This window comes from Nitrosomonas cryotolerans ATCC 49181, assembly GCF_900143275.1.
Taxonomy (GTDB): Bacteria; Pseudomonadota; Gammaproteobacteria; order Burkholderiales; family Nitrosomonadaceae; genus Nitrosomonas; species Nitrosomonas cryotolerans.
The window spans coordinates 2,364,526-2,422,196 of sequence record NZ_FSRO01000001.1 but is presented as its reverse complement, the minus strand read 5'-3'; the positions used below and the strand labels follow the sequence as shown (position 1 = coordinate 2,422,196).

Sequence of the window (57,671 nt, the reverse complement as noted above, 5' to 3'; positions counted from 1 at the left end):
AGCAGTCGGATTATTTGGATTTGCTTTGTTTAACATGTGCTTCCAATTCCATAAACGATGGTCGTTCGGTAGTAAAGAGCACTTTCCTGCCAAATTCTATCGCCATAACAGGTGCATAGCCATTAAGATTAGCGAGGAGTGTAATTTTGATGCATTCAAGTAATTTGCTCGACTCATGTAATTGTTGTTCGAGTTTTCCAGCTAAAGGGCTGACAAAGCCATAAGCGAGCAGAATACCCAGGAAAGTGCCTACTAATGCAGCGGCAATCAATATGCCTAGCTGGGCAGGTGGAAGATGAACGGATTCCATAGTGTGAACAACGCCCATAACGGCTGCAACAATACCGAAAGCGGGTAATCCCTCCGCTATTTTTGCGATAGTATGGATGGGAATTTCTTCTTCCTGATGATGCGTTTCTAACTCGCTATCCATTAGATTCTCGATTTCAAGTGGGTTGAGATTACCGCCCGCCATGAGCCGCAAATAGTCAGTAATAAATTCAGTAACATGGTGATCGGAAAGAATTGCAGGATATTTGGCAAATAATGGGCTGTTAGTGGGGTCATCAATGTCGCTTTCAATTGACATCAACCCCTCTCTACGTATTCTTCCCAGAATCTCGTATAGCAGGGTCATTAGTTCCATGTATAGGGCTTTGGTGTATTTGGACCCTTTAAACACACGAGGCAATGCTTTTAATGTGGCTTTAATTGCCTTTCCTGAGTTGCCAACGATAAATGCGCCGATTGCAGCACCACCAATCATGAGTAATTCAACCGGTTGCCATAACGAAGCTAGATGCCCCCCGGCAAGTGCAAAACCACCAAATACAGAAATAATTATGACTATATATCCGATAGAAACCAGCATCGCAAACAACTCCCAGAGATTAAAAATGTGAACACTGCTAGTCAGGCAGGATGCGTTAAAAAATAACACACGAAAACAATGTTGAAGCTGAGAGAAAAGGAGAATTTAACCCATATTTCCCGCCTGTACATGCATGGAGCGATATTATCTGGATGATTTGTTTAGAATTAGGTGAATAGAGGTAATATGTTGATGATTAAAAATTTTATTTGTCTGGGCTGTATAATGGCGCAGGAATATAAGCAAGAAATGAACGCTACTCGGGTCTATATATTATAGAAATTGGGGATGACTCATTCAGACGCCTTTACCTATGCTTTAAAAGGAGGTTGCCGGGATGGGGTGTCGCATTGCTTATCCTCGCTGCACTTGCTACGCAGGCTAGGCGAGACCCCTTGCAAAACCCCAATAGTTTAAAAATTAACCCTTTATAATCAATAGTAGAAAACTTCTGGCGAGGGCTTTTGAAAAAGTCTCTAGGTCTGTCTGCGTGTGTTATAGACTGATATTATCCAGCCTCACGAACAGAAGAGAAATTGAATGAAGCGGTGACCTGTAAACCATGAGAATAGATCCATCTGACAATGATAAGAAATAAATTACAGCCAAATAATGCGAATACTACCGGGCAGGTTCCTTCCTTGTTACAGGCAGGGGGATGTTTTCTGATCGTACTCATCATGATTTCCCTGGGTTTATTTGTTTTTGAAGTCAGCGTGCATGCAGTTATCTTTCTGGCTTTGTTGTGGGTCGGCACACAGGCCGCGCTGCTCGGTTATGCCTTTTCGGATATCCGGGGCATGATGAATAATGGTATCAGCAAAGCATTACCAGCGATTTACATATTCATGTTGATAGGGATGGTAATTGCGAGCTTTATGCAGAGTGGCACTATTGCAAGCCTTATTTATTACGGAATGGGTTTGCTTCAGCCAACAGTATTCCTGGCTGCTGGATTAATTCTGTGTGCTTTTATGTCTATTGCGACAGGGAGCTCCTGGGGGACTGCTGGTACGGCAGGGGTCGTATTAATGGGTATTGGTGAGACGATTGGTATCCCACTAGCGCTGGTTGCCGGCATGGTTATTTCAGGCGCGACTTTTGGTGATAAGCTTTCGCCGATATCGGATACGACCAATCTTGCCGCCATGAGTGCGGGAACGGACCTCTATCGTCATATTCACGCCATGTTATATACCACGGTACCTGCGTTTGTTATTGTTCTGATAATTTTTATATTATTGGGTCTGGAATATTCAGACAATTTACTACCTAAAGATAATATTGATGCCATTAAAATTGCATTGGCCGGTGCCTATGAGTTAAATCTGTTCATTACATTACTCCCACTATTGTTGATGTTCGGGTTAAGTATCAAAAGAGTTTCTCCTGAGGTAAGTATGTCTTCCAGTATTGTACTTGCGATGATTATTGCTATTTTTTATCAGGAAAAAGACAGCGTTAGTGTCGTTAATGCGTTATGGCTGAATACTGCAGGCACGACCGGGATAGAAAATATCGATATTTTATTGGGGCGTGGTGGTATTTATAGTATGGCGTGGACACTGCTGTTATCAATAATGGCATTGGCGCTGGGTGGTATTTTACATCATGCAGGGTTCTTAAGCGTATTGTTGGAACATATTATTAGTCGTATCAAACGTATCAGTACATTGATTGCGACGACAATCATTTCGGGGTTTGTGGGTAATCTGGCCATGGGCGAGGCCTATATATCAATTATTCTCAGCTGCCAATTATTCAAAGATTCGTATCAGAAACGGAAATTGGATAACGCGGTGTTATCCCGTTCGGTGGAAGAGGGGGCTACCTTAACCGCCGGGCTGATTCCCTGGACGACAACCGGTGCATTCTATACAGCGACACTGGGAATTTCCACCCTGGAGTATGCGCCGTATGCATTTCTGAATCTTCTTAATCCTGTCCTTTCAATTATAATGGCTGTTTTTGGTATAGGGTTGCTGCAGCATAAAATCGTTTGCTCTGCCTCAGCTAAGTAAAATTAGCCAGAAGTAATTAGATTGGCAGGTAGTTTATTGATTTATCAAATAGCGCGTAAAACTTCGTCCTTCAGGGCGGAGATATAAGCGCACAGGCGAAGCCTGTTTAATGCGGTCTTTGCTGTTGTTCAATATATTGCTTAATAATCGAGAGTGGTGCTCCACCACAACTACCCGCAAAATAGCTTGGACTCCAAAGCATATTACCCCAAAGCTTATTTTTAATTTCGGGATAATTCTTTTTGCGAATAAGTCGGCTTGAAACGCCTTTCAAACTATTTACCAAGTTAGAAATAGCAATTTTTGGTGGATAGTTAACTAAAAGGTGAATATGATCATGCTCACCGTTAAATTCCACCAATTCTGCTTCAAAATCCAAACACACGTTTTTAAATATTTCTTCCAAATCAATTAATACCCTTCCGGAGAAAACATCTCTACGGTGTTTTGTTACAAAGACCAAATGAACATGAAGATTAAAAACGCAATGTCTTCCTGTTATTACATCGTTATTAACTTGTATAGACCAATTCCTTTTTGTATAATTATAACCATGAAGTAGATTATACGCAAAGCCTTTAAATCTCGACTCAATCCAAATTCTGACCAAGTACAGAAGATGGTTGAGTTTGCAGGTGCTAATTGGTTTGTTTGGAATAAAGCCTTAGCAATGAATCTGTTCAGATTAGAGCAGAAACAGCCATTGCTTTGGTACAACGAGTTGTCATTTTGGCTAAAGCTATGGAAATCCTCAGAAGATTATGGATTTCTAAAAACCGTTCATTCTCAACCGTTGCAACAAGCCTTAAAAAACTTAGAAAAAGCGTTCAAAGACGGTTTTGATAAAAAACAGCCTTTAAAACGGATTCCAAAATTCAAGAAAAAAGGTTTGAGTGACAGCTTTCGTTATCCACAAGGATTTAAGCTGGAGCAAGAGTCTAGCAAAGTGTTCTTGCCTAAAATCGGTTGGGTGAAATATCGTAATTCACGCCAAGTCATTGGTGACGTTAAAAATATGACGATTTCCCGTAAAGGCGGTTATTGGTACGTGTCGATTCAGACTGAGTACGAGACCGAGCTAAAGCGCCATAGCTCAACCAGTATGATTGGTGTTGATATGGGCGTTACCCGCTTTGCAACCTTGTCAGACGGCTCATACGTAGAACCTTTAAACAGTTTCAGAAAGTTATCAAAGAAACTGGCTTTTGAACAGCGTAAGCTGTCTAAAAAAGTCCGTTTCTCTGCTAACTGGAAAAAGCAGAAACAAATCATTACCCGACTGCATGAGCGTATTGCCAATGCTCGTTTAGACTTCTTACACAAAACCTCAACCGAAATCAGCAAAAATCACGCAATGGTCGTAGTTGAGAATTTAAAGATAGGAAACATGTCTAAGAGTGCCAAGGGCAGTGTTGAAAAGCATGGTAAAAACGTCAAAGCGAAATCGGGTCTAAACAAATCCATTCTTGACCAAGGATGGGGAATGTTTGTTTCGTTTTTGGAGTATAAACAGGCTTGTTCAGGCGGGGATGTATTGAAGGTAAACCCTCAATACACCTCTCAAACCTGCCCTAGATGTCAACATGTTAGTCGTGACAATCGCAAAAGCCAAAGTGCTTTTGAATGTACAGAATGTGGATTTAAAGCCAATGCCGACTTGGTAGGTGCCTTGAATGTACTTGAGCGAGGACATCGCTTGTTAGCCTGTGGAGTTGAAACGTTAGTTTCGTCTAAGAAGCAGGAACCAGTAGGCAGTAGCAATACAAACCTACTCTTAACGGCTTAATAAGTCGCTAGGAATCCCCTTCGTTTAGGAAGGGGAGGATGTCAAAAAACTTGTATAAGATTATTTTGTATGCTGAGGATAGGGATTCAGTAGATTCTGTTTGATTATGATATGCGAACGTAAGATAGATACAGAAAGCAACATATGATTGTTGAAATGAAGCGAATGCAGTGCTTTTCAAGTGCGTTGACGCTCCATCAGTTGGGTGTTATATTTTTTTTCTAAAAGACACGAAATACAATGTTTCGTGTCTTTTATAATTTGATAATCAATTAAACCATCTGAAGGAGAGAAGAAATGGCTTCAACGAACCAGATTTTTATCAGTTCTGCATTAAAGGATGCCAGTCTGCGAGATAAGCTTGTTGAGCAGATAAGCAAAGAAAATGGCCAATTTACGTGTGTTGATATGCCTATGAAGAGATCATGGGAGAGTGCTTGGAGAGCAGAGACTCAGGAAAAAGTCAGAGGTTGTGATGGTGTGATTGGCTTGATTAGTGAAAGTATTATTCGGGCAGATGGTCAGCAGTGGGAATTACGCTGTGCTTATGAAGCCAGGCTACCAGTGTTACTTATTTGCGATCAGGATTCTTATGATATTCCAGGAAAGCATTTACCGGATATTGTGAAAGACAAAGAGATTGTTTTGTGGGAATGGCCGAGTATTGCGATGTTTTTGAATAGGCTTTAATAGCATGGATTGTCGTGGTTTGGTAGTTGTTTCAGACCTGTCCCGAGTCAGATGAGAATATAGTGATTGGTTTTTTTGCTGATTTTATTTTATGATTAAGGTACTGTAGTTTCAGGATAATTTTTGGTAAGATTCTATTCGATTTTTTTCATTCGTATACTAAATTATCGTTATACATTAAACTGGTAGGCCATAATTAATTTTAAATAAGGAAATAGAAACGATGAAATTATCAATTTTTGTTGCAGCTCTCATGGTGCTATTTTTAACTGCTTGTGGTGGTGCCAATATGGGTGAACCGGAAACACCCGATTGTGAATTTGGACTGGATGGAAATGGTAACTGTCTGAAAGAAGGGGCTGACCCACGTCCAGCTGGACATTAATATTTAATAGTTAGCTTGATGCAGATATAACCTTATCTCATCGGCTATTAAGAAACAAAAAAAACCGCCTTACAAGGCGGTTTTTTTTGTTTCTTAATAGAAATTTCTTAATCTAATTCTTTACTGGCTTGCTTAATATTTTCCAGTGCTGTCATGATGGTCTGGCGAGGTGCGCCAATATTTAAACGCATAAAACCGCTGCCTTCATTACCAAATAGTGTGCCGGGGCTCATGCCAATTTTTGCCTGATGGATAAAGAAATGTTGAAGTTGCCTGTCATTCATATTTAATGCGCGGCAATCTAACCATAGCAGATAAGTGCCCTCTGTCCCGATTAGCTTTATTTTCGGTAAATGATCGTTCAAAAATGCTGCAACATAATCGCGGGTGTCACGTAGATAAATAAGTAGTGCCTCTAACCATGCTTCTCCTTTTCGATAAGCCGCTTCAAAGGCAACAATGCTGAATGGATTAGACGCGCTTATATGTAAAGTGTCGAATATTTTTTTGATGGCTGCGCGGACTTTTTCGTCTGGAATAACTAAGGCGGACAAATTCAATCCGGGAATATTAAAGGTTTTGCTAGGTGCAATTGCGGTAATGATAGGGGTGTGGCTGGCATTGAAGGCTGCCAGGGTATGGTGCTTATTGCCGGGGTAGACCAGATCAGCATGGATTTCATCGGAAAATATAATTAAATCGTATTGTTCAGCAATTTGCAACAGGCGCTTCAGCTCAGACTCGTGCCATACTCGACCAACTGGATTATGCGGAGAACACAGGAGTAACAAGTGTGCTTGTTTGGCACATTGCTCCAGATGATCAAAATCTATCGTATAGCGCCCCTTTTCTAGATGTAGCGGATTCTGTATAAGCTTTCTACCTGTTTGTGTGACTGCTGTGAAGAAGGGAAAATATACAGGGGGTTGTATGATGACCGAATCACCTGATGCAGTAAAAGCCATCACAGCGGCATTTAATGAAGATACAACGCCCGGGCACATGACGATCCAGTCATGCTGTATTGACCAGTTATGACGTCGTTGTAGCCAGTCTACGGTAGCGTCATAGAGGCTATCCGGGTAGAGCGTGTAGCCATAAATGGGATGGCGGGCTCGCTCAACTAATGCCTGGGTTACAGCCGGTGGCGTAGCAAAATCCATGTCAGCAACCCACAGAGGAATAACATCATCCGTGCCAAATATGTTTTGTCGCCCATCATATTTGAGACTATCGGTACCTTTACGGCTGAGATCATGGCCAAAACTATCGCTCAAGAAATTTTCTCCCAGATAGTTGTTTCTGCCAGTGTGTGTTGGAATTTGCGCTTGGTTTCACGAATGACAAAGGGTACCGGTTGCGGTCCTTGAATCAATTTGAAATGTGGCCCCAGAATTTCCTTTAGTCCATCTAAGGTTGTCAAGTTTTCGCCATCACGTTTGAATCCACCGATCCATGCCTCTTTTTTGGTGTGTTCAGTCAACCAGGTATAAGGTGAAGTAATCATCAATAGACCGCCGGTATTCAGTCTGGTATGAATGGAGGTAAGCAGTTTTGCCGGATCATATAGACGATCAATCAAATTGGCTGCAAGTATCAGGTCATAAGCAGTAAAAATTGATTTTAGATTGCAGGCATCACCCTGATAGAACGCAACCTTATGTTTAACGCTGTCGAGGCCAAGACCCTTTAGCGTGCGTTCTTTGTAAGAAACGAGATCGCCTTCATCTGTTAGTGTATAACGCAAAACACCTTGTTCTGCCAGCTGTACTCCTTGTCCGATGAAACGAGCTGAAAAATCAATGCCAGTGACATGATCGAAGTGATGTGCCAGCTCAAACGTGGACCGACCGGAAGCACACCCCAGATCAAGAGCAGTCCGTGCCGGCTTATCAGCCATAGCCGCAATGGCTATTTCAGCCAGTGTCTTGGGAAAATTAGGTACGTCAAAATAAACATCACCATAATGAAACTCGCCATACTCAGAAAGCAGCTTATCCGTTTCATAGTTTGAGCTTTGTACTGTTGCTGGGGTATCCGTGACGACATAACGAAACCCGGCATGTTGAAAAAAGTGACGACGAAATGCATAACGTGCGCTTTTCAGAGATTCATTACCACATGCGATCCAAGAACCGCCTTTAATGAGATTATGCTGATTGTCAAAAGTAGGTGTGGTGAAGTCGTCATAATAAGGGTACACATCAAAGCCTTCAAATGGGTAAGTAGGGGTCTCGGTCCATTGCCAGACATTGCCTACAATGTCATAGAATTCACCCTGCGGAAACTCATTAACAGGACAACTTGAAGCATAATAATCGAGATGAAGATTACCCACTGCAGGTTCATTTTGTAATACTTCAGTCAGATTGGCGGTATCGTACAGTCGATACCATTCATCTTCTGTCGGCAGTCTTACCGGTTGTCCACTGGTAGTTGTTTTCCAGTTACAGAAGGCTTTGGCTTCATGATAGTTTACTTCTACGGGCCAATCCCAGGGCATGAGTATTTCTTCTGTCATTAACCGCAGCCGCCATTCGGAGTTTTGCTTAATCCAGAAAGTAGGGTGCCTTGCGCCAGCATATTTTTGCCAGGAACGGCCTTCCTCCTCCCAGTAGTTTTCAGTTGTATAACCATTGGCTTCTACAAAGGCTAAAAATTCCTGGTTACTGACTAAGTACTGACTGGCCTGGAAAGTTGATATTTCTGCTGAGTGACAACCGTATTCGTTATCCCATCCATAATACTCCTGTTCCGTTTTATTTTTACCGACTTGTACATGCCCGGCTGCTACAGTGATGAGTTTGTTTTGTGGCGCCGTTCCGGATTTGCGGCAGGGTTCCCAGGCCGTACTGGGCTGAACATACTCGATAGCATGTTGACGAATTAATACCGAAGAGGTTTCCAAATGAATGCGTTCGTGTTCAATGCCCATCAGGATAGCCCACCAGGGGCTTTCCCATGTGATAGGCAAAGTCAGTGGTAGATCACGGATCAGCTTATCCACCACGTTACGCATGTTGTTACGATAAGCGTATACAGCCTCGACGGCGGGCCATTCATAATGAGATATATCCAGATCATCCCAGCTCATTTCATCAACACCCACAGCAAACATGGATTCCATTTTTGGATTGATACGCTCGGCAATTAATCCTGCAAGAATCAGTTTATTGATAAAAAAAGTGGCTGTGTGACCCAGATAAAAAATTAATGGGTGACGTAATGTAATGGGTTTTTTATAATAGGCATTCTCATTACGCAGTGTATCGAATAGCCGTTCGTAGCGATCCAACGTGGTATGAAAATAAGCATGTATTTCCTTGCGTTTTGCGTCGACATCGTCGCCGTTGAGTTGGGGTGTTCTCTGAAAGCGTTGTTGTACCATAAGTATTGTTTTTTAGATTGTCCAAGATTCTTTTGCAAAGTATTATACCGCCTCATACTCTGGATATCACTTTCAATGTTTACGGTATGAGTCAACAAGGCATTTGTTTTATGACGCAGAAACAGGTGACACGGTATTAAATGACCCAGAAGACTTATTCATCATCTCAACTCCCTATCCATCCTCGGCCTTAAGACCGAGGATGGATAGGGAGTCAGCTTCGCTGATACTAAAGCCTATTTTTTCACCTATTTCTGTTAAAGTGCGTTAATGGAAATTAAGCGCACATACAAGTTCAGGTTTTACCCAACTTTTGAGCAAGAAACTATGCTGGCTCAAACATTCGGGTGCGCCAGATTTTTCTATAATCACATGTTGCGCGTTCGCTCTGATGCTGGGTATACCGAGAAAAAAAGAATCGGATATCATGCTACCTCCTCTTTGTTGACTGAGTTAAAGAAAGAGCCTGAATTTGAATGGCTGAACAAAGTTTCCAGTGTTCCTGTGCAGCAATCTCTCCGTCACCTGCAAGCGGCATTCGGTAATTTTTTTGCCAAAGGAACCCAATACCCGTCATTCAAGCGCAAGCATGACAAGTAATCGGCTGAACGCACGTCCAGCGCTTGCAAGTGGGACGGTAAATCTCTGAAGCTGGCAGAGATGAAAGATCCACTGAATATCAGATGGTCGCGCACCTTTCCTAAGGCAGGAAAATTGACCACTGCAACGGTCTCTAAAGATTCAGCGGGCCGATACCCCATTTCCATGCTCTGCGACGGCTCTGTTACGTTAAAGCCAAAGGTTAGCGGCAAAGTTGGCATTGACTTAGGATTAACGCACTTCGCCATTCTTTCTACGGGCGAGAGCTTGTGGGTATTGAACATGGTATCCAAGCAGCAAATGTTGTTCAGGATGTAGGCATACCGTAAACAAGATGCCTTTGAATGTGCGCGAATGGACTTGTCCGGAATGTGGATCCATCCATGATTGAGACATCAACGCAGCGCGTAATGTTTTGGCTGCTGGACTGGCGGTGCCAGCCTTGGAGAATCTGTAAGTCCTGTTTGCATTTAGGCGCATTTAGGTTGGATTCGTTGAATTGGGAATTCCCTTTGTTTGTGGAGGGGAGCAGTCAAGTCAAAGTGGGTGGTCATGCTTCCTGGCCATTATTTGAAGAAGTGCCTTTGGTACGGGGAATACGTCAATTGGGATACTTTCAGTCGTTACGTGAAGCTATGTTAGTTGACTCCCGTTGCTGGCGGCAGGATGGTTGGTGGTGTCGTACCTGACGCAACCGCAAATTAGCGCTGAATTTTGCATGTGGTGTTGCGCCGGATAAGTTAGCATCACGTTATCGTTCTAATTTCAGTTCGCAGGTGATGTAGGTATGCGAATAACTCCATTTACAAGGATTGCTATGCATAATAATATTCAGGAATATTATGGTAAGACATTGAGTAATAGTCAGGATCTACAGACGAATGCTTGTTGCACCGACGCGGGTCTGCCTCATTATGTGAAACCATTATTGGCACAAATACATGATGCCGTAATGGCGCGTTATTATGGCTGTGGCCTGATATTACCGGAATTGCTCGAAGGTTTGACCGTACTGGATTTAGGTTGTGGCGCGGGGCGTGATGTCTATGTGATTGCTCAGTTAGTAGGTGAACAAGGCCAGGTGATTGGAGTGGATATGACCGAGGAGCAGTTGGCCGTTGCGCGTCAGCATGAAACATATCATCAGAAGAAATTTGCTTACGCTCATAGTAATGTACGATTTTTACAGGGTTATATTGAGCGTCTGGATGAACTTGAATTAGCCGATTCCAGTATCGATATTATTGTTTCTAATTGTGTTATTAATCTTGCACCTGATAAAGGGGCGGTGCTACGTGAAGCCTGGCGTGTGCTTAAACCGGGAGGGGAGCTCTATTTTTCTGATGTCTATAGTGATCGGCGTATCCCGTCAGACCTGGTTCATGATCCAGTGTTGTATGGGGAGTGTTTAAGTGGCGCATTATACTGGAATGATTTTCTCCAGCTATCACGCAAGCACGGCTTTACGGATCCACGATTAGTTGATGATCGTTCTATCACCATTGATAATGCTAAATTAATGCATAAAACAGGAAATATTCGTTTTTATTCAGCAACTTATAGACTATTTAAGTTGGGCGATCTGGAGTTTTCCTGTGAAGATCACGGACAATCTGTAGTATATCGTGGCACCATACCATACCATCCGCACGCATTTAGATTGGATGCGCATCATTACATTGAAACGGGAAAACAGTTTCCAGTTTGTGGTAATACATGGCGCATGCTGCATGATACTCGGTTCATCAATCATTTTGATTTTTATGGTGATTTTAGTCAACACTTTGGTATTTTTCCTGGCTGTGGTACGGGCATTCCTTTTGATGCGGTAGCAAGTGAGAAAAAAGGGGGGTGCTGCTGACGATGAACACAAAAGGGACGCTTGTTCATAGTGAATGGCCCGCACGTTCAGAAAAATGGTATATCACGCCAGATGGTGAGCCTCGTGGTTTTATACGATCTTACGCATTGGATGAGCTGTGGTTTCATACCGGCACCGCTTGTAATCTAGCTTGCCCTTTCTGTTTGGAAGGGTCAAAACCCGGCGATAATCGCCTGCAATTAATGCGCTTTGAAGATATAAAACCATTTATTGATGAGGCGCTTACATTAGGTGTTAAGCAATTTTCTTTCACCGGCGGGGAGCCTTTTGTTAATAAGGATATGATACGTATTCTTGATTATGCGTTGAAATACCGCCCCTGCCTGGTGCTGACGAATGCGACTGAACCGCTTATCAAACGCTTGAAACAGCTTGAATCTCTACGTGAACAAGCGCATTCGTTGCATTTTCGTGTCAGCCTGGATCATTTCGAAGCAGATCGACATGATGCTGGACGTGGGGTGGGGATGTTTGCATTGGCACTGGATGGCTTGCGAAGATTGCATGAAATGGGATTTGTGTTATCTGTTGCAAATCAGATTTTGCCAGGCATATCATCGGATTTGGTTGCTAAACATTTTGCCGATGTTTTTCGGGCAGCTGGACTGCCTGAGAATTTGCAGCGGGTTGAGTTTCCAGAATTTTATTTGCCTGGGGCTGAAGTATCCGCGCCACAGATTACTGAAAGCTGTATGGTAAATTACCAGACTGAAAAATCCCGCGGTGATTTTATGTGTGCATTTAGCAGGATGATTGTGAAAATCAATGGACATATAAAAATTTATGCTTGTACCTTGGTAGATGATGATCCAGATTACGCCTTGGGTGATACGCTGGCCCAAAGTCTAAAGATACCGGTGAGCATGAAGCATCACCGTTGTTATAGCTGTTTTCATTTTGGCGCTTCATGTAGTGAAATAAAACATCATGATTGACCGAATTTACTTGCGTATTGGGAAGATGGCCTGAGAAGACATTGGTGGGTGTTGGCTTTATCCCAGATTTTCCATTAGCAATTTACTAATAACGAGAAATTAATCGAATAAGCAACTTCTAACGATATTGTTTGGAAGCAAGGCTTACAAAGCTTAGCCATTGTAATTTATATAAATCCTAATATATCCAATAGGTTTCTCTAGCAGCTTCCATTAGAGAATTCGCTTATTGTAAAGTCTGGGGTTAACATGCTTGCCATGCAATTTGCATATGGATTGCAACATCGGAGAGTATTGTCGTTGTAATCCACAATGGGTTATTCAAGTTGAGAATTTTTCGCTGCGCTACGGCAATAAAATTGCATTGGATAAAATACATTAGGGAAGACCTTTGCAAAACCCCAATAGTTTAAAAATTAACCCTTTATAATCAATAGCCAGAAAACTTCTGGCAAGGGTTTTTGCAAAAGTCTCATAGCGTGTGAATTTAATATATTAGAAAATAAGAATCATTGCATCTATTGCTTGTTGCAAATGAGAAATAGCTATTTAGGTTGATTATTTATTCAAAGCGAAGGAGAGCAATATGAAAGAAGAGATTAAGCAAAGATTACAAAGAAATGAGACTTGGCAGCGCGGCCTTTATATGCTGTTTTTTATTGTGATATATGGTTTTACAAAATTCCTGGTTTTTATAGTGATGTTGTTTCAGTTCGTGACTATCATACTGACGGGGAAAACAAATGAGCAATTGCTTAAATTTAGTCAGAACCTGAGCACATATATTTATCAGATAGTGATTTTTCTTACATTTAATAGTGAGCAGCATCCATTTCCATTTAGTGCTTGGCCAGATGGAACGCCTGATAATAGAGGCCAATATCTTAAGAAATAAACTGGAATGTTATATGACGACTTCGGGTATTTGCATGGTTATGTAACAAGATAGCAGAATGTTTGAAAATATGAAGCAGCATAATAAAATGATTGCCATAGATTACGCTATGGTTAATTGTATGCCCGTAATTCAGATGAATTCTTTGATCTGGGATTTTGTGTCATGATGCAGATGCTCCAGGCGTTCATTTTGATCTAGAGTTGAATCGAGAGCAATTTGAATAAATGAATCGACAAGCTGGTTTATTCAAATGAAAAGGTTAAGGCAGCACGCTGCGACGTGATTCACTACCGCTCCATAAACGCTTGTATCGATATTTTCGAATGATCACCAGGAAGGCGAAACCGAAGCAGATTCTCGATTATCGAATGACTAATCCTGATGCGCGCTACTGGCTAAAGAAGGTTCGCTGTTTTTGATACGGCTATAGAAAAATTTGTGATGATAAGAGAAGATCGGCTTTATTCAGAGTTGCGTGTTACGTCAGTCAATCAGTCCTGCTCGACATCAAAAAATAAATTAATCGGCTGATCAACCGCATACGTCACCAAATCGTGCAGTATTCTGGTGGACTTAAACGCAGGTTCGGCCCTTTGTGCGTACGACAAGTGGTTCGAGACCTTTGCAAAAGTCTCGGTTCTTAGAAAAGAGCCACTATGCAGGTTTTGGCCAGTTACGCAGTTATCTTATTATTTATCGAAGGATAATTGAAAAATACTACTAATATTTCTTGTGCTAATTATGAATACGAAAATCAGATTGCAGTGGTCGGTGCGATCAATGTGCTGAAATACCGTAGGAATCTTTATTCTTTAGTAGGCAGGGCGATGATGTTGGTGTTAGACTAACAGTAAAATATCTCAGGCCAAGATGTTTTGCTGTCTAACTTTCGTCATTGAGGAATATGTGTTACAATATTTTACCCATGGTTGGTTTATGGGAATTATGGTAATCATAATGACAGGCTATTATATTTAAAGTAGTAGACAGTTACTGGATTTGCATTAAAAAAGCAATATAGTAATTTCTCTATAGAAACTACGAGAAGGCACAATCAATTTTTAAAGAAGTGATTGCACAAATTTTTTTTAGTCATTGTTTGGCTTTCAAAGCGAGAGGTATGTATTCATCGGTTTTTTTATAAAACAGGTGATATATAAATTTTAAACCGAGATAGTAGCTTTATAATAAGGAGATAGTAGTTATGAGTGAAAATAGAAGAGATACAGATGCAAATGTACTGAAATTAATGGGCATTTCGGGAGTAGTTTTTATCGCCATAGGAATGATCGTTTGGTTTATGCTATAAATTGAGAAAATGTAGTTATTATTGTTTTTGTCTGTCGGTAGTTTGTTTTATTTGCGATTTTTAACTATCTATTCGGTCTAATCCTGAGCTTGTTCCATTATTATGAAAAATCTATATTGAATGAGTCCAAGAGGTCGTTTTGTCATAGGCAGAAGCACACTTATTCACTTCGTGGAAATATTCTTTCCATGAGGTGAATAATAATTTGGTGTTATTGTTATATATATGATAAGGCGATGGTAGGAGACCTTTGCAAAGCTCCAGTAGTTGAAAAATTAACCCTTTGTAATCAATAGTAAAAAACCTATAGCGAGGGCTTTTGCAAAAGTCTCGCAGATGTAATACGATGCATATAAACCGCTTGTTTTAATATTATTGCGATAAAAATAAGCGTTGCTCTTGAGAACTTATCCTTCCTATATGCATGTAATAGAATAGATTTCGATACAAATATTTTTTCTGAAACAACTAAAAAGTTGTCGGTACCCTGAAGGTAAGCCTTACATCCTGCGCATCGTCCGTTGTGCCCATACCTACGGATAAGTTAAAATTGGTTCGACTGGAGTACTTGAATGAATAACCCAGTAGAAATTGTCCAATATCCAGACTACTTCCTCCTATTCGGTTGCCATTAATTTTGGAACTAAAAAGATGCCTATGCGAATATCCCAGGTTAAATGATGATCGTTCGTTAACGCCAAATCCCATACCAAAGGTGATGCCGAGCGCGTCCCCAGGATCTATTTTTCCTACATTCTCATTAGTGCTGGCATTGTAACCATAATTGATATTGCCGAAAAAAACAGCTGGATCGGTTGGATAAAGTGCGGTTATGCTTGGTTGAATGCTAAAGTAACCGGTGCCTGTTGGAGATTCTGTTGGGAATCTGGCACCAGGTACACCTTGTGCTTCTACAAATTTAATATCAAATGGGCTCTTTCCTGTAGGTATGGTTGCAATGAGATTGCCAACGAGAATAGGCCAACCACCTGAACCATTCGTAAGTTGATATCGAGCAGCCAGCTCGATATCGCCTATATTATTTCCATCTGCTCTAAAAGTCTCATCGACACCAGCACCGATACTGACTGCTCGAGAGCGCTGTGTATCAAAACGATAGACATAAGGAACCCGGGCCTCTATTTCTAAGCGGTCTGTTACACCATAACGTGCTCCGATGCTTGCAAAAAAACTATGGCGTTTAACCTGACGAAGGTCGATAAGACCAATGGCAATAGCAGGTAAAAATGTAAACGCATCAAGGAATACGCGATTGTTGCTTGTAAAGGCATACTCCATGGAGGGTTCAAGAACAATACTTTTCTTTCTTGTTAGCACACCGCCTATGGTTTCGCTTAATCTAGGCATTTCTGGCGGTCTTGTTGGTTCTTTTGATTGAGGGGGAGCCTGTCCGACTGGCCCGGTGGGGGATTGGCTCGATGAGTTTGTTGATTTATTTACACTTTTATTGGTTTTTGCGACCTCCGAAGGAGGAGGGGATGTTATTTTATCTGAAAAATTTTTTGATTGGCTGGAAAGTGTATCTAAATGTTTTTTTAGACGTTCTAATTCCTTACCTTGCTCATCGAGAATCTGACGTTGCCTCTCAAATTTTTTTTCCTGCTCAGCAAGCAGCTGTCTGTATTGCTCCAATGAATCATTATTAGGCCTTGTTGTTTCTGCATAGCTTCCATTGATGAGAGAAAAACAAATCGGGATAAGAAAATATTTAATTATTTTGAACGGAAAAGATGGCATATTGCAAATTTTCTCTTTTATTTCACTGTATTTTTTCTTCATTTTTACTCGAAGTAATGGAATCTATATGAAATAGGTTAACTGTGTCATATACGATGGATGAAGTTGGCATCACCAGAATTGGAATATGAAATAAAAATAGAATGGCCTGGGTAAATAGATATATAAGATGTGTGATGATGATAATAAGGAGATGGGTAAATTAATTTAACAAGTAGACAGAGAAACAATGCTCTTTTAGATATTTTAAATAACATTATGCTGAACAATATCTTTTTGTTACAGCGATTATCAAATCCGGTTGGGTCTGGAATACAGTTTGTCCATTTTATTTTTAACGTTATTACTGTACATTCGGCATAATAAAATCAGTAAAAACCTTACTATGGTTTGAATCTATATTTTGTAGATTACTTATCTCTATATTAATTTCATTAATGGTTTTGATGACTTGGTTATCTAAATTATTTTGTATGATGCCATTTAGAGCTGAGCCTGTCAGGTCAGATGCTAGATTTTGATCGCCATTTTGTATCAATGAACCGTTTTCTGGTAATTGGAAAAAAGAAGAAGAAGCTTCTACGCCGTTTAGAAAGATAATTTTTTCTAAGCTGAAGTTAATATTTACGCCATTTGGCAGAAGAAATCCCCCTCTTTGCTGTGCTAGTTCACTATCTGTGGCCAAAATCCAGTGATTATACTGCTCGATGGAAAGCGATTCGTTTAATGCTCTGTCAGTCAATGACTGACAATAAGCTAAAGCGGAACCTTCTAGGATCATTAGAAAAAATATGCCCTCTATAATTTTTTGGTGAATGGCTCTCTTATTTATTTTCATTTAGAACGCCTCGTTAGAAATCAAATGGCCCTGGCTGTAAAATATTAAATGCACCTAGACTTGCTCGATCGATCGCAACACCTAATGGTGCTGTACGAGATACCCATTCTTTCTGATTCTGAGAATCAGTGGCTTTTTTTCCATTTTCTGCATGAATTAAAAACAAGATACGATTCCCCCATATTTCTTCAAATCTGTCCCGGGGCATTATATTTACGCCGATCGCCGGATCGCCTACTAGAACGCGTCGTTCATCAATTCCCTTAATAATAATAAAATGTAAATAGCCATTCGCATTGATAATAGTAATAGCAGGATTGTTGGCTGCAAGTAGCTGATCTAATTTTATTTTGAAGCCGTCTGATCGATATCCTCGTCGTTCCAGGTAATTTTTCATATCTAATAAGGAGAAGCCTTGCGCCTTAATCTTTTCTTGATCACCATTCTGATACATATCAATAAATACACTCTGTTCAGTGATTTCATCGTCATAATGAAAAGTAAGAAGGCTGGCTAATGCTGCGGAGCCACAACTAAAATCATATTGTTGCTTATAAACAGTGCTGAATCGTTTTTCAGCAAAGCTTTTTCCGGGAATATTGAAGTTTCCACCTCCTGCCATTCCATTGAGATTAAAAGCATTAGCATTACTCAAGAATGGCGACACCATGATCAGAAGTAAAGTGCATTGAACAAAGAAGTGTTTCATCGTTGCTGTCACACGAATAGAAAATCTGTTCATATTTAAGATGCTGCTTTTATGTTAGGGCAGGATTGTGACGTTCACAATAGTTGAGTCCTGAATAATAACGTTGTTCCCGCTGTTCTGAATAACTGAGAACATCCCGCCTGAACCTGCAAATGCCCCTGTGTCTATTCTATTGGACCCTGTAATAGTATTATTTGCGGTATTATCGGTTAACATAGCCTGAACATTCATGTTATTCAGTGCCGTTATATTCACCCCTTCGCGACCTCGTGCAGTCTCAAGCTCATCTACCGACACTGTTTCAGCTAAAGAAAATGGTAGCCTATTATCAGATTGGGCAGAAGAAGCCTTAGCCACAGGAATGGGTAATAATGTCCAAGCAAAGAGAAGAAACATGCACCCCTTTAGAACCAAAGCCATTTTATCCCCCTCATTTTATTTTGCCTCTGTTCTGCTAGAGACTGCCAGTGAGAAGTAAAACAGACACTCACTCACTGGCCAGCATGACTAATTAAAGCTGATCGATATCGTCAGTTTTAATTATTATTGCCCGACATTTACATTGCCTTGGAAAGATACTTGTTGTTGTGCCATGGCATTAGCCCCGTTATTCTGGATGCTTTGGTTAATACCTGCTGCGCCGTTGAAAGCATTATTAAGCGAATTGCTGGCGGTTAGAACAGCTTCGCCTGCACCGACTGTTGCTGTCGTAGCGACGCCTGCACCGGTTACTGTGCCACTGAGATCGGAATTATTAACCGAATAGGTACTGGTGGCATTGCCCGTTTGTGCTGCCGCAGCTCCATTACCAGTTGCCATTGTCTGGCTGTTATCGCTGTTGTTGGTATTATCAACGGTTGCGGTACTGTTATTGTTAGCTGCTGCTGAACCTTGAGCGCTCGCCATTGCGTTGCTGTTATCGCTGTTGTTGCTGTTATCAACATTTGCCGTGCTGCCATTATTAGCTGCAGCCGAGCCTTGTCCACTTGCACTTGCCAGACTGTTATCGCTGCTATCACTGTTATCAACGGTTGCCGTGCTGCCATTATTAGCTGCTGATGAACCTTCTCCGCCCGCATTAGCACTGCTGTGATCTGAACGATCTGAGTAGGCAGTACTGCCATTATTTGCGGCAGCATCCGTTGCGCTGGCTGAACTGTTATCACTATTATCATCCGTCATGGAGATCTGGCTGTTATCACTGTTATCGCTGTTGTTGCTGTTATCGCTGTTGTTGCTGTTATCGCTGTTATTGCTGTTGTCGCTGTTATTGCTGTTGTCATCCACCAGGGAGATCTGGCTGTTATCGCTGTTGTCGCTGTTGTTGCTGTTATCGCTGTTGTTGCTGTTGTCGCTGTTGTTGCTGTTATCGCTGTTGTTGCTGTTGTCATCCGTCATGGAGATCTGGCTGTTGTCGCTGCTATCGCTGTTGTTGCTGTTGTCGCTGCTGTTGCTGTTATCGCTGTTGTTGCTGTTGTCATCCGTCATGGAGACCTGGCTGTTATCGCTGTTATCGCTGTTATTGCTGTTGTCAGCGTTGTTGCTGTTGTCAGCGTTATTGCTGTTATCGCTGTTGTTGCCGTTGTCATCCGTCATAGAGACCTGGCTGTTATCGCTGTTATTGCTGTTATTGCTGTTGTCAGCGTTGTTGCTGTTGTCAGCGTTATTGCTGTTATCGCTGTTGTTGCCGTTGTCATCCGTCATAGAAACCTGGCTGTTATCGCTGTTATTGCTGTTATTGCTGCTGTCGCTACTGTTGCTGTTGTCAGCGTTGTTGCTGTTGTCATCCGTTGAATTAGCAACACTATTGTTTGTATTGTCAGTTGCAGATGAAAATTCATTAGCCGCTAGGCCCGATGAATTCTGATCATTGGTGGCCGTGGCAGTCTGATCATTTGCGGTATCTGCTGTATTAGTTGGGTTGGCCCAAGCACTGCCTGTGGTGCCAAAAGCGAGAATAATGCTTGCCACTAGGATTTTTTTGTTAAATTGATTCATTTTTATTTCTCCTTGGAATGATCGTTTTCTAGCTGGTATTGTTTATTCGTTTCTGCCTGCTGAGAGATTAGGGTGCAACGCCGCCGCCACTAGAATTAACGTTTACGTTACCCTGGAAAGAAACTTGTTGTTGAGCCAGAGCACTGGCACCATTGTTTTGAACGCTTTGGTTAATACCTGCTGAACCATTAAAGGAATCCGTAACGGTATTGCTAGCGGTTAATGTGGCGTTACCCATACCATCTGAGGTTATGCTTGCCTCGGTACCTGCGCCGGTTACTGAGCCACTCAGCGATGAATTGTTAACCGAATAACTGGCTGTTGCATCTCCATTTTTTGTTGCTGCAGATCCTATGCCGCTTGCCATTGTCTGGCTGTTATCGCTGTTGTTGGTATTATCAACGGTTGCGGTGCTGCCGTTGTTAGCTGCCGCTGAATTCTCCGCACTGGCACCTGCAAAGCTGTTGTCGCTGTTATCACTGTTGTCAACTGTTGCGGTGCTGCCGTTATTGGCCGCCGCTGCGCCCTGTGCATTTGCATTTGCGAGGCTGTTATCGCTGAGATCACTATTATTAACCGTTGACGTGCTGCCGTTGTTGGCTGCAGCTGAACCGTTTCCGTCTGCGTTGGCGATACTGTTATCTGAACGATCTGAATAAGCAGTACTGCCATTATTAGCGGCAGCATCCGTTGCGCTGGCTGAGCTGTTGTCGCTGTGGTTATCAGTCACCGAAGCAACACTATTGTCGCTGTTATTACTGTTGTCGCTGTTATTGCTGTTGTCGCTATTATTGCTGTTGTCGCTGTTATTGCTGTTGTCACTGTGGTTATCAGTCACAGAAGCGACACTATTATCGCTGTTATTGCTATTGTCGCTGTTGTTGCTTTGGTCGCTATTATTACTGTTATCGCTGTTATTACTGTTATCACTGTGGTTATCAGTGGCGGAAGCAACGCTGTTATTGCTGCTATTACTGTTGTCGCTGTTATTACTTTGATCGCTGTTATTGCTGTTGTCGCTGTTATTATCAACGGCGGAGGCAACACTGTTATTGCTGCTATTGCTGTTGTCGCTGTTGTTGCTTTGGTCGCTGTTGTTGCTGTTGTCGCTGTTATTGCTGTTATCGCTGTTATTATCAGCAACGGAGGCAACACTGTTATTGCTGTTGTCGCTGTTGTCGCTGTTGTTGCTTTGGTCACTGTTGTTGCTGTTGTCGCTGTTATTGCTGTTATCGCTGTTATTATCAGCAACGGAAGCGACGCTGTTATTACTGTTGTCGCTGTTGTCGCTGTTGTTGCTTTGGTCGCTGTTGTTGCTGTTGTCGCTATGATTATCGGTTGTCGTCATTTGACTATTATTGGTATTATCACTTGCCTCCGAGGTCTCATTGGCCGCTATGCCCGCACCACTTTGATTGCTTTCAGCGATTGCCTGCTGATCATTAGCTTCTGTAGTAGCTGTATTAGTCGGGTTTGCCCAAGCACTGCCTGTGGCACCGAAGGCAAGAATGATGCTTGCCACTAGGATTTTTTTGTCGAATTGATTCATTTTTTTCCTCTTAATCAAGAAGTTAAATAGACAAGCTACCGCCAAACCATTATCTAGGTTGGGCTATATAGATTCTGGTGCAGGGAGGATTGAAAGGAAATAAGCGAATAGCTTATTCCTGGCTAGGGAAATTCCTTAAAAGGAATAGGATTGATACAGCGCTGTGTGAATTTACAGAACGGGCAATTTCTTTAAGAAATATTAAGAATATAGCGGTTTAAAGAGTGTGGGATAGTTTTTCTATTAGATGGAGGTGATGCTATACCTGGATAATGTCACAATTAATGGCTAGACGAACAAGCTGAGATGAATTATTTAATTTTAGCTTTTTCATAATATTAGTATGATGAACTCCAACAGTCTTAGGACTGATAGTGAGCGTGCCTGCAATTTGCGCACATGAATTACCTTCTGCCATCAGTTTGAAGATTTGAAATTCACGTGCAGACAGGCTATTCAATGGATCTTCGGAGGAGTTTTCCATTGTCAAGCTGATAGCGATACTAGAAGCTAATTCCGGATCAATATATTTTTGTCCCTGTTTTACTTGACGTATGGCTTGAATCATTTGTTTTGCGCCACAATGTTTAGTGAGGTAGCCGGCAGCGCCTAATTTTAATGCGCGGAGAACCAGGGTTTCATTGATATGCATACTAAATATTAAGATGCGTGCTTCCGGACTTTTTGCTCTGATGCGGCGCATGGTCTCTAAGCCATCGATACCAACCATATTGAGATCAAGAATCACTACATCAGGCTCATGTGTCTGATAGAGAATATAGCCCGTTTCGCCATCGTTGGCTTCCGCAATCACACTGATATCCATCGTGCTTTCAAGCAGGCGGCGATATCCGGTAAGTACGACAGGATGGTCATCCACCAGCATTACGGTGATGGGTTGATGGGTCGTGTTAGAAATCATCAGTTCTTCTCCTCTTGTTTAAGCGACTAAGTGGTAATCTTACATGAAGGTGTGTGCCGTGGTCCGGGGTGCTGCGCACAGTAAATTTACCACCTGCAGCAATTGTTCGTTCACGTATGCCGAGTAATCCTAGTCCTTTGGATATCTGGTCTGGACGGTAACCTTTACCGTTGTCCTCCACATATAGTAATAGATTGTTATCTATGGAAGTTTTGTTCGATCGACGACTCAGTAGTACCTTGGCCTGACTGGCTTGGGCATGCTTGTAGATATTATTGAGTGCCTCCTGAATGATGCGGAATACAGTAATATTAATTTGTTCACCGAGTCTATTCAGGTCTCCTTGTAGTTTAAATTCGAGAGCGATATGGGGATGATGTGCATGCCAATGTTTTCTTAGATCAAGTAATGCATCGACCAGTCCAAGCGAGTCAAGTAATGCGGGACGTAACTGATGCAGCATACTGTGAATGATTTCATGCATTTTTCTAGCGCACTCGCTGATAGCTTGTGCGCTGGTATGGATGGGGCCTTTTTCGCGAGATTGATTAAGAATTGCCTCAGCTTCTGCATAAATGGCAGTCAGCCATTGACCTAGCTCATCATGTAATTCGCGCGCGAGGAGACGGCGTTCTTCTTCCTGAATCTTAAATAGATTCTGCATGAGCCGACGATTTTCCTGTAATAGTTCGTGATTGCGATTGGTTGTTTCTTTGAGTTGATTGATGTCGGTCATAATTGTGCGACAGGTCTTGGTGCCTGGCACCATTATACTTTCCAGACGGACATGTTTGATTGTATTGGGAAACTTTTGAGCGTTATTAGCTCTCAGTTCGATAATGGTATTGCTGGGGGAATTAAAAATCTGCTGAAGATAATGAAAGAATATGTGACTGTCGCTCTGAACAATATAGGCTGTTAATGGTTCTCCCACAATGGATGCACGCTTTTCACCAAGCATGGCAGATCCAGTCAGATTGATTTCCAAGACGCGCCCGGTTTTGTCTAATGTCAGATAGCCTACGGGAGAAAAATCATAAAGATCTGACAATCGGTCACGGGTTGTTTCTAATTGTTGTTGTGCTGCTTTAAGTTCGCGGTTTTGTATCTCTAGCTCTATCTGACGGATTTGTAACTCGGCGAGCAGTTCCACTTTGCTGCGAATTTCGCTGTCATCCGATCTTCTATTATTGTTATGTCTGTGAATCATGTCACCTCCCTTATGGTAATAGCGATGGTGGATGGATGATCTATTTTATTGAATAATATAGTCATGGTTTTTCCAGTGCTGGAGAGGAGGGTCGTTCTTGACATGGCACTGGATCTGCCGAAACAAAGTTTTTTTATGCTGTAATTACCTAAATGGCCTGTACTCCGATATTTGTTTGTTTCATCTAGAGTCATGGTTGAGTCTTTTTAAGATTGTCTATATTAATAGATATCATGACATCATTAGTATCGCCTGACCGTATCTTGTAGGGGCATAAGTGAAAATTGTACCATCGTCCGCTGTGATTTTGCGTCTGAAAGGATTGTGGCAGGCCGGTTTTAAAGACCTGCTTTATTCTGTTTTTTAGAATGGAAGTATTGATATGGATGTGAATACTGCAAATGGATCGCCCAATATCAGTATCAGCTAGATGCAACAGCTGTTTTGCGGCAGGGGTAAAATATTTAACACATAAATTCTCATGCAAGATTACGATTGCGGTGTCAATACTGGTTAGCAAGCTAATTAAGTTATTATGAATCCTGTTTGATTCGCAACTATAGCCTGCATATTCCTGAGTTATTATCATTAATTCTTCGTTGGCACATTGCAACTCTTGATTACATTTTTCCTGTTTCTTAATGATAAATTGCCTGTTCCGTTGTTTGATAAGCCATTTATGTTGGTTGTCCTGGAGGTGTCGATTCTTGGTGTCTATTCTGTTTTTTTCTACTTGGGATTGGATCGGTGAAATAGAAATTTCATAGTCGGACTCAAATAATACCAGATAAGCAGATGTGGTCATTATTTGACTAATGAGAGGAATGACTTGCAGATTTAAATAGTTATCATCATTATTATGACGTATGCGTATTCCTTCTCTGCGTACATTGCAGTGTTTCCTGATCGCCTGATGCACCGCCATGCGCAGATCCGGTATAATTTCCTGATGTGCTACTTCGAATAGATGGTGATGAATATTGTCTTTAGATGAATCGATATAAGGACTGCTTTGGCCATGAAAATAAAGTATCTGTAAGTTCTGATCAATAATGACACCTGATGGGCCGTACTGATCCAGAATTAGATTCTCGGCCGCTCGTTGAATGCTGGTAGCTGCAGGGGCCATCGAATGAGGAGTGGAAAGCGTCCGTGGTGTGTAAGCCATGGTTGGGAAATCAAAACCTGATTGACTTTCCAGAGATTTGCGAATATAGATCTTATTCTTTTTGTTGATCAGAAAGAAAAGTTTACTCTCACTGTCAATAGCTTCCGGCATCCCCAGCATAAGAAAACAATTTGGTTTCAAGGCATAATGAAACGCCTGCAGGATCTTTTTTTTAATTGTTATATCTAGATAAATTAGTAGGTTGCGACAACAAATCAGATCAAAATAGGAGCAGGGTGGATCTGTGGCAACATTTTGTACCGCAAAAGTACAGATGTCACGAATAGACTTGCAGATTTGATAGCCAGACGTTGTTTTGATAAAAAAGCGCTGTAACCGTTCTGATCCGATATGTTTGCATATGCTCTGCGGATAGATTCCCTGGCGGGCTTTGTCAATTGCCTGCTTATCAATATCAGACGCAAAAACCTGAATATGATTTGTATTAACCTGATCATCCAGAAATTCAAATAACGCAATTGCAACCGAATAAGCCTCCTCGCCAGTGGAGCAGGCTGGTATCCAGACGCACAATCTCCGCTTGCTGGAATTTTCTTGCATGAGGTGAGGAAAGACTTCATTTTTGAGTGTTTCAAAGTTCTCAGCGCCACGGAAAAAGCCGTTGAGATTAATCATTATATCCTGAGACAATGCATCCAATTCTTCTGGATGAGCCTGTAGAAACCTCGCATAACTCTTCGTTTTATCCAACTGTTGTAGCACCATGCGCCGTCTGATACGCTGCCAGATAGCCTTATGTTCATAATAAGTGAAATCAATGTTGGTATGTGTGTATAACAAAATCAGAATTTTGGTGATATCGTAGCTATCCATGCCCGATATTTTTTTATTAGCATCAGGTGGCTCTTGACATAAGTAAGGGTGGTGTGCGATTTGTGCCAATTTTTGAGCAATTTCTTCTGGCGATAAAACAAAGTCGACATGGCCAGCGGCGATCACGCTATGTGGAATATCGTCATATTCGGCAGAATCTTCGCTTTGAGCAAATGTAATCCCACCAACGGTTTTAATAGCCTGTATGCCGAATGTGCCGTCTGAAGAAGTACCTGAGAGGATGATCCCAATTGCAGTGTTTTGTTGATCTTGCGCCAAGCTGTGTAGAAAATCATCAATCGGTAGATACATGCTACGTATATTCGGACGGGATATAAGATGGAGTGCGCCCTGTACCAGTATCAGGCTATGATTGGGTGGCATGATATAAATGTGATTGGGTTTGACCCGTATCGTTTTATGTACTTCAATGATTGGTATGGGCGTTACGCATGTTATCAGCTCGGGGAGTAGGCTGATATAGTTGGAATCCAGGTGCTGTATTAGCACAAAGGCCATTCCCGTATCTGTGGGTAATATCTTGAATAATTTGATGAATGCGCGTAACCCGCCGGAAAAAGCTCCAATGCCTACAATCGGGAATATATCGCCTGCCTGTTTCTCTGGCATTTTGTTGACGCTATGTTGTGTGGCAGTAGAAGGGGAAGAGATTGACTTTTCAATCATGTGCAAAGTCCCTTTAAGTTTTCTGGGAAAAGAATGTGCACGAACCATATTGAGCTAACATAAATTATGGTGCTTCAAGTTTAAATCCAGTAACTAGATAACAAATTTATGTGCAGGGTAGTGTACACCTTATCGAACAGATAATAAAAACTGGATTTCGGATTTATTACGAATGAGAGTAATGTGGTATACGTTATTAAATGACTGTTCCGTATTGTTGTGTTGTACTCTGTATCTCAGAAAACGTGCAGGTTACTTTGCTTGAAGGTGTTACAGCAAGGGCCTGTGAGTCTGTGTTTGCTCAGTGGAGGAATGTGGGTAATTGTCCATTCAGGTGAGTATTTTCATCTTTGCTTTTGGCGCAGGCTGGTTGCAGCGACAGGCGGTATTGCCGGAAAACTTCTGGGCCTGGACGTTAATCTTAATGGCGATAGGTTTACGGATACCGTGGAGTTCCCAAGTAGTTCTCTCTGTTGCTGCTAAGAAGATTTTATGGGGTATATTTTTTTTCAGTGCAGGATTCTTCTGGGCAGCCATATTTGCGCAATGGCGTTTAACTGATTCGCTGCCATATGAGTGGGAAAGTCGTGATATCCAGCTAATAGGTATCGTGGCGAGCTTACCGCAGAGCAATAATCGTAATTTAAGATTCTTATTTGATGTTGAGGAGGTGTTAACGGCAGGGGCTCATGTTCCCGAACATATTTCACTTGCCTGGTACAAAACGCGTCATCAACATCATGAAGTAGGTGAAGTTACCTTACCTCAAGTCAAGGCAGGAGAGCGCTGGCAGATAACGGTACGTTTGAAACGCCCGTTTAGTCATGCTAATCCGCATGGCTTTGATTTTGAGGCATGGGCGTTGGAACGCAATATTCGGGCCACGGGCTATGTTCGATCATCCGATCATAATCTACGTCTGGATAAGATAGTGAATCATCCAGCCTATTGGATAGAGCGTATACGTCAGGAAATTCGTGATCGTTTTACTCGAATCTTATCTGGTGAGGCATATGCCGGTGTCTTGATCACGCTGGCAACAGGTGATCAACGTGCTATCACGCGGGAGCAGTGGCAAATATTTTCACGTACAGGCACCAATCATCTTGTAGCGATTTCTGGGCTCCATATTACGATGGTTTCAAGCATGGTATTTGCATTGGTTTATCGACTATGGTGTTGGAGCCCCTATCTACTATTGCGTGTACCGGCACGTAGGATTGCTGTTATTGCAGGATTGGTAGTAGCACTGGGTTATACATTTCTTTCTGGTTTTTCGATTCCTGCACAACGTGCGTTTTGTATGCTTGCGGTTGTGGCGGTTGCGTTATGGAGAGGGCGTATTACCTCGGCGACAACTGTGCTCACATGGGCTTTATTATGGGTAATCCTGCTAGATCCTTGGGCAGTATGTTCACCCGGTTTCTGGCTTTCATTTGGTGCAATAGCCATGATCATGCTGGTAACAGTTGGACGTATTGGTTCAATACATTGGCTACTTGAATGGGTGCGGGTACAGTGGGCGATTACACTGGGTCTGATGCCATTATTACTGGGAATGTTCCAGCAAGTATCGCTGGTGTCACCGATAGCTAATGCGATCGCGATTCCCTTGGTTAGTCTGGCGGTGGTACCGTTAACATTATTAGCAACGATACCCATGCTTGATTTCTTATTATTGCCCGCACACGGAATACTGAGTGGCGGCATGCAGATATTGCAAGGGCTGAGTAATGCGCCTTATGCTGTTTGGCAGCAACATGCTCCGCCAACGTGGACCATAATGGCGGGAGTAACTGGTGTCATTTGGATTTTGTTACCAGGTAGTTCAGGACTGGGTTTTTTCTCAGGTTTTCCAGCACGCTGGCTGGGAATAGTGGCCCTGCTGCCGATGTTTCTGATACCACCATCTAAACCGGCAAAGGGAGAACTGTGGCTGACTGTATTAGATGTCGGTCAGGGCTTGGCCGTTGTCGCACGTACTAAGAATTATACGCTTTTGTTCGATAGCGGGCCTGGCTTTGGTGAAACCGATAGCGGTCACCGTATTGTTGTGCCATTTTTACGAGGGGAGGGTATCAAACAGCTTGATACGATAATTGTGTCGCATGCTGATTCAGACCATAGCGGTGGAGCCTTGTCAATTCTGGATTCAATACCGACATTACGATTGATATCATCGCTGAATACGGATCATCCGATACAACAACGATTCTCTACCAATAGACATCCTTGTCATACAGATATTTCATGGGAATGGGATGGCGTACTGTTTGAATCGTTACATCCTCTGATACAGGATTATCGGAATCCTAAGCGTAATACCAATGAATCTAGTTGTGTATTAAAAATCAGTACGCGCCATGGCAGTATATTGCTGCCAGCTGATATTGGCAGGCAGTCCGAACAGGCGCTGCTGGATCGTGGAAGGAATGTGCTGCCATCAACAGTATTAATCGCGCCGCATCATGGCAGCAAAACTTCTTCAAGTGAAGCATTTATACGTCAGGTTAATCCTGAGCTCACTATTTTTACCGTTGGTTATCGAAATCGTTTTAGACATCCTGATAAAGCAGTGGCAGAACGTTATCGCCAATTAGGGAGTAAATTATTGCGTAGTGATATAGACGGAGCCGTGTCATTGCGTTTTTCAAATAATAGCATTGAGGTGGAAACCTGGCGAGCACGATATCGTCGTTATTGGCAATAATATAGTTTTGCAAAAGTCTTGGCTATAAGTTTTCAACTACTGGAGTTTTGTAAAGGTCTCCTGTTATTTGTCCTGATTAAGTAGGTTTTGCAAGGATTTCTTATATTGTATGGGGCAGTATATTTCTAAAAATAACAGTGAAAACGGTTCCTGCCCCGGGTTCGCTGGATACGCTGATCTGTAGCTTATTATTTTCTGCGGCTATTTTAACGATGGATAGCCCTACACCGCTGGATGCTTTGTTATGCATGACAGCTCTGGGTGCATAGAAATATTCATTAAAAATGTTTGGTAGGTCCTTGCTTTCAATGCCAATACCATGATCTGTTATGGTGACGGTAGCGGTATTGTTTTGTCTGTCAATGGCAGATGTGATTTCTACCGATGCGTTATCATACGAGTAGATAATCGCATTTGAAATAATATTTTCAAAAAGGATTTCCAGCTGGTCCGGAATGCCAGAAAAAATAAAATTTTTAATTGATATTAGAATACTTATCTGCTTGGCGTTAGCAACGGGTGTTAGTTTATCAAGACATTTATGAATCGTTGTTTCAATATTAATTTGCTTGAAGGTCGCCGTATTTAAGCAGGTTGTTTTTAATCGTTCAAGTTTGAGTAAATCTAGAATTAAATTCGACATGCCCTGGGCACGGATATTCATTTTTTGTAGTGCATCTTCTATTTCAGGTGAGAATTCGCCGCAATAGCCTCCATTGATTAAATTAATTTTGCTACGAATGGCATCGAGTGGTGATTTTAATTGATGTGTCATTAGAATGGCATACTGGTCTTTCTCAACCTGCGTTTGGTTGATTTTTTCATGGGCATCCAGAAGATGGCGTTCATGAGTGCGTACAACGATTGCGAGGCGTGAAACGACATACCAGACGACCAAGAATAGTATGTCGAGGATGAACATCCACAGAAAGACTTTGGTTTTTTGTTGGCTTTCGACTGACATATGGGCATCAATGAGGATTGATTGTGAAACTTGCAAGAACATATCGTTCTCAATCAGCAGGACGATTGTGTACATGCAGCAAACTAAAACCGTAACAAACAGGCTTTCTATGGTGGAGAAGAAAATGCAGGCCAGTACTATGTGTAGTACATAGAAAAAAGAGGCTGGTGTTGCGACGCTGCCAACATAATGTACTACGATCGATAAACATAGCAGATCAATAATAATCTGTATCCAGATATTTATCGATGGAGAGTTATATTTGGTATGCTCATAGTAATCGAGCGCGAAAATATAAGCAAAATTTGCAACGCTCAATATCAGCGTAATAGCAATTGGCCAATTTTGCTGCTGTGTGATACCAAATTGTGTCAGCGTGTTTGAAGCAAGTATGGTGAGTATTTGAAAGAAAATGAGCGCACCAATGACGACCCATCGGAAAATGATGAACCAGCGTATGTTGCTGATTAGAATTTCATCACTGAGTTTTAGCTCATTATTACCTGATCTTGGTATAGTATATTGATTTTTAAGTTTATTCCATGAAAATTCGGCGAATGCCATGATTGTGTTCTTTAGGAAGGACTGGCTATGGTTTCAGTATCATTGAGCCGACTACGAATAATTGACAGGAGACTGATTGGTTCAACAGGCTTCTCAATTACGCATACCCATTCCGAAGATTTGCCTTCAAAATAGGGTCTGATCATATCACCGAGGGAAGTGAGGAATATGGTATTAATACCTGGAAAACGTTTATGAAGGTGAACATAAGCGTTCAAACCTGCATCCATGGATTCGACCATGACGTCTAGAATTGCCAGATTTGGAAGGTTACTGATGTCTGAATTCTCAAGGGAGTCGATGAAATCGGCCATTGTCTGATAGCTGTCAATTTTATATCCATTCGCACTTAAAATATGTCCGACTGTGTCTCGAATATCTGGATCATCATCGACATGTGCGATTCTAACTTTTTGTGGCATGTGAATCTCCTTAATTGGTCAAATTCGAGAATCAAAAGTAAACTGATTGATTAACAGGTCACCCTTAATACTTTAAAGATTCCTCGCCTGCTAATTTTTATAAGACGAGTCAATGCATAATCTAATTGACTAGAATAATGAATAAATTTTTGGATCTATCTTTTTAGTTTCAAACTATCAGGAAGAAATACTACACCCTGGTATTTATTATGAGCAAGTAGTTTCTAATGTCATCGTAGGATTCCGAAACATTTTCTGAAGACCATGGACTCGGGATAACATGTATATAATCGCAACAGAATTCTATTAGATGATCGGTGTGATGTGAGCTTACTTCACGTACAATGGGCATAACATATTTCTTTGCTGGATCAGTGATAGAGTTATTGATTGGTTGTTCCTGTTTTAAACGACATAGTGGGTTTGATCGATCTTCAGCTGATTGAATTTTTAGTCATTGATTTTGATTCTAAGCGTCGTATTCTCAATATTGAAGTATTAAAAGAGATTGATAATGATAAATTATTTGACTATTCAAGTGAGTATAGACTAACTTGAATACGTGTAGGGAAGAAATTATTTGGAGCTTTTCTGTCGAACGATCAAACTCTAATGATTCTTTTGTTGAATTAAACGTGTTAGGAAGACGATTAATTATCAGGTTTCTAATGCTAGCCGGATTTATTGTTTCGTTATTGAGTAGTTCGCCTGTTCTGGCTGATGATATTTGGGTTGATGTGGATACAACAGAACATGTGTTATTGGTAATGAGGGGAAATACGGTGCAGGATACTTTTGATAATATCGCTATTGGGCGTTTTGGAACAACCTATTTTAAAATGAGAAATGACGACAAAACCCCGCTGGGTCGATTTAGAATCGGGTGGGTAAATAACGCAAGTCGCTATTATCGATTCTTTGGCCTGGATTATCCAAATCATGAAACGGCTAAGCGTGCTTTGGATGAGAATAGAATTACAGTGGAGACTTGGCAGTCTATTCTGCAAGCCATCAAAATGGAAAAGACACCGCCTCAGGATACCCCATTGGGAGGTTATATTGGTATTCATGGTATTGGCAGAGGCGAACGTGAGATCCATGATCAGTATAATTGGACCAATGGGTGTATTGCGTTGACTAATGAGCAAATTGATCGTTTGAGTCGATGGATTAAGCCAGGTACCATGGTCAAAATCCGGTAATTGGGCCATTCTGAAATGTTAATGGAAGCCATTTATTTTGCAGGAAAAATCAGCTAATATTCGATGCTGTTACTGATACAGGAAATATGAAATATCGGTAGCTAGTAGCGGTGATATTAGACATTTATGAATCATGAATAAATAAAAGCTGAGGAGATCGGAATGGAAGGAAAAATAAGAAATAAAGTACATTTACTAATGTTGGCAGCTGCAACAGGTTCGTTTATCGGTTTATCAGGCTGTGCATCAACAGGACAGTTTGAAGACCTGCAGGCACAGATTAATGCTGTTTCAGCGGATGCGAAAGCAGCGAGAACTGAGGCTGCCAATGCTAATGCTAAGGCAAATGAAGCCATGAATGCTGCCAATTCAGCTGTAAATACCGCCAATTCGGCAGCTAATACCGCGAATGAAGCAAATAGACGATCAATGGAAACAGAAACAAAAATTGATCGTATGTTTAAGAAAGCCATGCATAAATAACTTTGATTTAACAAGAAAGCCCTACGGGGCTTTTTTATTTATCAAATAGCGCGTAAAACTTCGTCCTTCAGGGCGGAGATATAAGCGCACAGGCGAAGCCTGTTTAATGCGGTCTTTGCTGTTGTTCAATATATTGCTTAATAATCGAGAGTGGTGCTCCACCACAACTACCCGCAAAATAGCTTCGACTCCAAAGCATATTACCCCAAAGCTTATTTTTAATTTCGGGATAATTCTTTTTGCGAATGAGTCGGCTTGAAACGCCTTTCAAACTATTTACCAAGTTAGAAATAGCAATTTTTGGTGGATAGTTAACTAAAAGGTGAATATGATCATGCTCACCGTTAAATTCCACCAATTCTGCTTCAAAATCCAAACACACGTTTTTAAATATTTCTTCCAAATCAATTAATACCCTTCCGGAGAAAACATCTCTACGGTATTTTGTTACAAAGACCAAATGAACATGAAGATTAAAAACACAATGTCTTCGTGTTCTTACATCGTTATTAACTTGCATAGACCAATTCCTTTTTGTATAATTATAACCATGAAGCAGATTATACGCAAAGCCTTTAAATCTCGACTCAATCCAAATTCTGACCAAGTACAGAAGATGGTTGAGTTTGCAGGTGCTAATCGGTTTGTTTGGAATAAAGCCTTAGCAATGAATCTGTTCAGATTAGAGCAGAAACAGCCATTGCTTTGGTACAACGAGTTGTCATTTTAGCTAAAGCTATGGAAATCCTCAGAAGATTATGGATTTCTAAAAACCGTTCATTCTCAACCGTTGCAACAAGCCTTAAAAAACTTAGAAAAAGCGTTCAAAGACGGTTTTGATAAAAAACAGCCTTTAAAACGGATTCCAAAATTCAAGAAAAAAGGTTTGAGTGACAGCTTTCGTTATCCACAAGGATTTAAGCTGGAGCAAGAGTCTAGCAAAGTGTTCTTGCCTAAAATCGGTTGGGTGAAATATCGTAATTCACGCCAAGTCATTGGTGACGTTAAAAATATGACGATTTCCCGTAAAGGCGGTTATTGGTACGTGTCGATTCAGACTGAGTACGAGACCGAGCTAAAGCGTCATAGCTCAACCAGTATGATTGGTGTTGATATGGGCGTTACCCGCTTTGCAACCTTGTCAGACGGCTCATACGTAGAACCTTTAAACAGTTTCAGAAAGTTATCAAAGAAACTGGCTTTTGAACAGCGTAAGCTGTCTAAAAAAGTCCGTTTCTCTGCTAACTGGAAAAAGCAGAAACAAATCATTACCCGACTGCATGAGCGTATTGCCAATGCTCGTTTAGACTTCTTACACAAAACCTCAACCGAAATCAGCAAAAATCACGCAATGGTCGTAGTTGAGAATTTAAAGATAGGAAACATGTCTAAGAGTGCCAAGGGCAGTGTTGAAAAGCATGGTAAAAACGTCAAAGCGAAATCGGGTCTAAACAAATCCATTCTTGACCAAGGATGGGGAATGTTCGTTTCGTTTTTGGAGTATAAACAGGCTTGTTCAGGCGGGGATGTATTGAAGGTAAACCCTCAATACACCTCTCAAACCTGCCCTAGATGTCAACATGTTAGTCGTGACAATCGCAAAAGCCAAAGTGCTTTTGAATGTACAGAATGTGGATTTAAAGCCAATGCCGACTTGGTAGGTGCCTTGAATGTACTTGAGCGAGGACATCGCTTGTTAGCCTGTGGAGTTGAAACGTTAGTTTCGTCTAAGAAGCAGGAACCAGTAGGCAGTAGCAATACAAACCTACTCTTAACGGCTTAATAAGTCGCTAGGAATCCCCTTCGTTTAGGAAGGGGAGGATGTCAAAAATTATTTTGAAATTAAAATGGGTAAACCACTTTTTTCGGCAATAGCCTGTTTTAGAATTTGACTATCGATTTCCACATGAATAGGGAGATGACTGCGATAATCTGTAGATTCCTGTATTAAAAAATCATTGATCGCATCCATGACTTTTTGTGTGTAATCCACAAATTGGTCTTGGTCTTCTTCTAATGGTGGATGTAGCTCAATAAAGAGTGAACTCGCTAACCAGCCTAGTTTGATAGGTTGATTCACAAGTTGTATTTGTGTGCCAACCGGAACCTGAGTAAAGAGCGTCTCTATATCTTCCGGATACATACGTACACAGCCATGTGTAACACGCATACCTACTCCAAATGGTTTATTTGTACCATGAATCAGATAACTGCCACTGGTAGTTCCAAGTCGCATAGCATATTGACCTAGTGGATTATCAGGACCTGCCGGCACAAAAGCGGGTAAGGGTGGATCTCCTCGAGCGATCGCCTCGTCTCTGAGTGATTGAGGTGGTGTCCAGGTTGGGTTTTTTTTCTTTTCGACTATCTTGGTTATTCCTAACGGCGTATTCCAGTCCATTCTACCTATGCTCACCGGATGCGTGACAATCAATGGTTTCTCGCCCTTTTTTAATTCAGGGAAATAATAGAGTCGCATTTCTGGTAGATTTAGGACTAAACCTTTACGTTTTGCTTGAGGAATGATATACCGATTTGGCAAAATAACTTCTGCACCATTAACCGGTAGCCAGCGATCTACCTTGGGATTAGCCAACAGAATTTCAATCTGACCGATACCGTGTCGGCGGGCGATATCTAATAATGTATCCTCGCTGCTTGCAGCGACAGTTCGGATCTGACCAAAAATATCGATATCAGCTGGTGGTAGCGTCCATGTTTCGGCTTGGGTGCTGTCAATAGTTGTAATGCTAAATAGAACAACAAAAAATATAATAATTCCGTGCATGAATGATGCCCTGTAAGAGAAACTGGTATTCTGAGTAATAATGGACGCTTCAATTATGAAATACTGGGAGTTTTGAATTAGAAACTAATTGATCTTTTATCATCCAGCCTGCTTCATTATTTTATAAAAATCGTTACGTTGAGAATTTTATAAAGGGTTAACGATCTATTCGTTGTGTTAAGACCACATAATTGCAGGCATAAAAGGAAAATAGTTGTAGGATATTCAGCTCTATTCTGCAGGATTAGATCTTGGTCTATACAGCTTTGGCTATCATAATATATTGTGTATTGATAGTGAATCAAATCATTGCTGCTGTCTTGTTTTTCTTGAAGCAAGGGGAATGAGGATAGATCGGATTTATTTTGGAGTATATAGTTGGCATCTGATAATTAGGAATTGAAGCAGGGTAAATGGCTATTCATCTTTGTAGCCGATCAATCTAAGATCGAGTACACCTAGATTAGAATTGTTATTTGTACACGAAGATAAGATCCAGCATATTTAAATCATGACCGATCATCAATTCAAGATTCGTATTCGAATAAGACAACCTCTTAAACCAACCAGGCCGCACTGCCTTGAGCGAGAAGCAATAACAAAAATACCTGTTGCCGGAAAAAAAATATTGTCCGGGCTATTATTGATGTGCGGTACGTTTAGCTTTATCAGCTATATGTTCTTTGATTGGGATAATGGTCAGTCCGCGTTGACTGAGACATTACCTGTAATTGGCCCTGTTATCATAACGAATGCGGATGTAACTTCTTCTGTATATTCTCAAACTAATAAGGCATCAGCCGGGGATGAAGCTAATTTCTATATAGATAGATCTATCTCTGCTCGTAATAGTGTGTTGGCACCTGAGTCTTTGGAAGAGGTAATATTCGATACTAAGATAAAGACTGAGTCTGATATTGTTATCGCAACGGATAATACAGCGATATCAGATGAAATAACAACCGCAGCAGTCGATTCTATTTCGGCAGATCGACCAGAGGTGATTAGAGCGCAGCTAACCAGTGCCATTCAAAAACGCGAACCAGTTGATATGATTAAACATATATCGTTAAACCAAAAGATAAACAAACGAATATATTTTTTTATACAATTATATGGCTTGAATGGCGAACAGGTTAATGTACGCTGGTATTATCAGGATCGGAAGGTGGCAGAAGTAGCACTTAAAGTTGGCGGTCAACAATGGCGGACCTACGCTAGTAAGCTCGTTAGTAAAACGAGGCGAGGTCAATGGCGAGTGATGCTACACAATCAATCAGGCGAGTTATTATCGCAGCGAAGCTTTATCGTTAGTAAATAACATGTTTCATAGTTGTATACGTTTTGATTGAATCTGGATAAGTGAATTTGTTGAATAACAATTTTGAGGTAATGCTATGAAATTTTGTAGTAACTGTAAGGCTACAGTTGAATTGCGTGTGCCTGAAGGCGATACATTACCCCGCTATGTATGCCTTGCGTGTAATATTATCCATTATCAAAATCCTAAAATGGTAGTGGGTTGCATCCCGGAATGGGAGGATAAGATATTACTGTGTCGTCGTGCTATTGAGCCACGTAGTGGTTGGTGGACTTTACCTGCCGGATTTATGGAAAATAACGAAACCTTAGCGGAAGCCGCAGCACGTGAAACACTGGAGGAAGCGTGCGCCAGGGTTGCTATAGGTAGTCTTTATACCATATATAGCTTGCCGCATATCAGTCAGGTATATTTATTGTTTCGTGCGCGTTTGCTGGATCTGGACTTTAAACCGGGTATTGAAAGCCTGGAGGTGGCACTTTTTGCTGAACATGAAATACCTTGGAATGAAATGGCTTTCCGGGTTATTCATGATCCTTTGAAGCGTTATTTTCAGGAGCGTAGTCGTGGAAGTATTGGTTTTCATATGGGAGTTATTGATCATCCGCATAAGGCATGTAACTAATTTTTTTCTTGAATTGGCATTCACTTTACTACGGAGGATAAGCGTAGCAAACTGCTAGCTTGTTTCGTTTTCCTTTTACTTGTAGATAAAAAATCTCTCCATATTTAATATCTGTATGATCTCTTGTGGTAATCACATCACGCATGGTTTGACTAATTAAAACCTCTCCGGGCTGGCATTTTTTTTCTATCCGTGAAGCAGTATTCACGACATCACCAATTGTTGTCCAGTCCAGTCTTTCAGAGGTGCCGACATTACCAATGATAACCTTTCCCCAGTGTATACCAATTCGCAGCTGCAGTACTTCTTGTCCTGCACGCTCGCGCAGACGGATAATATCGATTGAATGGCTTTGCATCTCAAGTGCAGCAATCACGGCATCATGTGGATTTCTAAAAAGTACCATGACACAGTCACCCATAAACTTATCAATCAAACCGCCATGATCTTTGACTGATTTGGAAATTCTGCGAAGAATGGAATTTAATGTATGTATGATGGATTCTTCTTTCTCGTTATTCTCTACATAGTTAGTAAAGCCGACGATATCGCAAAATAAAACAGCAATGAAACAAGCCTCGTTAATTAATTTATTGCCACCTAATCTTACAATTTCTCTGGCTTTTTCTTCCACCAATTGTGGCACATAATTACGGGTAATATTATGTACTCTGGCTTCATTCAGAATAGAGCCTTCCGAGAGCGTGCTATTTTCTTGCCCATCAAATGAAACTGTCTGCCATAATGTGTGAATAGTTGCATGATCGTCACAATAACCACTCACATTAAAAAGCATCGACGCATTAGGATTTCTCAACGACCGCATGCGAACTCTGTAATTATCAAATACGCCATTAACTGTCTCCAGGGCGAGGCCCCAAATCACATCGTTATAGAAATGTTCAGGAATGGATTTGGCAAGAATTTGAATCGCAGAGGCTGAAGCGTTCATATGTAAACTGATAAATATAGAAGGTGATACAGCTAGTATTGACCCTAAACTAGAAAAACAGACAATACCGTAACCCAGTTGCGAGAAAATACCCTGTAAGCTACTGCGTTCGCTCTGTTGAGTAAGCAGTACAGGTGAAATCGAAGATTGCTTAGCCTTATGCTTTGTAAGTGTGCCAATATAGTAGTTCGAGTTCATTGTAATATCTTCTTTGTGTAATCGATACTCCAACGCATCAGCTAATTTTTTATTTAGGAAAATTGCGTTTTCACACATATTGGGTACACTAATTGAGACAATCGCATCACCTTCATTCGGGAACGCCAGAATGATCTGAAATCCATTGATTTCACAAAATTTTGCGATGTTACGATCACCATGTTCAGTCAATTCTTCCTGGTAGAGTGCTTTTAATGCGGCATCGCTGTTCATTATGTTAATGTAAAAATCCGCATCGACTATTTTTTGGAATACAGTGTAATGCAGCGTATCTATTGCATTGGTAACAAGCTGATGAAGTAGAAGCACGGTTGGTTTAAATAGCTGCTCGATATGTAACCGGTTTAGTGATACCGCAACATTGCTCTCTAGTTCATGCCATACACTTTGTTCAAGCGATGTTATGCTAATCGACCGTGTAGTAATGCAAGGTGTTGCGCTAGATGTATCATTCAGTGTTTTAATGATTGCCATATTGTGTACAGTGTAGATAAAGTTCATGCTTCTTTAGTCCTTGCATGAATACATCTTCAAGTAGATAATCACTGAATTCGCTACTTAATCCCAATGCCATCAATTTATTTTTACGAGTGTTACAGTCCCATGGGCTTGCGCCAATGCCAGCCCCTTTTATCAGGCTATTAGCTACTACGAGACTCAGTTGTACTATATTTTTTATTTGTATACGAGATAGCAGATTCAGGTCAATTCCTGTGTAGTAGTTAAAGTGTTGAGGCAGCTTCCATTCTTGCACCGCTTGCTGACCAATTTGATAATGATCAACCCCCAAAAATTTCTGTTCAGCCTCGGCGCTGGAGCAATGATATTTCAGTGTATAACTTAGGGCATTTACATATTTTTCTGCATAGTGAGAAAGTAACAATACCTTCCCGATATCGTGTATTAGGCCGGCAACGAAAGCCTCTTCTCCTTCCTGAGTACTGCCTAGCTCAAGACAAATAGTCTGGCTGGCAATAGCTGTTAGTAATGAATGATGCCAAATATGCTTTTGAATTAGTTTGTTTTTACTTTGAGTAAAAATAGGCCGGGTGAGTGCGAGTGTCGCTAATGAACGTATCACATTGATACCCAGCAGGCTGATTGCCAGCGGCAGTGTTTCAATCTGATGACCACGATTATAAATAGGTGAATTTGCAACTCTGAGAATCAGCGCGGCAGCACTTTGATCGGATCGCAATAAATTGTCCATTTCCCTGAAGCAGCCTCTCGAGTCTGCATCAATTTGAATGATTCGGGAAATAATATCCGGTTGAGCTGCTAAGTTTTTATAATTAATGGGACGGTGTTTCATATAATCTTCAAAAAAACATAGCAAAAATAAGTTTGCACTAACATAAAATAACTAGCTCAGTCTATCGAAATTATTTTTGCTAGTTGCAGTAGAACTACGACATTTTCAAGTATAAGCTTAATGGATACGCGGTATAGAAATTCCCATGCTTGAGTAACATGTAGTTAATCAACTGATATATAATAAATATATTCTTATCTTGGTGTGTGGTGTTATTTTTTGTAATTTCTATTTTGACTAAAAGCAGTTACAAAATGCATTGGTTTATGAAATGAGTGGGGCAGGATATAATATTCATTTTTCTCCTATTCCTATGAAGCGTTTACTTCCATTATTGTTATACCTTGCTGTCTCTCCTTTATTTGCTCAGCAGCCGGCTATATCTATAGCAGCGACGGCTTATTTACTCTCCGATTTTCAAACGGGACAAATATTAGCGAGTCAAAATGCAGATGAACGAGCAGATCCTGCGTCACTGACCAAATTGATGACCGCTTATGTTGTTTTTACAGCACTGAAGGAAAGTCGTATTGCATTGGATCAACCCATACCAGTATCAGAACGTGCCTGGCGTATGATTGGTTCGCGTATGTTTATTGAGCCTAATAAACGGGTAACAGTAGACGAGCTGATACGGGGGATGATTGTACAGTCTGGAAATGATGCTTGCGTTGCATTGGCTGAGGCGATTTCTGGTTCGGAAATGTTTTTTGTACAGATGATGAACAAAGAAGCAGCACGCATGGGAATGAAAAATACTCACTTTGTTAACTCTACCGGGTTATCGGATCCTAAACACTATAGTACGGCGTATGATATGGCACTATTAGCCGCAGCGATCATTCGTGATTTTCCAGAATATTATTCACTTTATTCGTTAAAAGAATATACCTATAATGGTATTACACAGCCTAATCGTAACCGTCTTTTATGGCTTGATCCTCATGTAGATGGGCTTAAAACAGGGTGGACAAAAGCTGCGGGTTATTGTCTTATTACCTCAGCTAAGCGAGATAAAAGTCGCCTTATTTCTGTAGTAATGGGTGCTAATTCAGCAAATACCCGCAGTATCGAAAGCCAGCGTTTGTTAAATTATGGCTTCCAGTTTTACGATACCTTGCATTTATACACTAAGGAACAGGAGGTGACGACTATTCAACTATGGAAAGGCACGCAAAATATAGTGAAAGCGGGATTCAATCATGATGTTTATTTCACGCTGCCCAAAGGACAGGGCGATAAGTTAAAAGCAACAATGGAGTATAAACAGCCGCTTATTGCACCTGTTGGAGAAGGACAGGAAGTTGGTACAGTAAAATTCACACTCGATGGCAAGCCAATGGCAACTTATCCACTTGTTGCGTTGGAAAAGATTGAAGCAACTAATATCTTTGGCCGTGCCTGGGACAGTGTAAAATTACTTTTTAATTGATCTGTGCCAATACATCAAAAGGATAGGCATGATATATCTTAACGGAAAGTTGATGCCCATTGAGGAAGCGTGTATTCCTGTATTGGACAGGGGCTTTATTTTCGGTGATGGTGTCTACGAAGTGATCCCTGTTTATTCGCGTAGGCCTTTCCGGTTAACAAGTCACTTACTTCGTTTGCAACATAGTCTTGATGGTATTCATCTGAAGAATCCTCATTGTGATAAGGAGTGGCATGACTTGATAGCTCAGGTCATTGCAGGAAATGATGGTGATGATCAGTATTTATACCTGCATATTACCCGAGGAGCTGCTAAACGTGATCATGCTTTTCCGCACAATGTGACACCTACTGTACTGATTATGAGTACTCCATTGCTACCACCAGCACGAGAGTTGCTTGTAAAGGGTGCTTCTGCTATTACTGCCAGTGATAATCGATGGATACGTTGTGATATCAAAGCAATCTCATTATTACCGAATGTATTGCTACGTCAGATGGCTGTTGATGTCGGCGCAGTAGAAACGATATTACTAAGAGATGGGTTTTTGACTGAAGGTGCCGCAAGTAATATATTTCTTGTTAAGGATAGCGTACTTTTAGCGCCACCTAAAAGTCATCTGATGCTGCCTGGCATCACCTATGATGTTGTTCTGGAGCTTGCGGCTGCTAATAACGTTTTACATGAGGTGAGGGAAATATCTGAAGATGAGTTGCGTACCGCAGAGGAAATTATGCTGACATCCTCTACTAAAGAGATCATGGCTATTACCCGTCTTGATAATAAAATAGTGGGTGATGGAGAACCAGGTCCTTTATTTACACGGTTGTATCAATGCTACCAGCATTACAAGGCAACGGTGATGCGAGGAGAGTTGTCTTGCTAATAGAGCTTTTAATAATTTTATGATTGATAAAGGAAGGCGACTGACAAGGCTTCTATAATATGAATTGGTTAAATTAAGTTTAAGTATTAAAGACAGGACCTAAGGTCTTTTTATGGATGAACAATCTTCTTCATTAATAGAATACCCTTGTGATTTTCCTATCAAAGTTATGGGAAAAGCACAGGCTGATTTTGCGCCAGTGATATTGGCAATAGTGAAACATCATGCGCCTGATTTTGATGCTGAAACACTGACAGTTAAGACAAGTCGGAACGCGACTTATTTAAGTATTACCTGTACTATTCGAGCCACCTCGCGTATTCAATTAGATTCCTTGTACCAGGCACTAAGTAATCATCCGATGGTGGCGATAGTGCTTTAAGGCTTAATATATGGATATTTCTTCTTCCAGACTAATTGTCGAAACTGAGCAGCTTAGGATCAAAAAAATGGGTGTGGTTGATTATCGTGTTACCTGGCAGGCAATGCAAGATTTTACAAATACGCGTACTGATAGGTCATGTGATGAGATATGGCTGGTCCAGCATCCACCGGTTTATACCCAGGGTATTGCGGGCAAGTCTGAACATCTGCTTTGTGACAATGGGATTACAGTCATTAAAACTGACCGAGGAGGGCAAATCACTTATCATGGCCCCGGTCAGCTCATTGCCTATTTATTACTGGATATACGCCGTTTGAGGCTCGGGGTGAGAGAGTTAGTCAGAAGAATGGAATCTGCTGTGATAGACTTGTTGAAAGATTATCATATTGAGGCAACAGGCCGCCCGGATGCACCAGGTGTCTATGTAGCTAATGCTAAGATTGCATCACTGGGATTAAAAATAAAGAAGGGATTTTGTTATCATGGTATCGCGCTGAATGTTGATATGAATCTCATGCCATTTTCTGCAATTAATCCCTGCGGCTATGCGGGATTAGTCGTTACACAAACTAGAGACCTGGGTATTACGGCAGGATTAGAAACGTTAGGTAACGAACTTATCGAGAAATTACAAGAAAGACTTATCAAAGGAAATAATATTCATCGTCATGAGCACTGAAATTCGCCAGAAAGGCAGCGCTAAAACAGCGCGTAATCCTATCAAAATTACTCCACAATCTCCCAGTGATCTGCTGCGCAAGCCATCATGGATAAAGGTGCGTTCATCTAGCAGTCAGGCTTATTATGAGGTTAAGCGCATACTACGAGAAAAGAAACTGCATACGGTATGTGAAGAAGCTTCATGTCCTAACATTGGCGAATGTTTCGGAAAAGGAACTGCGACCTTTATGATTTTAGGAGATCTATGCACACGACGTTGCCCATTTTGTGATGTAGCGCATGGTAAGCCATTGGTTCCTGATGCTGAAGAGCCGTTACATCTGGCAGAATCAATTGCTGCCATGAAATTGAAATATGTGGTAATTACTAGTGTTGACCGTGATGATTTGCGTGATGGTGGCGCTCAACATTTCGCTGATTGTATTCGAGAAATTCGCGTTCACTCACCGCAGACAAAGATTGAAATTCTGGTCCCGGATTTTCGTGGCAGACTTGCCGTTGCATTAGAAAAGTTATCCGCCCATCCACCAGATGTATTGAACCACAATCTTGAAACTGTGCCGCGTTTGTACAAACAATGTCGCCCTGGCGCAGATTACGCTCACTCATTAAAGCTATTGAAAGATTTTAAGACGTCATTTCCAAGTATACCAACTAAATCTGGATTAATGCTGGGACTTGGTGAAACGGATGAAGAAATTCTTGAGGTTTTGAGTGACTTGCGTGAGCATGACGTTGAAATGTTGACAATCGGCCAATATTTACAGCCGAGTATTGGACATTTGCCTGTACTAAGGTATGTTTCACCGGCAGACTTTAATAAATTTGAACAAACTGCTATCAAAATGGGGTTCAGTAATGCTGCCTGTGGTCCGATGGTGCGCTCTAGCTATCATGCTGATCAGCAGGCACATGAAGCAGGTATAACCTGAAATAGCTTTACCTGCTAATCAGAAAAATAATAAAGATAATGGTGCTTTACCGGTTACGATTAAATTGATGGTTATAATTCCAGAATTTCGAAATCATGTGTAATCGTAACGGTATTTCTTAACATAATTGAAGCTGAACAGTATTTTTCTGCCGAGAGATTGATTGCGCGTGCCACTTGTTTCTGTTGGAGGTTTCTTCCGGTAAGAATGAAGTGCAAGTGAATATGCGTGAATACTTTGGGATCTTTCGCTGCGCGTACTGCTTCAATTTCAACCACACAATCACTGATATCCTGTCGACTTTTTCTGAGTATCAATATCACATCGAATGTCGTGCACCCACCCAGTCCCATCAGTAACATTTCCATGGGACGTGGTCCCAGATTTTTTCCGCCAGCTTCCGGTGCACCATCCATTAATATTGCATGGCCACTTTCTGATTTACCTAAGAAACTGACTCCGCTTTTCCACTCTATGCGTGTTTTCATCTTTTTTCGGTAGGATTTCTAAGAATGATTGAGGAATGGTTGCAATAGAATATTTCATGGGAATAATGTGCATCCATGCTTGATTCATGGAACGGTCTATCCGCAGTTATTTTTTGCACAAAAATAAAAAGCCGGTGTATTAACAGTACCGGCTTTTTATGAATCTAAATCAACTTACTTGAATGACAAAATCCAGTCTGCTAGGATTTTGGCGTTCTCATCATTGACTGCTCCGTTAGGTGGCATAGGGATTGGTCCCCATACACCATTGCTGCCTTTCTGAATTTTTCCTGCCAACATGGTTGCTGCGTCAGCATCATCTGCATACTTTGCTGCGATATCTTTCAGTGCTGGACCAACCAGTTTTTTATCAACAGTATGGCAATTCAAACACCCACTACTTTTTGCCAGGTCTTCACTTGCTTGCGCAGTACCGACTAAAAATAAAGCTGATGCTGCAATCATTCCGATCCAAATTGCTCTCATATTTATTCCTTATTAAAATTATAAACGAACTGTCATTTTACCCTGAACTTCACAGACGTGCAGCAACTCTTGTAAGTTAGAAATTTCAGGCAAGCAACTGAAGCCTTGACAAACCCAAACATGAACAGTGTCAACAGATCTGTCTATGGGAACAGTCCTATTAGGACACACCGGCAAATCAATAAGTTCCGATGGTAGTATGGTACAAGAATATGAGGAAATCGACCATGTAACACCGCTTGCCATGTTGAGAGCTCTGTCTTCTGGCCTCGTAAAATAAGAATGGGGTGGGGGATAATGTTTTCTTCAAGGGCTATTAGCAAGCTGCAATACGATTCCTGTGATGCCACTGTCCGAAGGTGTGGCGCCTATAAACCTGCTTGGGGCGATATGTCAGTTTTTCGTGATCATAATTGGTAGAGAAATCCGCTCGCTTTCTTGCCCCTAAATTGTTCCAAAAGCACATCAGCTAATAATAATGGCGGAATATAGGTCAACCTGCCGAAATTCAGCCTGCAATAATTCAAGTAAAGCATCTAGTAAGAAGGCATAGTCATCAAGATAGGCATTTAAGCATGCGCTGCTATTTTTATAAAGGGCGAATAATGGGCTTGCCTCGAAATAGCTAAAAATTGAGGAGCCCTTTGCAAAACCCCAATAGTTTAAAAATTAATTCCTTATAATCAATAGTAGAAAACTTCTGGCGAGGGCTTTTGTAAAAATCTCGTTGAGATGCTTATCATACTTTATTTGTTAATAATTAATAGGTTGTGTAGTGTAAAAACGGATAAATCGTATATTAGGAGACGGTCCCATTATGTGCAGTCTGATCTACCTGATCGATATCAGGATGTTCCTCATGATCGACTTTAATATTAACAAAATGTCCAGGACTACTTGAGTATCTTCAAAAAAACCCATGTGCCATTACGTGGCACCAGTGGTAGGCGGAGTAGCCAATTGAAAGTAGTATTGGTTTATATTTTGTGCACGTGCGAGGTTCGGTGTTTATTCTCCCCTAGGAAACCAGTCAACCGGCTTGTGGGTACGTTGAAGAAGGCATGGACTGGTTTCACCTGCAAGATGGTTGGACATGTTTGGGGAGAATAAGTAATGGGGCTATGAATCCGTTATTGCACCACGGCTGGCAGTTGAAACAAGTTTTGCATATTTTGCCAATACACCTCGCCGGTAGCGTGGTTCGGGTGGGCGCCATGCCGTGCGTCGTTGCGCGAGTATTGCCTCTGGGACATTTAACTGTAGCAGACGCTGTGCTGCGTCGATGGTGATCGAGTCTCCTTCATGTACTAATGCGATGGTGCCGCCGACAAATGCTTCCGGCGCAACATGGCCAACGACCATTCCATATGTGCCACCAGAGAAGCGTCCATCTGTGATGAGACCAACCGAATCTCCCAGGCCTTCACCGATCAATGCCGAAGTTGGTGAAAGCATTTCGCGCATACCGGGTCCCCCTCTGGGACCTTCATAACGTATGACCACTACGTCACCGGGTTGAATTTTGTGGGCAAGTATTGCCGCCATGCAGGTTTCTTCCGATTCAAATACGCGGGCGGGTCCTGTAATTTTTGGGTTCTTCACGCCAGTAATTTTGGCGACACAGCCTTCCGCTGATAAATTGCCTTTCAGTATGGCAAGATGACCCTGTGCATATACGGGATTATTCCATTGTCGGATAACATCTTGCTGAAGTGATGGTATTTCGGGTACATCCTGTAGTACTTCAGCAATCGTCTGGCCGCTGATAGTGATACAGTCGCCATGCAATAAACCGTGTGCCAACAGCATTTTCATTACCTGTGGAATGCCGCCTGCTTTATGTAGATCAGTTGTCACGTACCGCCCGGAAGGTTTTAAATCACACAATACGGGTATTTTTCCACGTATACGTTCGAAATCATCAATGGTCAGTTTTACTTCAGCTGCGTGAGTTATAGCAAGTAAGTGTAATACGGCATTGGTTGAGCCACCTACTGCCATAATCACAGCAATGGCATTTTCGATAGATTTCCGGGTAATAATGTCGCGTGGAAGAATCTGTTGTTTTATTGCATTGACTAAAACTTCTGCAGAACGGGCCGCGCTGGTGTATTTTTCTTCATCTTCCGCTGCCATGGTTGAGGAATAAGGCAGACTCATTCCCATTGCTTCAAATGCCGATGACATGGTGTTGGCAGTGAACATTCCACCGCAAGAACCTGCCCCAGGACACGCATGTCGCTCTACCTGCAATAATTCCTCATCGTCGATTTTGTGTGCACTATGCTGTCCAACCGCCTCAAATGCACTGACAATAGTGAGATCCTGTCCTTTATAATGACCTGGTTTAATGGTGCCGCCATAAACAAATATAGCAGGGACATTAATCCTGGCAATTGCGATCATTGCACCCGGCATGTTTTTGTCACAGCCACCAATTGCAATGACGCCATCCATGCTTTCCGCTTGCACAGCCGTTTCAATTGAATCTGCAATGACCTCTCGTGATACCAGCGAATATTTCATACCCTCAGTACCCATAGAAATGCCGTCAGATACGGTAATCGTTCCAAACATCTGGGGCATGGCGCCGGCTTTTCTGAGTGCTTGCTCTGCATTGATGGCTAGTTCGTTTAATCCCTTATTACATGGTGTAATTGTAGAATAACCGTTGGCCACACCAACAATAGGCTTGCTAAAATCTCCATCATCAAAACCTACTGCGCGTAACATGGCACGATTGGGCGCGCGTTGTGCGCCCTGGGTAATGGCTTGACTGCGTTTGTTATCCGGCATGAAAACTCCTGAAATTAGAAAAATACAATTACAAATGACAAGAACACGTTCTGTTGTCACAAACGTACTTGGTATAATGTATATTTTACCGTAAATAAGGTCGAGGCCTACCTATGTTCGTTCATCCTCAGATTGATCCTGTCGCGCTTTCGCTGGGTCCGTTATCTATCCATTGGTACGGGCTTATGTATTTGTTAGGATTTGCGCTGTTCATTGTATTAGGGCGATATCGCATTAAACGCGGCCCACAAACCGCTTTCACTTATGACATGCTGGATGATGCATTATTTTATGGTGTATTAGGTGTCATATTAGGCGGCCGTCTGGGGCATATCATATTTTATCAATTGGGTTATTATTTACAGCACCCATTACAAATTTTTGCTATCTGGGAAGGCGGGATGTCTTTTCATGGCGGTATGATTGGCGTTTTTGTTGCCATGGCTTTATTTGCTCGTAAATATCGATTGCAATGGCTTGTTGTGACAGATTTTATTGCACCATTAGTTCCTTTGGGATTAGGTGCTGGTCGTATTGGAAATTTTATTAATGCTGAGTTATGGGGACGTCCGACAGATGTCTCTTGGGGGATGGTTTTTCCTTATGTGGATGCATTACCACGCCATCCTTCCCAACTTTATCAATTTGCACTTGAGGGATTGGCTTTTTTTATACTACTGTGGCTTTACTCTGCTAAACCACGGCCTGTTGGTGCTGTATCCGGTATGTTTCTGATAGGTTATGGTCTATTTCGTACAATTGCAGAATTTTACCGTGAACCGGAGAATGGTTTTATGGGTGTGTTGACATGGGGAATGAGTATGGGGCAATGGTTATCTCTGCCTATGGTTCTGGTAGGCGCAGGGATGCTGGTTTGGGCTAATGGAAAAATAAGTAATCAGAGGATTAATAAAACAGCAGGGAAGAAACGAAAAACATAGGTACAGTATTCTTTATGAATGTTTAATTTTAGTCAGAAAATCTTGGTTAATTCTGGGTAAAAATTACTTGCGTTTTGTAGCAGGCTAACATGTAGCCTGCTACATTTAAAATTGTGAGAATAGAAAATTAGGCAGATTATTTTTTCCGGATTGAAAACTGATAAAAAGATAAAGACCGCTACATAATTGGCTATTTCGGGCTGAGCAAGATTTTTAAGTGCTTGATTTATCAATGCTGCAAGTAATCAGAAAAGCTCAAAGACACAGTTATGCAGCGGTCTTAGATATGAATTATTTCCGTTCTTTCACGCAATTATGGCACAGCTAACACCAGATATATGTGGATGATTAGCTGTCCTGTACGGATAATAAAATAAAGTTACGAATAAAATCCTCAACAGCATCATTAAAAATATCGCTATGATTCGGGATAATTCTTTCGTCGACCTTGATTATAAGATACGGGTTATGGCTGATTGAATTATGCTTATGATGTAAAATTGAACCGCTGAACTCGATACTGGTATCGGGCGCGTCATTATCCCAGCCTGCTTTTACGCGTTGATATGCAATCATATCATTTTCTTCTTTTTGTATTGGCTTGTATTCAAGAAAATGTGTTTTAATGGGCTTAAAGTGACCGATAGCAGTACGATTAGCTTCTTTCTCACTAACGGTAGTTTTTATTCCCGCTGCCTTATTAATATATGAAATGCCCTTATAAGTATCAAAAATTGTAGATACCGAACGTCCCGCCCAGAAAGCATATTTTGTCGCCCAGTCAGATTCGGAAGTCATGACAGCTAAAACAGGTAATTGGGTTGCAAAATAATGTCCGCGTTCATTTGCCATTAAGCTGAGATTAAGGAAACGCGTCGCTTCAAATGCCGGATTTATCAGAACGACCAGATCACCAAATCCTCTGACATCAGAGGAAATGCCAATTGGTCCTTTTGTTTGTACAAAGCGGTCCATAAATATTTGTGATAAGGCTGTATAGACTACAGCACCCCCGAAGCTATGGCCTATAATAACTAACCGTGTTTTGTTAATAGGTACGGCTTCATCAATGCTGATTTTGACGTTACGTAATTCTTCTAATCTAGAAAAAACTTCAGCAACGCCGCCGTGTCCTACTGTGTGCGCAGTATTTTTGCGTTCCCAGAATGTACTTGTATTAATATAAGGAATATCTAGAGAACGGCCACGCCAGCCGAGATATACGCCTGAGATCTGCCGTTTTGGTCGCTTATCTGCGCGAGCAGATTGAGACTCAAGTTTGCTGAGTTTACCTAGTGTTTTATGAAAATTAGTAAGATAACTGTCATCATGTTGCGCATTATGCTGCCATCCATGCACGAAGACGACAATCAATAAATTATCTTTCGCTGCTTTAGAATAAAGATCATCAATCAAGAATTCTAGTTGTTTTCGATCGTGTAATTGTCCCTGATCGTCGAATTCAATAAAGCCTAATGAATAATTCTCATCCAAATCATCTGGATTTTTTATTTCAACGATTGAATGAGTCTTACATTCAACTAGAGGAGTCGCTGTGTTACAAGAATCGTATAATACATGATAGGGTTTGTTTGCAGTGCATCCTAATAACAGAATTAAAATTAAGCTAATTAGGTATGATGCACGCCATAATTTATTATTGCTTAGCCGGTTAGTTCCCATGACAAATAGATAAAAATCCTATTTAATTTTGCAGCTTATATCCAATGATGCGCCAAATTACATTTTTCGATTATTTTTTTAAGAGCTTTCTTGTTCATTTATTAAAAATCAATACCGATTTTCAGAATGTAAGTATTTTATTGTATCATCAAAAAAATTAATAGTTCTTGGAAGCACAGTATACTCGAATGATTGAACAAATCTCGCCTGTAACTCTATCAGTACAAAATCTATATCGTCATTTCGGTGCCTTGGCTGTGGTACAGGGAATTAATCTGGAATTAAGACGGGGAACAGTATTGGGGTTGCTCGGGCCTAATGGTGCGGGTAAAACGACTACAATGCGTATGCTAACGGGGAATCTTGCGCCCAGTAGGGGGCATATTGAAATTTGTGGTATCGATTTATTGGATAAACCGCGTGATGCGAAAGCTCACATGGGTTATTTGCCTGAGAAGCCGCCGCTTTATCTTGAGATGACGGTGAATGAATATTTGCAGCTGATAGCCAGATTGCATCGAATAAATAATCAGAAAATTCATGCTGCAGTGGATAGCGTTAAGCAGCGTTGTGGATTGGCCGATCAAGGTAAACGTCTGATCAGTACACTTTCGAAAGGTTATCAGCAGCGTGTGGGTATCGCACAAGCCATTATTCATGATCCAGATGTCATTATTCTGGATGAGCCGACCGTCGGACTTGATCCCAACCAGATGCGTGAAATTCGCGTATTGATTCGTGAGTTAGGTGCAGCATATAGTGTGATTTTATCGACGCATATTCTGTCGGAAGTTGAGAGCGTTTGTGATCATGTGTATATCCTGCACCAAGGCCGCCTAGTTTTTGACAATACACTGGCTGAATTAAAACGGAAAGAGACTAACCTGGAAATGCTGTTTTCACAGCTTACCCTGGATAATGAATATATTGAAAGTACTTGATATAATGATTATTACCATTGCCCAGAAAGAGCTAAGCATGTTATTTTCCTCGCTATTAGCGTGGTTCTTGCTTGCTTTGATGCAGCTGGTATTAACATGGGTTTTTTTAAATCGGCTTGATGCCTTTCTGGGAGTACAGTCGCAATTAATGCAGATTGCCAATCCCCCAGGTGTGACAGAGATTATTATTACCCCTGTATTTGCGATGGCAGCACTCATGTTATTGATGATTACACCCTTATTAACTATGCGCCTGATCGCCGGAGAGTATCAGAATCATACCATGGCCCTGCTTGTTTCAGCGCCCATTTCTATGACTGATATCGTATTGGGTAAATTTACTGGTTTGATGATTTTCTTTTTGGCTGTGATTGTTTTGGTTGTGGGATTATCAATTTCATTGCTAGCGGGCGGTACGCTTGATTTTGGTTTGCTTTTGAGTAGCACCGTCGGCTTGCTTCTAATCGCAGCCTGTTTTACGGCATTAGGTTTGTATATTTCAAGTCTCACTACTTATCCGATAATTGCGGCTGTTGGTACGTTAGGTGTGTTATTGGGACTATGGATATTAGATATTGTTGCGCATGATGCAGATAGCCTGATACATCAATTTTCTCTGCTGAAACATTTTGAAAACTTTAATCGCGGAATGATTGATAGCTTTAGTGTCGCGTATTTAGTCCTGTTTATAATTACGTTTCTGATATTAACTATCCAGCGTCTGGATGGTGAACGATTGCATGGCTAGGTTAGCATTTTGATAGCTATTTAAATGAACATAATCGGTGGAAAATTACGTTCGCATTTATTACTGAAAAATAGTGTATTTGCCATATTGCTATTGTTATTTCTGGTTGCATTACTGGGTTATTTGGCATTGAAAACTCGTGTACAGTGGGATGTTAGTCAGAATGGCCGTAATAGCTTGAGTCAGGCAAGTATTGAAATACTAGAGAAGTTGAATGGCCCGGTTAAGGTGACTGCTTACGCCACAAAGCAGCATGTAGAATTTGGTGATATACGTCAGATTATCAGTAACTTCGTACTGCTTTATCAGCGCGCTAAGCCTGATGTGATGTTAACGTTTATTGATCCGGCCGAGCGGCCAGAATTGGCAAAAGCTGCAGGAGTGAGTGTTAACGGTGAGATGGTGATTACATTTAATGATAGACGCGAGTATCTTACTGTGATTAATGAGCAGGCATTTACTAATGTACTCATGCGACTTGCTCGTTCTGGAGAAAAACGAGTAATGGGGCTTACTGGCCATGGCGAGCGCAAACTGGATGGCGATGCCAATCATGATTTAGGAGAATTTGGCAGACAATTGCTGGTAAATGGTTTCAAGAGCCAGGCGCTAAATCTTGTTATGGAGCCGGATATTCCAAGCGATATCAGTACGCTCATCATCGCTTCACCACAAGCAGATCTCATGGAAGGAGAAGTAGCGAAGCTGCTTGCCTATATTGAACAGGGCGGTAATTTGCTATGGCTGGTCGATCAGGAACCGTTACGCGGTTTATTACCATTAGCAGAGAAGTTGCATTTGATGCTTATTCCCGGCGTAGTCGTTGATCCCCGTGCGAAACAGCTCAATGCACCGATTACGTTTGCGCTCGGTGCAAGCTACGGGCGGCATCCTATTACCGATCATTTTGATTATATTACCGTATTTCCTTTTGCTCGCCAGATAACGGTTAATGAAAGTGATGATTGGAAGAATATCTCACTGGTTGAAGTAGCGCAGCATGGCTGGGTAGAAAGTGACGAACTGGATCATGATATATCTTTTGATCCCATGCGCGATGTGGCTGGTCCCATTCGTATTGCGGTCGCATTGACTCGTATAGTAGAAGATCGTGAACAACGTATCGTGGTTGTTGGTAGTGGACATTTTCTGGCTAATACCTATTTGGGTAACGGCAATAATCTGGATTTTGGTATTAATCTGATTAACTGGCTCGCTGGTGATGAAAATCTTATTGCTATTCAACCTCGCGCAACGCATGATCGTAGCTTGGTTTTAAGCGAATCAATGCTTACGGTATTGGTGGTTGGTTTCCTTATTGTGCTGCCATTATTGTTCCTGGTGAGTGGAATCTATATCTGGTGGCGTCGAAGCAGGTAAAGAATCAATTGATGATATATTATGCTCAGATTAATCTAATGATGTTGGCCACAGCTGTTGACTTTTTAGCATCATCTTATCTTAAGCCTCAGTTTCAAAATAAATAGCAATATGAAATAACTCTCCTTTTGTTGCAAGTGACGCAGACTATTCATATTGTGGAATTAGAAGCAGATATAGTGCCAAAGAAAGGAGATGATCGTTGGTGCCTGACCGCGCCTTCTCAGGCTAAGCAAAATGAGACAGATTCTGGACTACTTTGAATTTGGTAGCTTTAATGCTAATTAACAAGATGGAAAATGGGATATAACTTAACAACATCCTGCAAGCGCTTACTCGCAGCGAAATTAACTGCGGGTTAAAATGTATCAATCGACTGCTGCAACTGAACTTGTATTAGCTTCGAATAAAAAATTTGGATGATGCAGATTAAATCAGAATAGGTACACAAGCAATTAGATTAAAAATCCGAAAGAATAAGCCTGAATCGATACCTGTTATGCATTGATGAAGAGATAAAGTATTATTTTTCCATTGATCTGGGCAAGCGATTAATCCTTGTGACACAAAACTGAATGACCATAAATTTTTAGATAATTGATGCCTGAATTACCTGAAGTAGAAGTAACGCGACGCGGTATTACACCTTATTTAGTTGGCCAGTGTATAGCAGGTGTAGTAATACGCAATCCAAATTTGCGTTGGCCAATACCGGCTGATTTGACAAAAATATTGGTCGGTTTGAAAATTCATGCTATTACACGCCGCGCAAAATATCTTTTATTTAATTGTGGTACCGGCACTTTAATTCTGCATTTGGGTATGTCTGGAAGCTTGCGATTACAATTTGCAACCACTCAGTCTTCGTATTTGCCGCAGAAGCATGATCATTTTGATCTGATTATGGGTAACGGTACTATTCTACGTTTGAGGGATCCGCGTCGTTTTGGCGCAGTTCTATGGGAAACGGGAGAAATAGCAAGTCATCGACTATTCGTGAATCTTGGGCCTGAACCGTTTACTACAGCCTTTAATGAAGATTTGTTGTATAAAAAAACACGTGGCTGTCGCACCAGCATCAAGGAAATGTTAATGAATAATCGAATAGTTGTGGGTGTCGGTAATATTTATGCAAATGAGGCTTTGTTTCGAGCGGGGATTAATCCCAAAATTGCTGTGGGCAGAGTGGGAATAAATCGTTATGGGAAATTAACGCAAGAAGTAAAAGAAGTATTGAGGCTGGCAATTGAAACAGGTGGTAGCAGCTTGCGTGATTTCGTCGATCATAATGGCAATGCAGGTTATTTCCAACAACAATATTATGTATATGGCCGGACTGGACAAGCATGCCGGAAATGTGAGACAACTATTAAACAGATAAAGCAAGGACAGCGTTCCAGTTTTTATTGCTCAAAGTGTCAGCGATGAGTGATACGGAATTGCTATGTAATATGCATGATCACAAGCTTTTTATTAATGGCGGTAACTAAATGAAGATAACTTTTATTGGTGGCGGAAATATGGCTTCTGCTTTAATCAGTGGATTATTGCAGCAAGGCTATTCTGCTTCACAACTTTGTGTCGTGGAAATAAATGATGAAAGCAGGGAGAAAATAGCAAGTGAATTTAATATATTGGCGACAGCAGAACTGGATGTGGGTATTGCCGATAGTGATGTTGTTCTGCTATCAATAAAGCCGCAACAGCTTTTTGAGTTAACAAGACAGTTAACACCGTTACTCAAGGATCATTTGATTATTTCTATTGCTGCCGGTATTCGTACTACTGATATTGTGCGTTGGCTAGGCGGATATGGACGCGTGATACGTGCTATGCCTAACACTCCTGCACTGGTGCGCTTGGGTGTAACAGGCCTTTTTGCCCCCTCTGGTATAGAGATACGGGATAAGGAAAATGCAGAAATGATATTGGCTGCTGTGGGTTCTGTTGTTTGGGTAGAGCAGGAAGAGATGTTGCATAGTGTCACAGCTATTTCTGGCAGTGGTCCTGCCTATATATTCTATTTTATTGAATCAATGCAACAGGCGGGAATGGAACTCGGTTTGACAGTCGAGCAGGCTAGAGAGTTAACTTTACAGACTTTTTTTGGTGCGACCAAATTGGCAGATCAAAGTAGAGAAGATGTGGCTGTTTTGCGTGCCCGGGTTACCTCAAAAAACGGCACTACTGAACGTGCGATACAAACTATGGAGAAGAATGGCGTTAAGTCCGGAATTATACGTGCTGTTCATGCTGCAAGTGAACGCTCACAGGAACTGAGTGACGAATTTAGTAAAAAATAAGCTTTAAACGTCAGATTATAGTTCATTTGGGAAACGATATGTCCAATCAGATTTTAATTTTTCTTCTGGATACAGTATTAGGTTTATTTTCTTTAGCATTGTTGTTACGTTTTTATTTGCAATTGTTACGTATACCTTATTATAGCTCGCTATCTAGTTTCCTTATTGCGGTTACCGATTTTATTGTGCGTCCCACCCGTCGATTGATTCCCGGTTTGGGTGGTATGGATCTGTCTACATTATTACTGGCTTGGTTGTCGCAATGTATTATTGTGACAAGTATCTATGTGCTGCAGGGTGGTAACTTGGGTGCTAATATCGGAAGCACATTCAGTATAATGGCGTTATTAGCTTTGGTGGAAATCATTAAAATGACGCTCTACATTGTGTTAGTGATGATAATACTGCAGGCAGTATTATCTTGGGTTAACCCACAGAGCCCATTAGCACCCATTTTGGATGGCTTTACTCGGCCATTCTTAGATGTTTTTCGGAAATATATTCCACCTATTGCCAATATTGATCTATCGCCATTGTTTGCGCTGATTGTTATTCAGTTGCTACTGATAATAGTGGGTAACACGCAATTGGAAATTTACACCACCTTGTTCTGATAAACTTAATGAGCTGGTATCGCAGTGATAATGCTAATAATCTTTTTTTAACATTGCATATACAGACGGGAGCAAGATGTACTGAAGTGGTAGGATTACACGGTAATGCCTTGAAAATAAAACTGGCCGCGCCACCAGTGGAAGGTAAAGCAAATGCGGCGTTACTGAGATTTCTTGCTAAGAATTTTAATGTACCGTTATGTCAGGTAACTCTTAAACAAGGTCATAAATCTCGTCATAAAGTGATTAAAATTCAGCAATCTGCTCATGAACCCAATGTTCTGTTCAAATAAGTAATAAATTTGACTATAGTGGGCGAGGATATTAAACCTGTCGTGTACTGTAAATGACTTTGTATGTTTCAATTTATAGGAAGAAATGTTATGGAATTGATTCTATGGCGCCATGCCGAGGCTGAGGATGGGGTGCCCGATACAGCGCGCAAACTTACTAATAAGGGATTGAACCAAGCTAAAAGTATGGCTGATTGGCTTAAATTAAGATTACCAGAAGATACACGTGTTATTGTCAGTCCTGCTCAGCGTACTCAGCAAACCGCAATGGCATTCAAAAATAATTTTGAGACGATGAGCGAGATTGGCCCGGGTGCTGATGCAAGTATGATTCTTACTATTGCTGATTGGCCTCATGCAGATAAGACTGTTTTAATCGTGGGTCATCAGCCCACGTTGGGAGAGACAGCCGCTTTATTAATGTCAAATAAAAGTATGAACGTGAGTTTCAAAAAGGGTGCGATATGGTGGTTTAGTTATAAATCCAGGCAAGGTGTTGCTCAAACTGTATTGCGCACAGTCATCTCTCCTGAAATGTTATGAGCTATCAATAACATTGATACAATGATGGTAAGGTATTTTGCCGTCTCCTTCTGGAAACATCAGCTAAGGTATGCCTCGCTTAATTCTGTTTAATAAACCTTATGGTGTGGTCTGTCAGTTTTCAACCCAGACGGGTCAT

Annotated in this window: 56 protein-coding genes and 1 pseudogene (1 of these 57 running past the window's edge); 32 read left to right on the top strand and 25 right to left on the bottom strand. The window is 41.3% G+C overall.

What is annotated here, in order from left to right; genetic code table 11:
* Positions 1–10 precede the first annotated feature (10 nt).
* Positions 11–871, bottom strand: a complete 861-nt coding sequence (motA, locus tag BUQ89_RS10805) for a flagellar motor stator protein MotA (RefSeq protein ID WP_028462494.1) — start codon at positions 869–871, stop codon at positions 11–13.
* 584 nt (positions 872–1,455) lie between these two features.
* Here motA and nhaC point away from each other — a divergent pair.
* Positions 1,456–2,892: a Na+/H+ antiporter NhaC gene (gene nhaC, locus BUQ89_RS10800; RefSeq protein WP_036574133.1), complete on the top strand. Its 1,437-nt coding sequence runs from the start codon at positions 1,456–1,458 to the stop codon at positions 2,890–2,892.
* Positions 2,893–2,998: 106 nt separating this feature from the next.
* Here the strand turns inward: nhaC and tnpA (BUQ89_RS10795) are convergent, their stop codons facing one another.
* Positions 2,999–3,415 carry an IS200/IS605 family transposase gene (tnpA, locus tag BUQ89_RS10795; RefSeq protein ID WP_074202668.1) on the bottom strand — a complete coding sequence of 139 codons (417 nt, stop codon included), beginning with the start codon at positions 3,413–3,415 and terminating at the stop codon, positions 2,999–3,001.
* 39 nt (positions 3,416–3,454) lie between these two features.
* On the opposite strand from tnpA (BUQ89_RS10795), the gene BUQ89_RS10790 reads away from it, so the two are divergent.
* From BUQ89_RS10790 to BUQ89_RS13745, 3 genes are all read left to right on the top strand, one after another.
* Complete coding sequence (locus BUQ89_RS10790; protein WP_342743003.1) at positions 3,455–4,678, top strand: RNA-guided endonuclease InsQ/TnpB family protein; 1,224 nt, start codon at positions 3,455–3,457, stop codon at positions 4,676–4,678.
* A 297-nt stretch (positions 4,679–4,975) separates the two neighbouring features.
* Positions 4,976–5,368 carry a TIR domain-containing protein gene (locus tag BUQ89_RS10785; RefSeq protein ID WP_028462559.1) on the top strand — a complete coding sequence of 131 codons (393 nt, stop codon included), beginning with the start codon at positions 4,976–4,978 and terminating at the stop codon, positions 5,366–5,368.
* A 223-nt stretch (positions 5,369–5,591) separates the two neighbouring features.
* Positions 5,592–5,753, top strand: a complete 162-nt coding sequence (locus tag BUQ89_RS13745; RefSeq protein WP_177183599.1) for a hypothetical protein — start codon at positions 5,592–5,594, stop codon at positions 5,751–5,753.
* A gap of 107 nt (positions 5,754–5,860) precedes the next feature.
* On the opposite strand, the gene BUQ89_RS10780 is transcribed toward BUQ89_RS13745, so the two are convergent.
* On the bottom strand, positions 5,861–7,030 hold the full coding sequence (locus BUQ89_RS10780) for a MalY/PatB family protein (protein ID WP_036574263.1): 1,170 nt from the start codon (positions 7,028–7,030) through the stop codon (positions 5,861–5,863).
* Positions 7,027–9,141: a 5-histidylcysteine sulfoxide synthase gene (gene ovoA, locus BUQ89_RS10775; RefSeq protein ID WP_028462557.1), complete on the bottom strand. Its 2,115-nt coding sequence runs from the start codon at positions 9,139–9,141 to the stop codon at positions 7,027–7,029. Before ovoA ends, BUQ89_RS10780 begins: the two co-directional genes overlap by 4 nt.
* Positions 9,142–9,411: 270 nt before the next feature.
* Here ovoA and BUQ89_RS14000 point away from each other — a divergent pair, with 270 nt between their 5' ends.
* Entirely contained in the window at positions 9,412–9,741 is a 330-nt protein-coding gene (locus BUQ89_RS14000) for a helix-turn-helix domain-containing protein (protein ID WP_218146763.1), read from the top strand.
* Positions 9,742–9,972: 231 nt separating this feature from the next.
* Here BUQ89_RS14000 and BUQ89_RS14280 read toward each other — a convergent pair whose 3' ends face one another.
* Positions 9,973–10,221 (bottom strand): hypothetical protein, encoded by a 249-nt coding sequence (locus tag BUQ89_RS14280; RefSeq protein WP_245813003.1) that lies wholly within the window; start codon positions 10,219–10,221, stop codon positions 9,973–9,975.
* Between the two features lie 14 nt (positions 10,222–10,235).
* Here BUQ89_RS14280 and BUQ89_RS10765 point away from each other — a divergent pair, with 14 nt between their 5' ends.
* From BUQ89_RS10765 to BUQ89_RS10750, 4 genes are all read left to right on the top strand, one after another.
* The gene (locus tag BUQ89_RS10765) at positions 10,236–10,430 is read left to right on the top strand and encodes a glycosyltransferase family protein (RefSeq protein ID WP_143071267.1); all 195 of its coding nucleotides are present in this window, start codon (positions 10,236–10,238) and stop codon (positions 10,428–10,430) included.
* A 128-nt stretch (positions 10,431–10,558) separates the two neighbouring features.
* Complete coding sequence (locus BUQ89_RS10760; protein WP_028462553.1) at positions 10,559–11,602, top strand: methyltransferase domain-containing protein; 1,044 nt, start codon at positions 10,559–10,561, stop codon at positions 11,600–11,602.
* A 2-nt stretch (positions 11,603–11,604) separates the two neighbouring features.
* Positions 11,605–12,558 carry a radical SAM protein gene (locus tag BUQ89_RS10755; protein WP_143071268.1) on the top strand — a complete coding sequence of 318 codons (954 nt, stop codon included), beginning with the start codon at positions 11,605–11,607 and terminating at the stop codon, positions 12,556–12,558.
* A gap of 586 nt (positions 12,559–13,144) precedes the next feature.
* Positions 13,145–13,453 (top strand): DUF4389 domain-containing protein, encoded by a 309-nt coding sequence (locus tag BUQ89_RS10750; RefSeq protein ID WP_028462551.1) that lies wholly within the window; start codon positions 13,145–13,147, stop codon positions 13,451–13,453.
* Positions 13,454–15,233: 1,780 nt separating this feature from the next.
* Here the strand turns inward: BUQ89_RS10750 and BUQ89_RS10745 are convergent.
* From BUQ89_RS10745 to BUQ89_RS10705, 9 genes are all read right to left on the bottom strand, one after another.
* Positions 15,234–16,565 carry a transporter family protein gene (locus BUQ89_RS10745; protein ID WP_245813002.1) on the bottom strand — a complete coding sequence of 444 codons (1,332 nt, stop codon included), beginning with the start codon at positions 16,563–16,565 and terminating at the stop codon, positions 15,234–15,236.
* A gap of 301 nt (positions 16,566–16,866) precedes the next feature.
* Complete coding sequence (locus BUQ89_RS10740) at positions 16,867–17,361, bottom strand: hypothetical protein (protein WP_051537782.1); 495 nt, start codon at positions 17,359–17,361, stop codon at positions 16,867–16,869.
* A 13-nt stretch (positions 17,362–17,374) separates the two neighbouring features.
* Positions 17,375–18,103 (bottom strand): C39 family peptidase, encoded by a 729-nt coding sequence (locus BUQ89_RS10735; RefSeq protein ID WP_245813001.1) that lies wholly within the window; start codon positions 18,101–18,103, stop codon positions 17,375–17,377.
* A 21-nt stretch (positions 18,104–18,124) separates the two neighbouring features.
* Positions 18,125–18,490: a hypothetical protein gene (locus BUQ89_RS10730; RefSeq protein WP_051537780.1), complete on the bottom strand. Its 366-nt coding sequence runs from the start codon at positions 18,488–18,490 to the stop codon at positions 18,125–18,127.
* A 123-nt stretch (positions 18,491–18,613) separates the two neighbouring features.
* Complete coding sequence (locus BUQ89_RS10725) at positions 18,614–20,068, bottom strand: hypothetical protein (protein WP_074202602.1); 1,455 nt, start codon at positions 20,066–20,068, stop codon at positions 18,614–18,616.
* 67 nt (positions 20,069–20,135) lie between these two features.
* The gene (locus BUQ89_RS10720) at positions 20,136–21,617 is read right to left on the bottom strand and encodes a hypothetical protein (protein ID WP_074202601.1); all 1,482 of its coding nucleotides are present in this window, start codon (positions 21,615–21,617) and stop codon (positions 20,136–20,138) included.
* 259 nt (positions 21,618–21,876) lie between these two features.
* A complete protein-coding gene (locus BUQ89_RS10715; protein ID WP_028462543.1) occupies positions 21,877–22,539 on the bottom strand; it encodes a response regulator in 663 nt (220 codons plus the stop codon).
* Complete coding sequence (locus BUQ89_RS10710; protein WP_051537778.1) at positions 22,529–23,749, bottom strand: ATP-binding protein; 1,221 nt, start codon at positions 23,747–23,749, stop codon at positions 22,529–22,531. The genes BUQ89_RS10715 and BUQ89_RS10710 overlap by 11 nt, the downstream gene beginning before the upstream one ends.
* A 190-nt stretch (positions 23,750–23,939) precedes the next feature.
* Positions 23,940–26,438, bottom strand: a complete 2,499-nt coding sequence (locus BUQ89_RS10705) for a CheR family methyltransferase (protein WP_028462542.1) — start codon at positions 26,436–26,438, stop codon at positions 23,940–23,942.
* Between the two features lie 322 nt (positions 26,439–26,760).
* Here BUQ89_RS10705 and BUQ89_RS10700 point away from each other — a divergent pair, with 322 nt between their 5' ends.
* On the top strand, positions 26,761–29,148 hold the full coding sequence (locus BUQ89_RS10700; protein ID WP_083399547.1) for a DNA internalization-related competence protein ComEC/Rec2: 2,388 nt from the start codon (positions 26,761–26,763) through the stop codon (positions 29,146–29,148).
* 100 nt (positions 29,149–29,248) lie between these two features.
* Here BUQ89_RS10700 and BUQ89_RS10695 read toward each other — a convergent pair whose 3' ends face one another.
* The gene (locus BUQ89_RS10695) at positions 29,249–30,676 is read right to left on the bottom strand and encodes a sensor histidine kinase (protein ID WP_036574254.1); all 1,428 of its coding nucleotides are present in this window, start codon (positions 30,674–30,676) and stop codon (positions 29,249–29,251) included.
* An 11-nt stretch (positions 30,677–30,687) separates the two neighbouring features.
* Positions 30,688–31,098, bottom strand: a complete 411-nt coding sequence (locus BUQ89_RS10690) for a response regulator (protein WP_036574251.1) — start codon at positions 31,096–31,098, stop codon at positions 30,688–30,690.
* 390 nt (positions 31,099–31,488) lie between these two features.
* Between BUQ89_RS10690 and BUQ89_RS13990 the strand changes: the two genes are divergently transcribed.
* The 3 genes from BUQ89_RS13990 (at position 31,489) to BUQ89_RS10680 (ending at position 32,783) form a co-directional block, all read left to right on the top strand.
* Positions 31,489–31,656, top strand: coding sequence for a hypothetical protein (locus BUQ89_RS13990; protein ID WP_218612791.1), 168 nt, complete (start codon positions 31,489–31,491; stop codon positions 31,654–31,656).
* Complete coding sequence (locus BUQ89_RS10685; RefSeq protein ID WP_245813000.1) at positions 31,653–32,300, top strand: L,D-transpeptidase; 648 nt, start codon at positions 31,653–31,655, stop codon at positions 32,298–32,300. The genes BUQ89_RS13990 and BUQ89_RS10685 overlap by 4 nt, the downstream gene beginning before the upstream one ends.
* 162 nt (positions 32,301–32,462) lie before the next feature.
* On the top strand, positions 32,463–32,783 hold the full coding sequence (locus BUQ89_RS10680) for an Lpp/OprI family alanine-zipper lipoprotein (RefSeq protein ID WP_051537776.1): 321 nt from the start codon (positions 32,463–32,465) through the stop codon (positions 32,781–32,783).
* A gap of 103 nt (positions 32,784–32,886) precedes the next feature.
* On the opposite strand, the gene tnpA (BUQ89_RS10675) is transcribed toward BUQ89_RS10680, so the two are convergent.
* Entirely contained in the window at positions 32,887–33,303 is a 417-nt protein-coding gene (gene tnpA / locus BUQ89_RS10675; RefSeq protein ID WP_074202599.1) for an IS200/IS605 family transposase, read from the bottom strand.
* A gap of 30 nt (positions 33,304–33,333) precedes the next feature.
* Here tnpA (BUQ89_RS10675) and BUQ89_RS13985 point away from each other — a divergent pair, with 30 nt between their 5' ends.
* Positions 33,334–33,513, top strand: a complete 180-nt coding sequence (locus tag BUQ89_RS13985) for a helix-turn-helix domain-containing protein (RefSeq protein ID WP_218612790.1) — start codon at positions 33,334–33,336, stop codon at positions 33,511–33,513.
* Between the two features lie 15 nt (positions 33,514–33,528).
* A pseudogene (locus BUQ89_RS10670) lies at positions 33,529–34,566 on the top strand (RNA-guided endonuclease InsQ/TnpB family protein); the annotation flags it as partial.
* A 48-nt stretch (positions 34,567–34,614) separates the two neighbouring features.
* Here BUQ89_RS10670 and BUQ89_RS10665 read toward each other — a convergent pair.
* Positions 34,615–35,571, bottom strand: a complete 957-nt coding sequence (locus tag BUQ89_RS10665; RefSeq protein WP_028461011.1) for a L,D-transpeptidase family protein — start codon at positions 35,569–35,571, stop codon at positions 34,615–34,617.
* Positions 35,572–36,082: 511 nt separating this feature from the next.
* Here BUQ89_RS10665 and BUQ89_RS10660 point away from each other — a divergent pair.
* Positions 36,083–36,892: a DUF2914 domain-containing protein gene (locus BUQ89_RS10660; protein ID WP_028461010.1), complete on the top strand. Its 810-nt coding sequence runs from the start codon at positions 36,083–36,085 to the stop codon at positions 36,890–36,892.
* Positions 36,893–36,968: 76 nt separating this feature from the next.
* The gene (locus tag BUQ89_RS10655) at positions 36,969–37,517 is read left to right on the top strand and encodes an NUDIX hydrolase (RefSeq protein ID WP_028461009.1); all 549 of its coding nucleotides are present in this window, start codon (positions 36,969–36,971) and stop codon (positions 37,515–37,517) included.
* Between the two features lie 28 nt (positions 37,518–37,545).
* Here BUQ89_RS10655 and BUQ89_RS10650 read toward each other — a convergent pair whose 3' ends face one another.
* Both BUQ89_RS10650 and BUQ89_RS10645 read right to left on the bottom strand, forming a co-directional pair.
* Entirely contained in the window at positions 37,546–39,189 is a 1,644-nt protein-coding gene (locus BUQ89_RS10650) for an adenylate/guanylate cyclase domain-containing protein (protein WP_083399503.1), read from the bottom strand.
* The gene (locus BUQ89_RS10645) at positions 39,149–40,000 is read right to left on the bottom strand and encodes an HDOD domain-containing protein (RefSeq protein ID WP_028461008.1); all 852 of its coding nucleotides are present in this window, start codon (positions 39,998–40,000) and stop codon (positions 39,149–39,151) included. Before BUQ89_RS10645 ends, BUQ89_RS10650 begins: the two co-directional genes overlap by 41 nt.
* Before the next feature lie 271 nt (positions 40,001–40,271).
* On the opposite strand from BUQ89_RS10645, the gene BUQ89_RS10640 reads away from it, so the two are divergent.
* The 5 genes from BUQ89_RS10640 (at position 40,272) to lipA (ending at position 44,316) form a co-directional block, all read left to right on the top strand.
* Complete coding sequence (locus tag BUQ89_RS10640; protein WP_425434869.1) at positions 40,272–41,432, top strand: D-alanyl-D-alanine carboxypeptidase family protein; 1,161 nt, start codon at positions 40,272–40,274, stop codon at positions 41,430–41,432.
* Positions 41,433–41,460: 28 nt separating this feature from the next.
* The gene (locus BUQ89_RS10635; protein WP_028461006.1) at positions 41,461–42,318 is read left to right on the top strand and encodes a D-amino acid aminotransferase; all 858 of its coding nucleotides are present in this window, start codon (positions 41,461–41,463) and stop codon (positions 42,316–42,318) included.
* Positions 42,319–42,430: 112 nt separating this feature from the next.
* Positions 42,431–42,700, top strand: a complete 270-nt coding sequence (locus BUQ89_RS10630; protein WP_028461005.1) for an HP0495 family protein — start codon at positions 42,431–42,433, stop codon at positions 42,698–42,700.
* A gap of 10 nt (positions 42,701–42,710) precedes the next feature.
* Positions 42,711–43,382 (top strand): lipoyl(octanoyl) transferase LipB, encoded by a 672-nt coding sequence (gene lipB / locus BUQ89_RS10625; RefSeq protein WP_051537532.1) that lies wholly within the window; start codon positions 42,711–42,713, stop codon positions 43,380–43,382.
* Positions 43,372–44,316 carry a lipoyl synthase gene (gene lipA, locus BUQ89_RS10620; RefSeq protein ID WP_028461003.1) on the top strand — a complete coding sequence of 315 codons (945 nt, stop codon included), beginning with the start codon at positions 43,372–43,374 and terminating at the stop codon, positions 44,314–44,316. Before lipB ends, lipA begins: the two co-directional genes overlap by 11 nt.
* 71 nt (positions 44,317–44,387) lie before the next feature.
* On the opposite strand, the gene BUQ89_RS10615 is transcribed toward lipA, so the two are convergent.
* From BUQ89_RS10615 to ilvD, 4 genes are all read right to left on the bottom strand, one after another.
* Complete coding sequence (locus BUQ89_RS10615) at positions 44,388–44,804, bottom strand: OsmC family protein (protein ID WP_028461002.1); 417 nt, start codon at positions 44,802–44,804, stop codon at positions 44,388–44,390.
* A gap of 174 nt (positions 44,805–44,978) precedes the next feature.
* Positions 44,979–45,290, bottom strand: a complete 312-nt coding sequence (locus BUQ89_RS10610; RefSeq protein ID WP_028461001.1) for a c-type cytochrome — start codon at positions 45,288–45,290, stop codon at positions 44,979–44,981.
* Between the two features lie 907 nt (positions 45,291–46,197).
* Positions 46,198–46,251 (bottom strand): hypothetical protein, encoded by a 54-nt coding sequence (locus tag BUQ89_RS14460; RefSeq protein WP_342743002.1) that lies wholly within the window; start codon positions 46,249–46,251, stop codon positions 46,198–46,200.
* Between the two features lie 158 nt (positions 46,252–46,409).
* The gene (gene ilvD, locus BUQ89_RS10595) at positions 46,410–48,086 is read right to left on the bottom strand and encodes a dihydroxy-acid dehydratase (protein ID WP_028461000.1); all 1,677 of its coding nucleotides are present in this window, start codon (positions 48,084–48,086) and stop codon (positions 46,410–46,412) included.
* 113 nt (positions 48,087–48,199) lie between these two features.
* On the opposite strand from ilvD, the gene lgt reads away from it, so the two are divergent.
* The gene (gene lgt, locus BUQ89_RS10590; protein ID WP_028460999.1) at positions 48,200–49,027 is read left to right on the top strand and encodes a prolipoprotein diacylglyceryl transferase; all 828 of its coding nucleotides are present in this window, start codon (positions 48,200–48,202) and stop codon (positions 49,025–49,027) included.
* Between the two features lie 348 nt (positions 49,028–49,375).
* Here the strand turns inward: lgt and BUQ89_RS10585 are convergent, their stop codons facing one another.
* Positions 49,376–50,521 carry an alpha/beta hydrolase gene (locus BUQ89_RS10585; RefSeq protein WP_143071216.1) on the bottom strand — a complete coding sequence of 382 codons (1,146 nt, stop codon included), beginning with the start codon at positions 50,519–50,521 and terminating at the stop codon, positions 49,376–49,378.
* Positions 50,522–50,898: 377 nt separating this feature from the next.
* On the opposite strand from BUQ89_RS10585, the gene BUQ89_RS10580 reads away from it, so the two are divergent.
* The 9 genes from BUQ89_RS10580 to BUQ89_RS10540 form a co-directional block, all read left to right on the top strand.
* Positions 50,899–51,651 (top strand): ABC transporter ATP-binding protein, encoded by a 753-nt coding sequence (locus BUQ89_RS10580; RefSeq protein WP_028460997.1) that lies wholly within the window; start codon positions 50,899–50,901, stop codon positions 51,649–51,651.
* Positions 51,638–52,399, top strand: coding sequence for an ABC transporter permease (locus BUQ89_RS10575; protein WP_342742981.1), 762 nt, complete (start codon positions 51,638–51,640; stop codon positions 52,397–52,399). The genes BUQ89_RS10580 and BUQ89_RS10575 overlap by 14 nt, the downstream gene beginning before the upstream one ends.
* A 24-nt stretch (positions 52,400–52,423) precedes the next feature.
* On the top strand, positions 52,424–53,779 hold the full coding sequence (locus BUQ89_RS10570; RefSeq protein WP_028460995.1) for a GldG family protein: 1,356 nt from the start codon (positions 52,424–52,426) through the stop codon (positions 53,777–53,779).
* A gap of 600 nt (positions 53,780–54,379) precedes the next feature.
* A complete protein-coding gene (mutM, locus tag BUQ89_RS10565) occupies positions 54,380–55,207 on the top strand; it encodes a bifunctional DNA-formamidopyrimidine glycosylase/DNA-(apurinic or apyrimidinic site) lyase (RefSeq protein WP_028460994.1) in 828 nt (275 codons plus the stop codon).
* Positions 55,208–55,269: 62 nt separating this feature from the next.
* Positions 55,270–56,082: a pyrroline-5-carboxylate reductase gene (proC, locus tag BUQ89_RS10560; RefSeq protein ID WP_028460993.1), complete on the top strand. Its 813-nt coding sequence runs from the start codon at positions 55,270–55,272 to the stop codon at positions 56,080–56,082.
* A gap of 38 nt (positions 56,083–56,120) precedes the next feature.
* Positions 56,121–56,696, top strand: coding sequence for a YggT family protein (locus BUQ89_RS10555; RefSeq protein WP_028460992.1), 576 nt, complete (start codon positions 56,121–56,123; stop codon positions 56,694–56,696).
* A gap of 8 nt (positions 56,697–56,704) precedes the next feature.
* Positions 56,705–56,989, top strand: coding sequence for a DUF167 domain-containing protein (locus BUQ89_RS10550; protein ID WP_028460991.1), 285 nt, complete (start codon positions 56,705–56,707; stop codon positions 56,987–56,989).
* Between the two features lie 90 nt (positions 56,990–57,079).
* On the top strand, positions 57,080–57,532 hold the full coding sequence (gene sixA / locus BUQ89_RS10545) for a phosphohistidine phosphatase SixA (protein ID WP_028460990.1): 453 nt from the start codon (positions 57,080–57,082) through the stop codon (positions 57,530–57,532).
* Between the two features lie 70 nt (positions 57,533–57,602).
* Positions 57,603–57,671, top strand: partial view of a pseudouridine synthase gene (locus BUQ89_RS10540; protein WP_028460989.1) — the 5' portion only. It continues 480 nt past the right edge of the window; 69 of the gene's 549 nt are visible here — the first part of the coding sequence; its start codon is at positions 57,603–57,605; its stop codon lies off the right edge, out of view.

Coding starts and splice junctions, on each gene's coding strand:
- BUQ89_RS14000 (WP_218146763.1), top strand. CDS start 9,412: ATGGAAATTAAGCGCACATACAAGTTCAGGTTTTACCCAACTTTTGAG.
- BUQ89_RS10695 (WP_036574254.1), bottom strand. CDS start 30,676: ATGGCATTCGCCGAATTTTCATGGAATAAACTTAAAAATCAATATACT.
- BUQ89_RS10745 (WP_245813002.1), bottom strand. CDS start 16,565: ATGAAGAAAAAATACAGTGAAATAAAAGAGAAAATTTGCAATATGCCA.
- BUQ89_RS10570 (WP_028460995.1), top strand. CDS start 52,424: ATGAACATAATCGGTGGAAAATTACGTTCGCATTTATTACTGAAAAAT.
- BUQ89_RS13985 (WP_218612790.1), top strand. CDS start 33,334: ATGAAGCAGATTATACGCAAAGCCTTTAAATCTCGACTCAATCCAAAT.
- BUQ89_RS10720 (WP_074202601.1), bottom strand. CDS start 21,617: ATGAATCAATTCGACAAAAAAATCCTAGTGGCAAGCATCATTCTTGCC.
- BUQ89_RS10785 (WP_028462559.1), top strand. CDS start 4,976: ATGGCTTCAACGAACCAGATTTTTATCAGTTCTGCATTAAAGGATGCC.
- BUQ89_RS10730 (WP_051537780.1), bottom strand. CDS start 18,490: ATGGCTTTGGTTCTAAAGGGGTGCATGTTTCTTCTCTTTGCTTGGACA.
- BUQ89_RS10710 (WP_051537778.1), bottom strand. CDS start 23,749: ATGATTCACAGACATAACAATAATAGAAGATCGGATGACAGCGAAATT.
- nhaC (WP_036574133.1), top strand. CDS start 1,456: ATGATAAGAAATAAATTACAGCCAAATAATGCGAATACTACCGGGCAG.
- BUQ89_RS14280 (WP_245813003.1), bottom strand. CDS start 10,221: ATGCGCCTAAATGCAAACAGGACTTACAGATTCTCCAAGGCTGGCACC.
- BUQ89_RS10580 (WP_028460997.1), top strand. CDS start 50,899: ATGATTGAACAAATCTCGCCTGTAACTCTATCAGTACAAAATCTATAT.
- mutM (WP_028460994.1), top strand. CDS start 54,380: ATGCCTGAATTACCTGAAGTAGAAGTAACGCGACGCGGTATTACACCT.
- sixA (WP_028460990.1), top strand. CDS start 57,080: ATGGAATTGATTCTATGGCGCCATGCCGAGGCTGAGGATGGGGTGCCC.
- BUQ89_RS10650 (WP_083399503.1), bottom strand. CDS start 39,189: ATGAACTTTATCTACACTGTACACAATATGGCAATCATTAAAACACTG.
- BUQ89_RS10660 (WP_028461010.1), top strand. CDS start 36,083: ATGACCGATCATCAATTCAAGATTCGTATTCGAATAAGACAACCTCTT.
- BUQ89_RS10735 (WP_245813001.1), bottom strand. CDS start 18,103: ATGAACAGATTTTCTATTCGTGTGACAGCAACGATGAAACACTTCTTT.
- lipA (WP_028461003.1), top strand. CDS start 43,372: ATGAGCACTGAAATTCGCCAGAAAGGCAGCGCTAAAACAGCGCGTAAT.
- tnpA (WP_074202599.1), bottom strand. CDS start 33,303: ATGCAAGTTAATAACGATGTAAGAACACGAAGACATTGTGTTTTTAAT.
- BUQ89_RS10715 (WP_028462543.1), bottom strand. CDS start 22,539: ATGATTTCTAACACGACCCATCAACCCATCACCGTAATGCTGGTGGAT.
- BUQ89_RS10690 (WP_036574251.1), bottom strand. CDS start 31,098: ATGCCACAAAAAGTTAGAATCGCACATGTCGATGATGATCCAGATATT.
- BUQ89_RS10740 (WP_051537782.1), bottom strand. CDS start 17,361: ATGAAAATAAATAAGAGAGCCATTCACCAAAAAATTATAGAGGGCATA.
- lipB (WP_051537532.1), top strand. CDS start 42,711: ATGGATATTTCTTCTTCCAGACTAATTGTCGAAACTGAGCAGCTTAGG.
- BUQ89_RS10760 (WP_028462553.1), top strand. CDS start 10,559: ATGCATAATAATATTCAGGAATATTATGGTAAGACATTGAGTAATAGT.
- BUQ89_RS10680 (WP_051537776.1), top strand. CDS start 32,463: ATGGAAGGAAAAATAAGAAATAAAGTACATTTACTAATGTTGGCAGCT.
- ilvD (WP_028461000.1), bottom strand. CDS start 48,086: ATGCCGGATAACAAACGCAGTCAAGCCATTACCCAGGGCGCACAACGC.
- BUQ89_RS10725 (WP_074202602.1), bottom strand. CDS start 20,068: ATGAATCAATTTAACAAAAAAATCCTAGTGGCAAGCATTATTCTCGCT.
- BUQ89_RS10755 (WP_143071268.1), top strand. CDS start 11,605: ATGAACACAAAAGGGACGCTTGTTCATAGTGAATGGCCCGCACGTTCA.
- BUQ89_RS10655 (WP_028461009.1), top strand. CDS start 36,969: ATGAAATTTTGTAGTAACTGTAAGGCTACAGTTGAATTGCGTGTGCCT.
- BUQ89_RS10555 (WP_028460992.1), top strand. CDS start 56,121: ATGTCCAATCAGATTTTAATTTTTCTTCTGGATACAGTATTAGGTTTA.
- BUQ89_RS10615 (WP_028461002.1), bottom strand. CDS start 44,804: ATGAAAACACGCATAGAGTGGAAAAGCGGAGTCAGTTTCTTAGGTAAA.
- proC (WP_028460993.1), top strand. CDS start 55,270: ATGAAGATAACTTTTATTGGTGGCGGAAATATGGCTTCTGCTTTAATC.
- BUQ89_RS10640 (WP_425434869.1), top strand. CDS start 40,272: ATGAGTGGGGCAGGATATAATATTCATTTTTCTCCTATTCCTATGAAG.
- ovoA (WP_028462557.1), bottom strand. CDS start 9,141: ATGGTACAACAACGCTTTCAGAGAACACCCCAACTCAACGGCGACGAT.
- lgt (WP_028460999.1), top strand. CDS start 48,200: ATGTTCGTTCATCCTCAGATTGATCCTGTCGCGCTTTCGCTGGGTCCG.
- BUQ89_RS10705 (WP_028462542.1), bottom strand. CDS start 26,438: ATGATTGAAAAGTCAATCTCTTCCCCTTCTACTGCCACACAACATAGC.
- BUQ89_RS10610 (WP_028461001.1), bottom strand. CDS start 45,290: ATGAGAGCAATTTGGATCGGAATGATTGCAGCATCAGCTTTATTTTTA.
- BUQ89_RS10550 (WP_028460991.1), top strand. CDS start 56,705: ATGAGCTGGTATCGCAGTGATAATGCTAATAATCTTTTTTTAACATTG.
- BUQ89_RS10645 (WP_028461008.1), bottom strand. CDS start 40,000: ATGAAACACCGTCCCATTAATTATAAAAACTTAGCAGCTCAACCGGAT.
- BUQ89_RS10665 (WP_028461011.1), bottom strand. CDS start 35,571: ATGCACGGAATTATTATATTTTTTGTTGTTCTATTTAGCATTACAACT.
- BUQ89_RS13745 (WP_177183599.1), top strand. CDS start 5,592: ATGAAATTATCAATTTTTGTTGCAGCTCTCATGGTGCTATTTTTAACT.
- BUQ89_RS10750 (WP_028462551.1), top strand. CDS start 13,145: ATGAAAGAAGAGATTAAGCAAAGATTACAAAGAAATGAGACTTGGCAG.
- motA (WP_028462494.1), bottom strand. CDS start 871: ATGCTGGTTTCTATCGGATATATAGTCATAATTATTTCTGTATTTGGT.
- BUQ89_RS10630 (WP_028461005.1), top strand. CDS start 42,431: ATGGATGAACAATCTTCTTCATTAATAGAATACCCTTGTGATTTTCCT.
- BUQ89_RS10635 (WP_028461006.1), top strand. CDS start 41,461: ATGATATATCTTAACGGAAAGTTGATGCCCATTGAGGAAGCGTGTATT.